General features: G+C 66.5%; 42 protein-coding genes and 1 pseudogene (2 of these 43 running past the window's edge). 18 read left to right on the forward strand and 25 right to left on the reverse strand.

Going from position 1 to position 57,671, the window contains the following annotated elements:
* Positions 1-257: the 3' portion of an HAD family hydrolase gene (locus VT03_RS07735; RefSeq protein WP_231870623.1), read on the forward strand. It extends 409 nt beyond the left edge of the window; only the last 257 of its 666 coding nucleotides appear in the window; its start codon lies beyond the left edge, outside the window; its stop codon occupies positions 255-257.
* A gap of 88 nt (positions 258-345) precedes the next feature.
* Here the strand turns inward: VT03_RS07735 and VT03_RS07740 are convergent, their stop codons facing one another.
* The 3 genes from VT03_RS07740 to VT03_RS07750 form a co-directional block, all read right to left on the reverse strand.
* Complete coding sequence (locus VT03_RS07740; protein ID WP_075092459.1) at positions 346-660, reverse strand: hypothetical protein; 315 nt, start codon at positions 658-660, stop codon at positions 346-348.
* A gap of 24 nt (positions 661-684) precedes the next feature.
* Complete coding sequence (locus tag VT03_RS07745; protein WP_197489241.1) at positions 685-3,618, reverse strand: PSD1 and planctomycete cytochrome C domain-containing protein; 2,934 nt, start codon at positions 3,616-3,618, stop codon at positions 685-687.
* 451 nt (positions 3,619-4,069) lie between these two features.
* The gene (locus VT03_RS07750) at positions 4,070-5,761 is read right to left on the reverse strand and encodes an NADPH-dependent assimilatory sulfite reductase hemoprotein subunit (RefSeq protein ID WP_075092460.1); all 1,692 of its coding nucleotides are present in this window, start codon (positions 5,759-5,761) and stop codon (positions 4,070-4,072) included.
* Between the two features lie 378 nt (positions 5,762-6,139).
* Between VT03_RS07750 and VT03_RS07755 the strand changes: the two genes are divergently transcribed.
* Positions 6,140-7,240 (forward strand): cellulase family glycosylhydrolase, encoded by a 1,101-nt coding sequence (locus VT03_RS07755; RefSeq protein WP_197489242.1) that lies wholly within the window; start codon positions 6,140-6,142, stop codon positions 7,238-7,240.
* 139 nt (positions 7,241-7,379) lie between these two features.
* Here the strand turns inward: VT03_RS07755 and VT03_RS07760 are convergent, their stop codons facing one another.
* The gene (locus VT03_RS07760) at positions 7,380-8,663 is read right to left on the reverse strand and encodes a radical SAM protein (RefSeq protein ID WP_075092461.1); all 1,284 of its coding nucleotides are present in this window, start codon (positions 8,661-8,663) and stop codon (positions 7,380-7,382) included.
* 472 nt (positions 8,664-9,135) lie between these two features.
* Between VT03_RS07760 and VT03_RS07765 the strand changes: the two genes are divergently transcribed.
* Positions 9,136-10,494, forward strand: coding sequence for a DUF1501 domain-containing protein (locus VT03_RS07765; protein WP_075092462.1), 1,359 nt, complete (start codon positions 9,136-9,138; stop codon positions 10,492-10,494).
* A gap of 294 nt (positions 10,495-10,788) precedes the next feature.
* Here the strand turns inward: VT03_RS07765 and VT03_RS34120 are convergent, their stop codons facing one another.
* Both VT03_RS34120 and VT03_RS07775 read right to left on the reverse strand, forming a co-directional pair.
* Positions 10,789-11,553 (reverse strand): hypothetical protein, encoded by a 765-nt coding sequence (locus VT03_RS34120; RefSeq protein WP_197489243.1) that lies wholly within the window; start codon positions 11,551-11,553, stop codon positions 10,789-10,791.
* Between the two features lie 178 nt (positions 11,554-11,731).
* Positions 11,732-13,153, reverse strand: coding sequence for a cation:proton antiporter (locus tag VT03_RS07775; RefSeq protein ID WP_197489244.1), 1,422 nt, complete (start codon positions 13,151-13,153; stop codon positions 11,732-11,734).
* 709 nt (positions 13,154-13,862) lie between these two features.
* Here VT03_RS07775 and VT03_RS07780 point away from each other — a divergent pair.
* Positions 13,863-15,320 carry a DUF1501 domain-containing protein gene (locus VT03_RS07780; RefSeq protein WP_075092464.1) on the forward strand — a complete coding sequence of 486 codons (1,458 nt, stop codon included), beginning with the start codon at positions 13,863-13,865 and terminating at the stop codon, positions 15,318-15,320.
* Positions 15,321-15,330: 10 nt separating this feature from the next.
* Positions 15,331-16,113, forward strand: coding sequence for a hypothetical protein (locus VT03_RS07785; RefSeq protein ID WP_075092465.1), 783 nt, complete (start codon positions 15,331-15,333; stop codon positions 16,111-16,113).
* Positions 16,114-16,144: 31 nt separating this feature from the next.
* On the opposite strand, the gene VT03_RS07790 is transcribed toward VT03_RS07785, so the two are convergent.
* From VT03_RS07790 to VT03_RS07800, 3 genes are all read right to left on the reverse strand, one after another.
* Positions 16,145-17,554, reverse strand: a complete 1,410-nt coding sequence (locus tag VT03_RS07790) for a serine hydrolase domain-containing protein (protein WP_075092466.1) — start codon at positions 17,552-17,554, stop codon at positions 16,145-16,147.
* A gap of 82 nt (positions 17,555-17,636) precedes the next feature.
* Entirely contained in the window at positions 17,637-19,094 is a 1,458-nt protein-coding gene (locus VT03_RS07795) for a hypothetical protein (protein ID WP_075092467.1), read from the reverse strand.
* A 109-nt stretch (positions 19,095-19,203) separates the two neighbouring features.
* Complete coding sequence (locus VT03_RS07800; RefSeq protein ID WP_075092468.1) at positions 19,204-20,361, reverse strand: hypothetical protein; 1,158 nt, start codon at positions 20,359-20,361, stop codon at positions 19,204-19,206.
* A gap of 618 nt (positions 20,362-20,979) precedes the next feature.
* Here VT03_RS07800 and VT03_RS35055 point away from each other — a divergent pair.
* Positions 20,980-25,341, forward strand: coding sequence for a serine/threonine protein kinase (locus tag VT03_RS35055; RefSeq protein WP_075092469.1), 4,362 nt, complete (start codon positions 20,980-20,982; stop codon positions 25,339-25,341).
* A 116-nt stretch (positions 25,342-25,457) separates the two neighbouring features.
* Here the strand turns inward: VT03_RS35055 and VT03_RS07810 are convergent, their stop codons facing one another.
* The 3 genes from VT03_RS07810 to VT03_RS07820 all read right to left on the reverse strand — a co-directional run bounded on the left by VT03_RS07810 (position 25,458) and on the right by VT03_RS07820 (position 29,045).
* Positions 25,458-25,694: a hypothetical protein gene (locus VT03_RS07810; protein ID WP_075092470.1), complete on the reverse strand. Its 237-nt coding sequence runs from the start codon at positions 25,692-25,694 to the stop codon at positions 25,458-25,460.
* A 75-nt stretch (positions 25,695-25,769) separates the two neighbouring features.
* Complete coding sequence (locus VT03_RS07815; protein WP_197489245.1) at positions 25,770-26,228, reverse strand: thioredoxin family protein; 459 nt, start codon at positions 26,226-26,228, stop codon at positions 25,770-25,772.
* Positions 26,229-26,336: 108 nt separating this feature from the next.
* Positions 26,337-29,045: a hypothetical protein gene (locus tag VT03_RS07820; protein WP_075092471.1), complete on the reverse strand. Its 2,709-nt coding sequence runs from the start codon at positions 29,043-29,045 to the stop codon at positions 26,337-26,339.
* Positions 29,046-29,365: 320 nt separating this feature from the next.
* Between VT03_RS07820 and sppA the strand changes: the two genes are divergently transcribed.
* Entirely contained in the window at positions 29,366-30,424 is a 1,059-nt protein-coding gene (gene sppA / locus VT03_RS07825) for a signal peptide peptidase SppA (protein ID WP_075092472.1), read from the forward strand.
* Between the two features lie 360 nt (positions 30,425-30,784).
* Here sppA and VT03_RS07830 read toward each other — a convergent pair whose 3' ends face one another.
* The 5 genes and pseudogenes from VT03_RS07830 to VT03_RS35200 form a co-directional block, all read right to left on the reverse strand.
* Positions 30,785-32,263, reverse strand: a complete 1,479-nt coding sequence (locus VT03_RS07830) for a sulfatase (protein ID WP_075092473.1) — start codon at positions 32,261-32,263, stop codon at positions 30,785-30,787.
* Between the two features lie 33 nt (positions 32,264-32,296).
* On the reverse strand, positions 32,297-32,749 hold the full coding sequence (locus VT03_RS07835) for a hypothetical protein (RefSeq protein WP_197489246.1): 453 nt from the start codon (positions 32,747-32,749) through the stop codon (positions 32,297-32,299).
* A gap of 754 nt (positions 32,750-33,503) precedes the next feature.
* The gene (locus VT03_RS34965; protein ID WP_410000418.1) at positions 33,504-33,659 is read right to left on the reverse strand and encodes a hypothetical protein; all 156 of its coding nucleotides are present in this window, start codon (positions 33,657-33,659) and stop codon (positions 33,504-33,506) included.
* Positions 33,605-34,132 carry a hypothetical protein gene (locus VT03_RS34555; RefSeq protein ID WP_231870624.1) on the reverse strand — a complete coding sequence of 176 codons (528 nt, stop codon included), beginning with the start codon at positions 34,130-34,132 and terminating at the stop codon, positions 33,605-33,607. Before VT03_RS34555 ends, VT03_RS34965 begins: the two co-directional genes overlap by 55 nt.
* A gap of 64 nt (positions 34,133-34,196) precedes the next feature.
* A pseudogene (locus VT03_RS35200) lies at positions 34,197-35,255 on the reverse strand (hypothetical protein); the annotation flags it as partial.
* A gap of 342 nt (positions 35,256-35,597) precedes the next feature.
* Here VT03_RS35200 and VT03_RS07845 point away from each other — a divergent pair.
* The 4 genes from VT03_RS07845 to VT03_RS07860 all read left to right on the forward strand — a co-directional run bounded on the left by VT03_RS07845 (position 35,598) and on the right by VT03_RS07860 (position 39,279).
* On the forward strand, positions 35,598-36,941 hold the full coding sequence (locus tag VT03_RS07845; RefSeq protein WP_231870626.1) for an ammonium transporter: 1,344 nt from the start codon (positions 35,598-35,600) through the stop codon (positions 36,939-36,941).
* A gap of 184 nt (positions 36,942-37,125) precedes the next feature.
* Complete coding sequence (locus VT03_RS07850; protein WP_075092477.1) at positions 37,126-37,464, forward strand: P-II family nitrogen regulator; 339 nt, start codon at positions 37,126-37,128, stop codon at positions 37,462-37,464.
* Positions 37,465-37,605: 141 nt separating this feature from the next.
* Positions 37,606-37,944 carry a P-II family nitrogen regulator gene (locus VT03_RS07855; RefSeq protein WP_075092478.1) on the forward strand — a complete coding sequence of 113 codons (339 nt, stop codon included), beginning with the start codon at positions 37,606-37,608 and terminating at the stop codon, positions 37,942-37,944.
* A 252-nt stretch (positions 37,945-38,196) separates the two neighbouring features.
* Positions 38,197-39,279 carry a ComEC/Rec2 family competence protein gene (locus tag VT03_RS07860; protein WP_075092479.1) on the forward strand — a complete coding sequence of 361 codons (1,083 nt, stop codon included), beginning with the start codon at positions 38,197-38,199 and terminating at the stop codon, positions 39,277-39,279.
* A 336-nt stretch (positions 39,280-39,615) separates the two neighbouring features.
* Here VT03_RS07860 and VT03_RS07865 read toward each other — a convergent pair whose 3' ends face one another.
* The 4 genes from VT03_RS07865 to VT03_RS07880 form a co-directional block, all read right to left on the reverse strand.
* A complete protein-coding gene (locus VT03_RS07865; RefSeq protein WP_156514348.1) occupies positions 39,616-41,205 on the reverse strand; it encodes a hypothetical protein in 1,590 nt (529 codons plus the stop codon).
* 188 nt (positions 41,206-41,393) lie between these two features.
* Positions 41,394-42,200, reverse strand: a complete 807-nt coding sequence (locus VT03_RS07870; RefSeq protein ID WP_075092481.1) for a HEAT repeat domain-containing protein — start codon at positions 42,198-42,200, stop codon at positions 41,394-41,396.
* Positions 42,201-42,264: 64 nt separating this feature from the next.
* Positions 42,265-43,806, reverse strand: a complete 1,542-nt coding sequence (locus tag VT03_RS07875) for a thiamine phosphate synthase (protein WP_156514349.1) — start codon at positions 43,804-43,806, stop codon at positions 42,265-42,267.
* A gap of 60 nt (positions 43,807-43,866) precedes the next feature.
* Positions 43,867-45,669, reverse strand: coding sequence for a carbon starvation protein A (locus VT03_RS07880; protein ID WP_197489247.1), 1,803 nt, complete (start codon positions 45,667-45,669; stop codon positions 43,867-43,869).
* A gap of 502 nt (positions 45,670-46,171) precedes the next feature.
* Between VT03_RS07880 and VT03_RS07885 the strand changes: the two genes are divergently transcribed.
* The 6 genes from VT03_RS07885 to VT03_RS07910 all read left to right on the forward strand — a co-directional run bounded on the left by VT03_RS07885 (position 46,172) and on the right by VT03_RS07910 (position 50,386).
* Positions 46,172-46,360 (forward strand): hypothetical protein, encoded by a 189-nt coding sequence (locus VT03_RS07885; RefSeq protein ID WP_075092483.1) that lies wholly within the window; start codon positions 46,172-46,174, stop codon positions 46,358-46,360.
* A 72-nt stretch (positions 46,361-46,432) separates the two neighbouring features.
* A complete protein-coding gene (gene mtaB, locus VT03_RS07890) occupies positions 46,433-47,800 on the forward strand; it encodes a tRNA (N(6)-L-threonylcarbamoyladenosine(37)-C(2))-methylthiotransferase MtaB (RefSeq protein ID WP_231870627.1) in 1,368 nt (455 codons plus the stop codon).
* On the forward strand, positions 47,797-48,270 hold the full coding sequence (locus tag VT03_RS07895) for an STAS domain-containing protein (RefSeq protein ID WP_075092485.1): 474 nt from the start codon (positions 47,797-47,799) through the stop codon (positions 48,268-48,270). Before mtaB ends, VT03_RS07895 begins: the two co-directional genes overlap by 4 nt.
* A 211-nt stretch (positions 48,271-48,481) precedes the next feature.
* On the forward strand, positions 48,482-48,724 hold the full coding sequence (locus tag VT03_RS07900) for a ferrous iron transport protein A (RefSeq protein WP_075092486.1): 243 nt from the start codon (positions 48,482-48,484) through the stop codon (positions 48,722-48,724).
* Between the two features lie 39 nt (positions 48,725-48,763).
* Positions 48,764-48,988 (forward strand): ferrous iron transport protein A, encoded by a 225-nt coding sequence (locus tag VT03_RS07905; RefSeq protein WP_075092487.1) that lies wholly within the window; start codon positions 48,764-48,766, stop codon positions 48,986-48,988.
* A gap of 492 nt (positions 48,989-49,480) precedes the next feature.
* A complete protein-coding gene (locus tag VT03_RS07910) occupies positions 49,481-50,386 on the forward strand; it encodes a peptidylprolyl isomerase (protein ID WP_156514350.1) in 906 nt (301 codons plus the stop codon).
* Between the two features lie 94 nt (positions 50,387-50,480).
* Here the strand turns inward: VT03_RS07910 and VT03_RS07915 are convergent, their stop codons facing one another.
* The 4 genes from VT03_RS07915 to VT03_RS07930 all read right to left on the reverse strand — a co-directional run bounded on the left by VT03_RS07915 (position 50,481) and on the right by VT03_RS07930 (position 57,073).
* A complete protein-coding gene (locus VT03_RS07915; RefSeq protein WP_075092489.1) occupies positions 50,481-51,047 on the reverse strand; it encodes a glutathione peroxidase in 567 nt (188 codons plus the stop codon).
* A 450-nt stretch (positions 51,048-51,497) separates the two neighbouring features.
* Entirely contained in the window at positions 51,498-52,529 is a 1,032-nt protein-coding gene (locus VT03_RS07920; RefSeq protein ID WP_075092490.1) for a hypothetical protein, read from the reverse strand.
* A 38-nt stretch (positions 52,530-52,567) separates the two neighbouring features.
* Positions 52,568-55,570 carry a DUF1553 domain-containing protein gene (locus VT03_RS07925; protein ID WP_075092491.1) on the reverse strand — a complete coding sequence of 1,001 codons (3,003 nt, stop codon included), beginning with the start codon at positions 55,568-55,570 and terminating at the stop codon, positions 52,568-52,570.
* 546 nt (positions 55,571-56,116) lie between these two features.
* Positions 56,117-57,073: a hypothetical protein gene (locus VT03_RS07930; protein WP_075092492.1), complete on the reverse strand. Its 957-nt coding sequence runs from the start codon at positions 57,071-57,073 to the stop codon at positions 56,117-56,119.
* 151 nt (positions 57,074-57,224) lie between these two features.
* Between VT03_RS07930 and VT03_RS07935 the strand changes: the two genes are divergently transcribed.
* Positions 57,225-57,671: the 5' portion of a 7-carboxy-7-deazaguanine synthase QueE gene (locus VT03_RS07935; protein ID WP_075092493.1), read on the forward strand. 318 nt of this gene lie beyond the right edge of the window; 447 of the gene's 765 nt are visible here — the first part of the coding sequence; it begins with the start codon at positions 57,225-57,227; its stop codon lies off the right edge, out of view.

Raw genomic sequence — 57,671 nt, forward strand, 5'->3', positions numbered from 1 at the left:
GGATCGGCGAACGGTTCGACTTCCTGCGGTTCTTCGACGACACCGTCCTCTCCTACAAGGAAGGGGGCATCAAACCCGAGCCGCACATGTACGAGGCGGCCCTCGGCCGGATCCACTGCGAGCCGGGCGAAGTCTTCTACACCGACGACATCGCCGACTACGTGGTGAAGGGACGGACCTACGGCTTCCAGGCGGAAGTCTTCACGACCGCCGACAGCCTCCGCGCCCAGCTCGCCCCGCGCGGCGTGAGCGTCTGACGGCGTCCGGCTCGTTGCCCGGATGAAGGGAATTGAGCCACAGATGCACGCAGATCAACACAGATAAGAGCCGTATTGGCGGCGCAGATCAGCACTCGATCCCGTGGATCGCGGAGAGAGCGAAGAGCTTGACCCCGGTGATCCCGAACGTCCACACGATCAGCATCAGCAGCGTCAACCAGTGCACGCGGGGATTGAGAGCGAACGCGATCCCGGCCATGACCGGGATGTCGAAAACGAGCAGGGATCCCTCAAGCGCGGGATGTTTCAATCCGAACGGCGACCCGTAGGACCAGGCGACGCAGGCGAAGGTGATCAGCGCGATGTCGATGGCGATGATCCCGAGCGGCCAGTGAAGCCGCAGCGCCGAGTCGAGCTGTTCGCGTTCGGGAAGCGACGGCATGCCCGGTCCTCCGCCTGGGGAACGTCAGTCGAGGTAGACGAACTCATTGAGGCGGAACAGGGCTCGGACGTAAGCGAACCAGGCGTCCTGCTCCGAGAGTTTGCCCGAGGCTTCTACTCCGGCGGTCGTCTCCCGGACGGAGGCCAGGAACTGTTGGCCGAGTTCGATTTCCTTGGTCTGCGGCTCGCGGCCGAAGGCCAGACGGTAGGCCCGGCGGATCCGTGAGGGATCGTCGTTACCTTCGCGGAGGATCCGCTCGGCGAAGCGCTTCGCCTGCTCGTGGACGAACGGGTCGTTGAGAAGGTAGAGGGCCTGGATCGGCGTGGTGCTGGTCCCCCGGACTGGCGTGCTGGCGGCGGGGTCGGCGCCGTCGAAGATCGCGAGGTACGGGTGCCGCTGGATCCGCTGCGTCATCAGGTAGACGCTCCGGCGGTTCGTCTCGTAGACCGCCTTGAACGGGTTGTGCTGCGTGAACTTCCACTCGGTCTGGGCCGGGAAGGGATGCGGCCCGCCGGCGGTGAGGTCAAGGTTCCCGCCGAGCGCCAGCAGGGTGTCGCGGATCGCATCGGCGTCGAGACGACGGCTGGGATAGGCGCTCAGAAGCTCGTTCGTCGGGTCCTTCTGAAGGGCGACGTCAGCCGGGACGCTGGCGAGCTGGTAGGTCCGGGAGAAGAGAATCGTCCGGTGCAGGGCCTTGATCGACCAGCCCGACTGCACGAGACGCGTCGCCAGCCAGTCGAGGAGTTGCGGGTGCGTCGGCTGGCGGCCCTGCCGGCCAAAGTCATTGGGGGTCGCCACGAGTCCTTTGCCAAAATGATACAGCCAGATCCGGTTCGCCAGGACGCGGGCGGTCAGCGGGTTGGCGGGATCGACGATCCATTCCGCAAGCTGCCGTCGGCCGCTCGAGCGGTCCTCAGGCGGGAGCTCGCGGCCTCCCATGACGGTCAGGAACCGGCGGGGAATGACGTCCCCCGCCTGCTGAGGATCGCCCCGCCGCTGGACGGCCGCGTCGTCGATCGCCGGCCCTTCGGCAACCGCGTAGGCCTCCTCGTAGGGGACGGGCTGCTTGAGGAAGGTCTCGACCGCTTCCCGGGCCTTCTTGACCTCCCCTTCGAGACGCTTCCGGTCGTCCCCTTCCTTGGCCGCGTCCCGTTCCTTTTCCAGCCGCTTCACCTGGGCGCGGAGCGGCTCTTCCTCCGAGCGACGAGAGTTCCGGTAAGCCTCCACTTCCTGGGCGGAGCAGAGGGGGACGAGGTCCCGCTGCCGCTGCTCCAGTTCGATCCCCGGCCAGGGATACCGCGTGCTCTGGAAGATGCCGTACAGGCCGTAGTAGTCGTCGGTCGAGATCGGATCGAACTTGTGATCGTGGCAGCGGGCGCAGTTGATCGTGAGGCCCAGGAAGGCCCGCCCGAGGTTGTCGAGCGTGTCCTCGATTGTCAGGTGCTGCGGATAGTCGTCGACCCGCGAGCCGAACCGCCGGGCATTGGCGATGTAGCCGGTCGCGATGGTCCGCTGACGGCGTTCCTCATCGGTCCCGCCGGGAAGGAGATCCCCCGCCAGCTGCTCGCGGACAAACTCGTCGAACGGCAGGTCGCGGTTGAAGGCCCCGATGACCCAGTTGCGATACCGGTACATCTGGGGGATCGGGAAGTCGGAATTGTCGCCCGCGGTGTCCGAATAGCGGACGACGTCGAGCCAATACCGCCCCCACCGCTCGCCGTACTGCGGCGAATCGAGCAGGCGTTCGACAACTTTCTTGTAGGCATCCGGCGACGCGTCCGCTTCGAAGGCGGCCAGCTCTTCGGGAGTCGGCGGGAGCCCGGTCAGGTCGTAGGTGACGCGGCGGAGGAGTGCCGCGCGGCCGACGTCGGCGGCGGGAGAAATCCCGGCTGTTTCGAGGCGGGAGAGAATGAACCGGTCGAGGTCGTTCCGCGGCCAGTCGGCGGCCTGGACCATGGGCGGGGCAGGATCGGCGACCGGCTTCAGGGACCAGAACTCGCGGCCCTTCTCGAAGTCGATCGTCTTCCTCGCGATTCGCGTTGGCTGATGGCGTGGGTCGGGGGCGCCGAGGCGGATCCAGCGTTCGAGGTCGGCGATCTGCTCGTCCGAGAGTTTGCCCTCGGGGGGCATCTGCATTTCGGTGTTCTTGTAGCGAACCGCGTCCATCAGGACGCTGCGTCCGGGCTCGTGCGGGACGACGGCCGGTCCGCGGGGGCCCCCTTTGCGGATCGCGGCGCGGGAGTCGAGGAGGAATTCTCCCTCGACCTCGTCCGCTTCGATGCCGTGGCAGGAGTAGCAGTGCTCGACGAGGAGGGGCCGGATGCGGCTTTCGAAGAAGGCGAGGTTCTCGGGGGTTTCGATCGAGGGGTCGGCGCCGTCGTGTTCGCCGGACCAGACTTCGATTCCGGAGAAATTGGCCGCGCCGCCGAGGCTGCCAATTCGGATGACGCCTTCGCGGACGTCAGTGATCCAGGGGCCCAGGCGGGCCCAGCGTCCGGCGGAGCCGCTGTTGTACTGCCGGAGGACGGTCCGGCCGTTGACCAGGACATCGAACGTCTCGGCGTTGTTGTCTTCCCAGACGTAGAGGAAGACGGAGTAGCGGCCGGCGGGGATGTTCGTGAGTTCGACGAGGTTCTTGGATCCCCCCCAGCGGCTGGAGCGGATCATGCGGCCGCGGTTCTCGTCCGTGGGGGGGACGAGGGGGACCGCCATGTTTTCGAAGGCTTTGTCCGAGGAGCGGTAGTCCGGGGAGTCCTTACCGTCCCATTGCTGGCCGTCGATGACGAGCGGGGGACCGTTGAGGTTGAGTCCCCGGAAGAACTTGGCGGGCTCGGCGGCGGGGAGGGGGGCGATGGCGAGGCACAAGCACGCAATGACGGTCGCGAGGATTCGCGAGAAGGAGGCGCCCTTCCACCTGACCAGCCCGCTGACGTCAGCGCCACGTCCGAACTCGCCCATCCCGACCTCGATACGCGTAGGTTGGACCTCTGCCTGGCCGTTTGGCCGAAACAGGCCCATTGTCCTGAAATTTCTTCGGATCGGTAGCCCTGAATCTAAGGAAAGCGCAAGGACATAGCGTCCCTCACCGGGGTCCAGGGGGTAACCCCTGGTGGGGAGTGCAGAGGGGCAACGCCCCTTTGCCCGCCGGAGGCCTGGCCGTCGAGAGATGTCTGAAGGAGTGAGTGTCCAAACGCGGACACCGTGTCGTATGCCCCCCTCACCAACCCGCGGGGATTGCAATGCGAGCGGTGTTGTGTGAGGGAGTCCCCGACGCCGGTCCCACAAAGCGGACGCCCGTCGCTTACCACGGTTCCTCACCGAAGCGCCTCCGGCGGCAAGGGGTTGCCCCCTTGACCCCGGCTGCCGTCGCACAATGGTTTGAGCTATGGGCGTCGTGCCGGCGAGGACGCTATTCGGCGATCGCTTCCACGACCGCTTCCCTCAGACCTTCCGGACCCACGCGATGGCAGAAGTCGCCAAACGACTCCGAACCGATCCGCTCCCCCTTGAACCGGGCAAACAGCGGCGACAGCTTCGGCGCCAACGCCTCCTGCGGAACCATGTCCTCAAACAGGAACGCCAGCCGCGTCCCCTGAGCATTCCCGCCCAGATACAGCGAATACTTGTTCCGCGCCTTCCCGACGAGTCCGATGTCCGGCGTGTACGGACGAGCACACCCGTTCGGGCAGCCGGTCATATGCACCGTCACACGCTCGTCCGTCAGGCCGTACTTGGCCAGTTCGGCCTCGATCTCGTCCATGACCGCCGGCATCACCCGCTCGGACTCCGTCACCGCCAGACCACAGGTCGGATAAGCCGGGCAGGCGATCGAATACCGCCGGGCCAGCGTCAGCTCATGCTCCTGCTTGCAGCCGTGGTCCGCCAGGATCTTGTTGATGTCCTGCCGGTCCTTCGGATCGACATTGCAGAGGATGATCCCCTGGAGAGCCGTCAGCCGGGTATCCATCCCGTACTTCGTCAGCAGGGTCCGCATCATCGTCTTCAGGCGGAGCGGACCTTCGTCCTTGATCCGGCCGTTCTCGATGTTGATGCCGAGGAAGAGCTTTCCGTCTCCCTGCTCGTGCCAGCCGATGTGATCATCCACGTCGGTGACGTCGGTCGGGTGCAGATCGGTGAGCGGCTTGCCGTAGTACTCGGCCACCTTGTCGCGGAACCAGTCGAGTCCGCGGTCGTGAAGCAGATACTTGAGACGGGCCTGCTTGCGGTCGGACCGGTTGCCGAAGTCCCGCTGGACCTTCACCACCGCCTCGCCGACCGGAATCGCCTGGTCCGGCGTGACGAAGCACAGCCGCTTGGCGAGCGCCGGGAACGTCGTCTTCTTGGCGGGGGTCATCCCCATCCCGCCGCCGACGACGATGTTGTAGCCGATGATCTTCCCGTTCTCGACGACCGCGATGTACCCCATGTCCTGGGTGTAGACATCGATGCAGTTGTCTTCCGGAAGCGTGACGCCGATCTTGAACTTCCGCGGGAGGTACGTCTTGCCGTAGATCGGCTCCTCGTCCGCCTTCGTCTCGTGGACGAGCTCGCTCTGATCGCCGTCCTTCAGCCAGATCTCGTAGTAGGCGGTCGTCCGGGGGCGGAAGTGGTTCGCGAGGTCGTCCGCGAACTTCTGCATCTCCGTATGGACCGTACTGTCCTTGACCGGCGCCGGGCAACACATGACGTTGCGGCAGACGTCGCCGCAGGCGGAAATCGTCGAGAGCTTGATCTCGTTGATGCCGCGGATGGTCGCCTTGAGGTTCGACTTCACGACACCGTGAAGCTGGAACCCCTGGCGGTCGGTGACGCGGAGCGTCCCGTTGCCGAACTTGTCGCACAGGTCCAGTTCGCCAAGGAACTGGGCGGCGGAGACTTTGCCCCCCGGAACGCGGCTCCGGACCATGAAAATGAAGTGCTTGCCTTCCGACCGGACGTCGCGGTCGTCCTGCTGGTAGGTCCCGTGGACCTTCAACAGGTTGCAGTTGTCCTCGTTGAACACCGCCTCGCCGTTGACGAGTTCCTCCGCGATAGTGCCGCGGAGGAAGTTGCTGGACTCCTTGACGTGTTCCAGATGACTGGGATTGCCTTTGTCGGCCATGGGAACGACTTGCTTCGCAGACGGTGGTGGGCCGCGATGCCGGCCCCCTGCTGTCACCGGCATCGCCCGAGCGGGCGTCGAACCGGATTGAGGGAGGTCAAACGGCGTCGCGAACAGAAACGGTCCGATTCGCTGGACCGCGGCATTTCCGGTAACAAATCCGGATTCGCCCTGTCAAAGTATGGTAGTCGACAGCCCCACAGGCGGGGGAGAGTAAATGTGGTGCGGTCCAAGGAATGGGAGGGGGGAGAACGGGGGCGGCGGAGGCGAAAACGGGGCGGGCGGACGGGGGTTCGAGGATTCTGGCAGGGGGAGACGGTCGTGGTGGGAAATCATTCTTTCCAGCGTCGGGCGAAGCATTTGCGTCTGGGTTTTTCCGTGCTTCTGGCAGCCTGGAGCTTCGGAATCGCGGGGAGCGCTCCGGGCGAGGAACCGTCCAAAAGCCACGGGCCGCTTCCTCGAATCCGTCCCGCTGATGAGAAGACGCACTTTGTTGCCGAAGGTTCGCCGCGACCATTTGTCGCATGGGGTTTCAACTACGACCACGACGACGCCGGGCGGCTGATCGAGGACTACTGGAACACCGAATGGGAGACGGTCGCCGCCGATTTCCGGGAGATGAAGGCCCTGGGCGTGAACGTCGTCCGGGTCCACCTCCAGGTCGGCCGGTTCCTGGAGACCGCCGACCGGCCGAACGAGGAGAACCTGAAAACGCTCGGCCGGCTGGTCACGCTCGCCGAGGAGACCGGGCTTTACCTCGATGTGACAGGACTCGGGTGCTACCACAAGCAGGATGTCCCGGCTTGGTACGACGCCCTCGACGAGGCGGGACGCTGGGAAGTGCAGGTCCGGTTCTGGAAGGAGGTCGCCCAGGTCTGCCGGAGGAGCGACGCGATCTTCTGCTACGACCTGATGAACGAGCCGGTCCTTACCGGCGGAGCGAACAACACCGAATGGCTCGTCGGCCCGCCGCTGGGCGGGAAATACTTCGTCCAGCGGATCACGACCGATGCCCGCGGCCGTAGCGACAAGGAGATTGCGAAGGCCTGGGTGGAAAAGCTGACCGCCGCGATCCGCTCGATCGACGACCGGCACATGATCACGGTCGGCGTGATCCCCTGGGCGCAGGTCTTCAATGGAGCCAAGCCGCTCTTCTACTCCCCCGAAGTCGGCGCCCCGCTCGACTTCGCCAGCATCCACTTCTATCCCAAGAAGGTGCCGATCGAGGAATCGCTCGAGGTTCTCAATGTCTACGAGGTCGGCAAGCCGCTCGTGATCGAGGAGATCTTTCCGCTCGATGCCGGCCTCGACGAAACGGAAGAGTTCATCCGCCGCTCGGGAACGCACGTCGACGGCTGGGTCAGCTTCTACTGGGGGAAGACGCCCGAAGAGAACGAGAAGAAGGGAGACCTTCCCGGCACGATCATCGCCGAGTGGCTCCGCCGGTTCAGCAATCTGGCCGGGGCGGCATCGGACTAGCCCGAAGCGCGAGCGAGGGAACTCGCGGTCTCGGGAAAGGAATCAGCCACAGATACACACAGATGAACACAGATCAGAGAGGTCGTTTTGCCTTTATCTGCGTTCATCTGTGTTTATCTGTGGCTTAACCCTCCGGCTCTCACCGTGATTCGACGTCCAGCGGGACGAGCACAGGCTGGGGCTTCCGCTGACGGATAACGGCCGGGGCCGAGTTCGCCGCGTGGTTGCGGCCGGTGTAGGCGCCGAAGTCGTTGAAGAACAGCTTCTTGGCGATCCAGTACGCCCAGCTCTTCTCCGGGATCGCCTGCTCCGGGTTGTACTGCGACGTCCGGACTTCCATCGCCTCCAGTTCCTTGAGCGCCGTCCCGCGAACCGTGCCGTCCTTTGCACCGTGCTTCACGACGAGGTCCCGCAGGAGGTCCGGGCGTTCGAGGACGATGCAGCCCCGCGTCGTGTCCCGCGCCAGCTCGCGGAAGTCCTTGAGGAACGGAGAGTCGAGGCGTTCGGCGAGGGGCTTCTCCGTGTCGTGGATCGAGTCGGTCACGAACTGCACGATCGGGCAGGGCTCGATGCCGCCCCACGGATTGATGTGGTGCGTGATGCCGGTGGCGGCGGGGCAGAGGGCTTCGCCGGCGTGATCGAAGTAGGCGTCAACGACGATGATCGGCTTCCTGGCCCGGGCCTCGACGACGAACTTGCGGATGCGGAGCTGCTCCTCCGGCGAGAGACACATATCCGCACAGGCGTCCGGGCCCATCGGCCGGTAGACGTGGAACCAAGTGTAGAAGACCCCCATCTCGATCAGGCGGTCGACCCACTTGTCGGTCACGAGGTCATCGATGTTGGTCTTGCAGACGCTCGTGCAGACGCCGGTGAAGACCTTGTGCTTGAGGCAGTTTTCAATCCCCTGCATCGTCTTCGAAAGGACGTCTTTCCGGCCCCTCCGCTCGTCGCTGACGATCTCGCTCCCCTCGACGCTGATGAGGGGGGTGATGTTCCCCTGACGGCGGATCTCCTTGGCCACGTCGTCGGTGATGAAGTGGCCGTTGGTAAAGATCTGGAAGTAGCAGTCGGGATGCTTCGCGAGGATTTCGAGAAGCTGCGGGTGCATGAAGGGTTCGCCCCCCACGATCCCGAAGAAGACGTTCCCTTCGGCCTTGGCTTCGTTGATGAGCCGGTGCATGGCCGGGGCATCGATGATCTGCTGTTTGGCGGCGACGTCGACCCAGCACCCCTGACAGCGGAGGTTGCAGGAGTTGATGACGGAGATGTAGAGGAACGGGGGGAAGACCTGACCTCGCTTCATCCGCCGTTTGAACTTCGCGACCGAGAGGGAGCCTTTGACGCCCATGTTCCAGGCGAGTTTCCAGAGGAGCCGCTTGTCGGTTTCGAAGAGGATCCGTTTGGCGAGTCGCAGGTACATGCGGGAGGCTGCGGGTGGAAGGCGGGTGAGACGGAAATTGTACCGAAGGGCGCTCTCGCCGGCACGGCTGTGCTCGCTCAAACCCAATGTGCGACGGCAGCCGGGGTCAAGGGGGCCTCGCCCCCTTGCCGCCGGAGGCGCTTCTACGAGGAACCGTGGCACACAACGGATGTCCCCTTTGTGAAACGCGCGTTGAGGACTCACCGCTCGCTTTGCAATCCCCGCGGGTTAGTGAGGGGGCATACGGCACGTTGTCCGCGTCTGAACACTGACTCCTTCAGACATCTCTCGACGGCCAGGCCTCCGGCGGGCAAGAGGGCTTCGCCCCCTTGCATCCCCCACCAGGGGTGACCCCCTGGACCCCGGTTACTGATTCGTCATTCTCGTTGTTCACACGAACTCTGGCCCGGTGAAGTTCTTCACGTGTACAGTGGCAGCGACTCTTTACATCGATCTCACCGGTGAGACGGCCATGCTGCGTCGCAACGTCCTCAAAAGCCTCATCGGCAGCTCTCCCCTCTTCTCCGGCATCGTCTCCCAACTCCTCGCCGCCAGCGAAGACCCGCTCGCCCCCAAAGGAACACACTTCCCCGCCCGCGCCAAACGGGTCATCTTCCTCTTCTCCACCGGCGGCGTGTCCCACATGGACACCTTCGACCCCAAACCCGCCCTCTTCGCCGCCGACGGCAAGACCATGGGGGTCGGCGGCGGCCTCTCCAACCAGCAGCGGGCCCTCCAGCGCCCCCTCTGGAAATACCAGCCCGGCGGCACATGCGGCACGCAGGTCAGCGACCTCTTCCCGCACATCCGCGAGCAGATGGACGACATCTGTCTCATCCGCTCCATGCAGTCCAACGACAACGAGCACTACCAGGCGACGCTCGCCATCCACACCGGCTCATTCTTTTTCTCCCGCCCCAGCATCGGCTCCTGGCTCAGCTACGGGCTGGGGACCATGAACTCCAACCTCCCGTCCTTCATTGTCCTGGCGCCGCAGCTCCCCTATGCCGGGACGCTCGTCTACGCCAACGACTTTCTGCCGGCCTATCACCAGGGCGTGCGCGTCGTCCCCGGAGCGACGCCGATTCCGAACCTCGACCGCCGGACGCCGCAGCAGCGGGTTCAGGAGTTGGAGCTGCAGCTCGCCGAGCGGCTCAATGAGCAGCATCGCGAGCGGCATCCGGGCCAGGGGGAGCTGGCGGCGCGGATGCGGACGTTCGAGACCGCGTTCCACATGCAGAGCGAGGCCCGCGATGTGTTCGACCTGTCACGGGAGAGCGAGGAGACGCTGGGCCTGTATGGACTGCAGCGCGGTCAGACCGATGGGTTCGGGTGGCAGTGCCTTGTGGCGCGGCGGCTGGCGGAGCGGGGAGTGCGGTTTATTGAGCTGGTCGATGGCGGGTCGAGCGGGAACTGGGATTCGCATGGCGACATGGCGGACCATGGACCGCGGGCGAAGGCGATTGACCGGCCGATTGCGGGGCTGCTGCAGGACCTGAAGCGGTTGGGGATGCTGGATGACACGCTGGTGGTGTGGACGACAGAGTTCGGCCGGACGCCTGGCGCGGATGGGGCGAAGGGGCGGGGGCACCACAGTGCGTGTTTTTCGTCGTGGCTGGCGGGTGGGGGTGTGAAGGGGGGGATGGCGTACGGGCAGACGGATGAGCTGGCGGCGACCGTGGCGGAGAACCCGGTGCATGTGCATGACTTCCATGCAACGATCCTGCATTTGCTGGGGATCGATCACACGCGACTGACGTACCGTCATGGTGGTCGGGACTACCGACTGACGGACGTACATGGAAAAGTCGTGCAGGAATTGCTGGCCTAAAGAACCGGGGTCCAGGGCCCCCCCTGGTGGGGAGTGCAGAGGGGCAACGCCCCTTTGCCCGCCGGAGGCCCGGCCGTCGAGAGATGTCTGAAGGAGGGCCTGTCCAAACGCGGACACGGTGTCGTATGCCCCCTCACCAACCCGCTGGAATCCCAGAGCGAGCTGCGAGTCCTGAACGCCGGTCCCACAAAGGGGACATCCGTTGCTTACCACGGTTCCTGATGAAAACGCCTCCGGCGGCAAGGGGGTGAGACCCCCTTGACCCCGGTTGGCTGTCGCACATCCGCGAGGACGTTACGGCGTGCAGGAGCACGGAGCTTCGTACACCGCGTTGCTGACCGGCGTTCCCGACGAATAACCCGTGTAGGCCGTCGTCTGAACGTAGTCCGACGACACAGGCGCCGAGAAACTCGCCGCACAGTCGCCACAGGTCCGGAACCCGCTGCCGTAGCTGTTCGCGACCGCCGGATACCCGCCCGACCAGGTGTAACCCCCGGTGATCGGCGTCGCGTTCGTATACGTCGGGTACGAGCTCGTGTAGTTCGGATACGTCGTGTAGTTGTTCACGTAGGTCGGCGCGTAACTCGCCACGTACGGACTGCCGTACCCATAGCCGTATCCACCGTAGGACGGCGCGTAGCCAACGTAGCTGCTGTAAGCCGGATAGTACTGGCCATACCCATAGTACGAGCCAAGCCCGTACGGGCTGTATCCGCTGGAGTACCCGATCGAATACGGATACCCCCAGCCTCCCCAGCCGTAACCCGCCCCGCCCCAACCGTAGCCATAGCCGCGGTAGCCGACGCTGTAGCCGGGATATCCCCAGCCGCGGTAACCCCAGCCACCCAGGCCACGGTAGCCGCCCCAGCCACCACCCCAGCCGCGATAGCCACCCCAGCCGCCGCCCCAACCACGGTAGCCGACATAACCGCGGTAGCCGACATAACCGCGGCCCCATCCACCGCCCCAACCCCATCCGTGGTGCCAGGCGCTCGCTTCCTGGACTGCGGTGAGTCCCAGGCCGAACACCAGCACCGTTGCCATCAGAAATGATCGCATCGTCGTCCCCCCTCCAACGGACCACTGACTGCCGGAGGCGACGTGCAGCCGCATCTCCAGCGATTCACACGATTTTATGGTACACGCCGTGACACCGAATGAGCAGGGGGGATGCCGGCGCGCATCGGCAGACAACGGATTTGTCAGTTTTCCGCCAAGGCCTTGACCGAGTCCGCGCTCAAGAGGAGGGAGCGAGTTCCTGAGGGGGAACGAGCCGGGTGAGGATCGGCGTCGTGGCGATGGTCGTCACGATGGCCATGAGAACCATCATGGCGAAGAGGGTGGGGGAGATGACCCCCATGTCGAGGCCGATGTTGAGGACGATCAGCTCCATCAGGCCGCGGGTGTTCATCATGACGCCGAGAGCCGACGAGGTCCGCCAGTCGAGGCCCGTCCAGCGTCCCGCGGCGACCGTTCCGCCGAACTTCCCGAGCGTTGCCACCAGGATGATGACGGCACACATGATCCAGTCCATCGGCGTCGAGAGCAGACCGATCTGCGTCCGCATCCCGGTGTAGGCGAAGAACAGCGGCAGGAGCAGGATCGTCACGACGTCCTCCAGGCGGTGGCGGAACGCCTTGGCGACCTCGCTCTCGTGGGGGATGACGGCGCCCAGAAGGAACGCGCCGAAGATGGCGTGGATCCCGATCGCCTCGGTGATGAGCGACGAAACCAGGACGCCGACGAGGAGCAGTGCCGTCAGGTCGGTCGTCAGCGGGCGGCCGGCTTCCGAGCCGAACCACTTGTTCGCCAGCGGCCGCGCGACGAGCAGCATCACGGCGACGTAGCCCACGGCGAGCACGATGGTCGTGACCGCGATCCCCAGTTCCGCCTTGGTCACGCCGACGACGAAGGCCAGGAGGCACCAGGCCGTCACGTCATCGACCGCCGCGCACCCCAGGGACAGGACGCCGAGCTCCGACTTTTCCATCTTCTGGTCGGTCAGGATCCGGGCCAGGACCGGGAAGGCGGTGATGGCCATCGCGGCGCCGAGGAAGAGGGCGAAGCTGGTGAATGAGATGCCGGCGGGGGCGAGGGTCGGGAAGAGCCAGAGGGCGAGCGTCGCTCCCAGGAGGAACGGGACGATGATGCTCACGTGGGAGATGGCGACGGTCGCGTGTGCCCGGGACCGGAGGACGCCGGCGTTGAGATCGAGCCCGACGAGGAACATATAGAGGATGACGCCGATCTGCGCGAGCGTGTTCAGCGTCGGCATGATGGTGGCGGGGAACAGAGTGGTCATTGTCCCCGGGGCGATGCGGCCGAGGAGTGACGGGCCGAGGATGATCCCCGCCAGGACTTCGCCGATGACGCGGGGCTGTCCGAGTCGCTTTGCGATCGACCCGACGAACCGGGAGGTCGTGACCACGACCGTGATGGCGATCAGAACCTGCGGGAGGATGCCGTGGCCGCCGCCTCCTTTCGCCGCAGCGGCGGCCGGGGCGGTTGTGGCCGGCGCCGGCCCGGTCATCGTCTCGCCGACGCTCCGAACGAGGAAGAACAGGACGATGGCGCCGACGAACAGGAGCGTGTAGCCCGTGAACAGACCGCGGGTGGACGCGGGAGCGGGAGAAGGGTTGGGGGCCATCTCAATCGACATCTCGTGCGCCTTCAGGATGCGGGAGGCTAGGCAACCGGCCTGATGTTATCCTGCCGCGGCAAACACTTGTCAAGACAAGTGTAGTTCGGACAAGTGTTGTGTCGCTTCGAGGATTTGCGGGGCGAGGAGGATTCTGTCGAATCGAGAGCGGCTCGTCGCCTCCAGGGCGATGGAGGCGAAATGTCCGGCTCGGACGATGCCCTCGCCGGCCCGGCTGTGCCACCTCAAACCCAACGTGCGACGGCGGCCTGGGGTCAAGGGGGCCTGTGTTGTTTTTTTGGCCCCCTTGCCGCCGGAGGCACTCCTGTGAGGATCCGTGGTAAACAACGGACGGCCGCTTTGTGGGACCGGCGTTGAGGAATCACCGCTCGCTTTGTAATCCCCGTGGTTTGGTGAGGGGGCATACGGCACCTTGTCCGCGTTTGGACACTCGCTCCTTCAGAGAGATCAAGACGAGAGGGCCTCCGGCGGGCAAAGGGGCGTTGCCCCTCTGCACTCCCCACCAGGGTCCCCCTGGACCCGGTGAAAGGGGGTAATGCCAGAACACCGTCCGGCGAACGCAACCCGCCGCCGCCGCGCCCACCTCCCACAAAGGACGAGCCGCCAGAATCGTGATAGACTGACATTGATGGGTCGCAACAACCGCCCCCGACCGACAAACCCACCCGCCTCCAGCCTTCCTCGCCACCCACCAACGGGAGACCCACCCATGAATCTCGGCGACGAGCTGACGCGCAACATCACCCGCCGGTACTTCTTCTCCCAGGGCTCGCACGCCCTCGGCTGGGCCAGCCTCGCCACACTGCTCGGCCAATCCGGGGCACTCGCCAACTCCGTCGCCGCACCCGCACGCTACCCGCAGCCGCACTTCCTCCCGAAAGCCAAGCACGTCATCTATCTGCACATGGTCGGCGGGCCATCGCAGATGGACATGTTCGACTACAAGCCGGTCATGCAGGAGTGGTACGACAAGGACCTCCCGGACTCCATCCGGATGGGCCAGCGGCTCACCACCATGACCTCCGGCCAGAAACGGTTCCCGATCGCCCCCTCGAAATACAAGTTCGCCCGGCAGGGCGAATGCGGCATGTGGATGACCGAACTCCTCCCGTGGACCTCCAAGGTCGCGGACGACATGGTCTTCGTCCGCAGCATGCACACCGAGGCGATCAACCACGAGCCGGCAATCAGCTACATGCAGACCGGCAACCAGGTGACCGGCCGCCCGTGCCTCGGGGCCTGGGCCTCGTACGGACTCGGATCGCTGAACGAAGACATGCCCACCTTCGTGGTCCTCGTCGCCAAGCCGACCAACCAGGAGCAGATGCAGGCGATCTCCGCGCGGCTCTGGTCGTCGGGCTATCTCTCGGGCGAACACGCCGGGGTCTCGTTCCGCACCGGGGGCGACCCGATCCTCTTCATCAACAACCCGCCCGGCGTCCCCGCCGAAGTCCGCCGGAAGACGCTCGACGGCCTCAAGTCGCTCAACGAGATGAACTACAAGCTCGTCGGCGATCCGGAGACGCACACACGAATCCAGCAGTACGAACTCGCCTACCGTATGCAATCGAGTGTGCCGGACCTCGTCGACCTCTCCAAGGAACCGGAGTCGACGGAAAAGCTTTACGGCCCGGAGATCCACAAGTCGGGCTCCTTCGCCCACACCGTCCTCCTGGCGCGGCGGATGGTCGAGCGAGGCGTGCGGTTCGTGCAGATCTACCACAACAACTGGGACCACCACGGGAACCTCGCCGGCCGCATGACCGACCAGTGCCGCGACGTCGACCAGCCGTGCTACGGTCTCATCACCGACCTCAAGCAGCGCGGACTCCTCGACGACACCCTCATCATCTGGGGGGGCGAGTTCGGCCGGACAATCTACTCCCAGGGTGGCCTCTCGAAAGAGAACTACGGCCGCGACCATCATCCGCGGTGCTTCACGATGTGGATGGCCGGCGGCGGGACCAAGGGGGGGACGATCTACGGGGAGACGGACGACTTCTCGTACAACATCGTCAAGGACCCGGTCCACATCCGCGACCTCCACGCGACCGTCCTCAAGCTCCTCGGTTTCGACCACGAAAAGTTCGTCTACAAGTTCCAGGGGCTCGATCAGAAGCTGACCGGCGTCGAGCCGGCCCGCGTGATCTCCGACTTGCTGGCGTGAAGGGACTGCTGTGCATCTGTTGGGAACGCCGTTCGTTGCCGTCGCGTGGAGCGACGACTTCCGGGACACCGCCGCGCCGCCGGAACCGATTGCCGAGAGCCTGCAGGCGGCGAGCCTCCTGCTCGGAGACGTCCGTGAGGTCGTGACAGTCGTGGCCGTGATCGCCGCGGAGGAGCCGGAGTCCGACGAGGAGAGCGACCGGCTCTGCGCGGAGGTCTGGACGCAGCTTGAGCGGTGGACCGACGCGCTGATTCCGCATCAGACCGTGCGGGCCGTAGTCCGCTTCGGCGACCCGGTGGCGGAAGTCCTGGAGGAGCTGGGCGAGCAGCCCCGCGTCCTCCTGCTGGTGCCGCAGAGCGGTATCGTGGCGAGCGGGGCCGAGCGATTGCTCGCCTCGGCGCCGGGAGCGGTCTGGCTGCGGCCGGTGTACCGCAACCTGGCGCTGTCGTTCCTCTCGTGCGATGACGTCGCAGGGCGGCAGGACTCGCTGCGGGTCGCGGTCGATGCGGCCCGGACGCTGCACGGGCGGCTTCTGCTGGGACTGAGCGCTCCGGCCGATGAGGAACCCTCAGCGCGCGACGCCAGGGTCGGCGAGTTGGCCCGGACGCTGTCGCAGTTCGATTACCGCACGATTCCCGGCGGCACGAAGATTGAAGTGGCGGTTTGCGAGCCGGCTGTCCTGGCGGAGACGCTGCGGAAGACGGAGCCGATCGACATCGTCCTGGAGACGCAGGATCGCGCCGCCGCCGTGCGGCGGGCACTGGCCGGCGAGTCCGTCTGGGTCGCCCGCTGACAGGACCGGCCCGGATCTCGGATGGATCGGGCTATGGCGCCGGGCGATCGGCCTCTTTGATCCGCACGAGCTCCGCGAGAATCTTCACCCCGAGGGGATCGACCGACCTCGCGGTGTTGGTCAGCACGACCACGCCGACGCCGAGCGGTTCCACGATGCCGAGGTAGCTGGCCGACCCGCCGACCATTCCGTTGTGCCAGATCACCGGGTGGGCGCCGATCTCGGAACTCTGCCAGGCGAGCCGCCCGTCGCCGTGAAGCATCTGGAGGAACTTGGCCCAGTTCCTCTTCCAGCCGGAGAAAATGTAGACCAGGCACGCCCCCCAGACGAGGACCACGAACGTAGACGCCCCCGCTCCCCAGAGCGACCAGGTGAGAAGCGTCATGAGCGCCAAGGTCACGATGCTCGGGATGCGTCCCCCGTAGCAGGCGGCGACCAGAGTCGGGAGCAGCATGAGCGAGAAGAACAGGAGGCCGTCGAGGCCGCCGCGGGTCAGCCACTTCGTCCCGTGGAGGTAGAGCTCGAAGAGCGCCAGCACCACGACATAGCCGAGTGGGAGAACCCAGCTGAGCCACGACAATCGTTCGGGCTTGCGCCCCTCGTGGTGCGGCAGGTCCGACGGCTCGCGCATCAGCCGGAGCTCCTCGGACAGAGCCGACATCTCGGGACTCACGTTCGCCCGCAGGAACTTGAGCATGTCCGAAAGCGACGATCGCACGCCCCCCGCGGCGACGGTCACCTCGGTGAAGTCCCAGTGCCTGGTGGGCCTATCCTTCTTGCTGTGCGCGGTCGCCAGCCGGGGGGCCTGCTCGCTGGTGGCCTCCGCCGACGTGTCGAGCATCCCCAGGGGAACGAGGACTCTTTCGTAGAGCGCTTTGCGGAAGTCACAGCCGGCGAGCTTGCCGAGCACATGTCCCAGGAGACCGACTCCGAAGTTCGAATACGTCGACGACGAGCCGATCGGCGCCAGGGGCTTCATGCGGTTCAGACAGGCGTAGAGCATCGCCTGGTCGTAGTGCACATAGGGGTTCTCCATGTCCGCCGTAGCGATCAGGTCGTCCGGGAGCCGCGGCAACGAGGAGCGATGGTTGGCGAGGGATCGATAAGTGATCCCGGACCGGCCGTCGGTGGGGAGCGTCACCAGATCGCCGAGCGCCGGCTGCAACGGGTCATCGAGACGGATTTCCCCTTTCGTTACCGCCTTCGCGAGCAGGAGCGAAGTGAAGAGTTTGCTGAGCGAGCCGACCTCAAAGACCGTGGCATCCGAGACCGGCCTCTTCGAAGGAACGTCGGCCCAGCCGCTGACCGCGCGGTACTCCTGCCCGTCGAAGATGACGCCGATGGCGACTCCGGTCAGGTTCTTCGCGCAGCTCCGATCCGCGATCTCCTTCAGGAACGCGGCGATGTGCTCCGAATGGTCGCGGGCGACTGGAGTCGTCATCTCTCGGCCTCGACCTTGGGCGGCAGCGAAGGGGACGACTCCATCCGGTTGCTCGCATCTGGGAACAGCTCCGCGGGCGACCTTACTTCGCCTGCCAGAGGGTCTGGATCGCGCTCACCGTCTGCTCGACGAGTTCCTGGCCCCCTTCGGGACCGACCAGCGTGCTCTGGACGATCGCACTGTAGGAGCCCGCACGAACCGCCCGGGCGGTGGCGAGGTACGACCCCGGGCCGGACAACTGGATCACAAAGGTCTGGACCGCCGGACTGCGGGACTTCATCTGCACGCCGAAGTCGGTGTAGAGCTCGAAGTCGTTCGTCGCGATCGCCACATCGCCCAGCCGCAGGACATGCAGTTCCATCTGGTACGGAGCGATGGGGCCTCGCTGCTGCTTCTCGTATCGCTCGACGGCGTCCAGGTTCCAGTTCATGAGCGTCCGCTGGGCCGGGTCCTTCGCCTGCTCGGCCGCGGTCTGCTTCGCCTCCTCGTATTCCTTCTCCGTCACGACGCGTTTCGGCAGTTCGATCGGCCGGACCGTGTGGACCAGCGGGACGTCGGTCTGCATGTCGCGGGCGGCCCCCTCGTATGCCTCCTCCCACCCGACGACGATCCGCCGCGCGAGCTCTTCGAGCCGCGTCAGCCCGCGGAGGGTCCGCATCCGCTCCTCCGCCGCCTTGCGGTACATGAGGTGCGGCGACTGATCCCCCGCCGCGCCGGTCCAGCCGAGGATCTGCAGGTCCGCTCCGTGCTTCTTGCGGAGCGACTCCCGGACCTCGTGCCAGAAGTCGGCGTCGACGAGCAGGTTCCCCTCCACCTCCTGCGAGGGGCACGAGACATTGACCGCGGTCGCGATCAGCTTCTTCTCCTGGTCCCAGAAGAACAGCACCTCGACGCCGTCGTCCTCGTGACCTTCGAGACCGCGGAAGGCGGGCCCGTTGGTCTGGCCGTACATCTTCGCTTCGCCGTCGGCATAAAGGGCCCGGCGGTTCTGGGCAACGACTGCGTGGCCGAGTCCCCAGCCGACGCTCCCCGGCTTCCGCCCGGTCCAGGCCTTGGCGGCCGCCTCGGCGATCCGATCGGCGGCAAACTGCACGTAGTCCCGGGGCCGCATCACCCCCTCGGCGTCGAGCCCTTCGTACTTCCCCTCCTGGGTCACGGGGGCGGTGTGGGTGTGGGTCGCGCTGAGGACCAGTTTCTCAACCGGGAATCCGGGGAGACGGGCCTTGAGCCGCTCCCGCACCGCGTCCGACAGCTCGGTCCGGATGGCGACGAGATCGCACGAGACGAGGATCGCCTGATCGAGCGATTTCTCGCCCTCTCGCGACTCCAGTGCCAGGGCGGTGGCGGTGCAGGGACTGCGGACGCTCTTGGAGATCCGGGTCCGCATCTGGCCGTCGAGACCGACCGGCTGCTCGGGCGTGATGCTCTCCGACGCGGCCCCGAATACGAATTCCGCCGCGGCCGCCGGGCTCGCCGGCAGGCTGACGAGAATCAGCCACACACCCAGGAACCACGGAACCACAATCGACCGGCTCATCATCGGTGCGTCTCGGCGAGGTGAGGTTTTGCCAGGGAACGGGCGGCGAGAGGGCCGACCGGCGAATCCTTTTCGATGTCTGCTGTGGCCGCGGAGCTGTGGAGGAAGCCGGCTACGTCTTTTCGGAGAGGAGCGCGCCCAGGAACGTGACCGCGTCGTTCTGCTCGCGGGCGACGCTCTGAAGGACATCGAGCCGGCCCGCCTCGCGGCAGAGATCGGCGAAGGAGAACCGGGCGTCGTCGCCGACGCGGGTCAGGTAACGAGCCGCCAGGTCGACCGCCTCGGCCTTCTTTCCGCAGCGGATCAGGAGGTCCACCAGCACGTAGGCCAGGATCGGCTTGTCCTGCTCGTCCGGCTCATGGTCGAGCTTCTCCTGGAAGTACCGCAGGGCTTCGTCGCGGTTGCGGTCGAGGAGGACGCGGAAGAACTGAACGTGGGCCGGATAGAAGTCATCGAACGGCGGGTCGCCGGGATACTGGAGCTGAGGGTCGAGCTTGGAGCCGTATTCGGCGAGCTGGAGGGCGAGGTCGAGTTCCTTCGCCGGGGCATCGATCGAGCGGGCGAAGCGGACGACCGAGTTCAGGTGCGAGACGTCGATGTGGTAGTTGCTCCCCTCAAAGAGCCAGTCGCGGCCGCCGATGAGTTCCCGCAGCGAGGCATCGGGGGGGAGCATCGAAATCCGCTGTTCGACGTGGCGGCGGACGTTGTCCGTGAGGTCGGCGTAGAGGTGCCGGACCATCAGGCGGGCGCATTCGGCCCGCTGTTCGGGCTTCAGGTTCGGGAGCGACTGATCGAAGGAGGTGATCGTGCTGCAGGTGCCGTGGAGCTTGAGGGACATCTCGAGTCCCTTGGCGGGGTGGACTCCCTGGTAGAGCGCGATGTGGATGACCTCTTCGGTCTTCTCGTCGGGATGGGCCGGGACCGGAAGGGCTTCGAGGGCGGCGGCGACGGTCTGGGGCTCGCGGATCACGGACAGGTAGGTCCATGCGGCGGCGAGGTCGCCATCCTTGAGGTAGAGGTTGCCGGCTTCACGGGCGGCGGCGACGTAGGTCTCTTCGACCTGTTTCCGGAGGTCCGGGGGGACGTCGCTGAGCTGGGAGGGGCGGGAGAGGGGAAGTTTGAGTTCGTGCTTTCGCTGAAGCATCCGGATGTCGAACAGGCGGTGGTAGTCGCGCTGTTCGCGGAAGAGGTCCGCCAGATGGCTGAAGGCGGCGGCGGGGCCGCATTCCTGGACGAGGCGGGGGAGTTCGTCGAAAGCGGATTCGGGCATCGGTGGCTTTGGAGGGGGAGGAGGCCAGGTGCGAAAGCGCGGCAGGAGGGTTCGAGTCTATCCCGCTGGCGCAGCGAATCCAATCCGCGCCCTTGCCGGCACGACTCCCCTAGCTCAAACCCAACGTGCCACGGCAGCCTGGGGTCAAGGGGGCCACGCCCCCTTGCCGCCGGAGGCACTTCCATGAGGAACCATGGTACACAACGGATGTCCCCTTTGTGGAACCGGCGCTCACCGCTCACTCTGCAGGCCCCGCCGGTTGATGTGGGGGCATACGACACGGTGTTCGCGTTTGGACACGCTCTCCTTCAGACAGTTCCCGACGGCCAGGCCTCCGGCGGGCAAGAGGGCGTTGCCCCCTTGCATCCCCCACCAGGGTGCCCCTGGACCCGGTAAAAGGGAGAAAGATTCGTCGGCTCCGCGGGAGTTTCGAACATTCCTTCACCACAACACTTGGGTGCAATCACACCCACACCGTGGTAGCCTGCACAAACCGGTTCCGACATTCGACGGGACCGACGAAGTGCCTCCCCGTCCCTTCGTCTCTGCCGCGATCCGGGCATCGCTCTGGCGCGGCCGATCACCCCTCACGTCGACCGCGTCCCGGTGTCTGGCCCCATGGCGATCAAGATCACGCTGGAATCGTTTCTGGCCGTCCTCCGCCGCAGCGGACTGATCGAGACGGATCTGATCCAACGGCTGGTCGACGAGTTCCGCGCCGCCAACGGCGAGCCCCCCGAAGCCAAGCCCTTCGCCGACTTCCTCGTCGAACGAAAACTCACCAGCCCCTGGCAGGCGGACAAACTCCTCGTCGGCAAACACAAGGGCTTCTTCCTCGGGAAGTACAAGCTCAAAGGTCTCCTCGGCAAAGGAGGCATGAGCTCCGTCTACCTCGCCGAACACGTCCTCATGCGGCGGATGTGCGCCATCAAGGTCCTCCCCGCCCGGCGCGTCAACGACGCCTCCTACCTCGGCCGCTTCCACCGCGAAGCCCAGGCGGTCGCCGCCCTCGACCACCCCAACATCGTCCGGGCCTACGACGTCGACCACGAAAAGGACGGCGAGTTCGACATCCACTTCCTGGTCATGGAGTACGTCGAGGGAAAAAGCCTCCTGGACATGGTCGCCGAACGGGGCCCGCTCGGACCGGTCGAGGCGGCCCAGTACATCCGCCAGGCGGCCCTCGGACTGCACCACGCCCACGGCGCGGGGATCATCCACCGCGACATCAAGCCCGGCAACCTCCTGGTCGACATGTCCGGGACGGTCAAACTCCTCGACATGGGACTGGCCCGGTTCTTCGGCGGCGACGACGAGAAGTCGCTGACGATCCAGCACGACGAGAAGGTCCTCGGCACCGCCGACTACCTCGCCCCGGAACAGGCGGTCGACAGCCACAAGGTCGACCGCCGCGTCGACATCTACAGCCTCGGCTGCACGCTCTACTTCCTCTTCACCGCCCAGCCCCCCTTCAACGAGGGGACCCTCACGCAACGGCTGATGGCCCATCAGCTCAAGGATCCCAAGTCGATCACGGAGTTCCGGGCCGACGTCCCGGAGTCGCTCCTGGCGATCATGCGGAAGATGATGGCCAAGAAGCCGGACGACCGGTACGCGACCGCCAAGGAAGTCGCCGACGCTCTCTCCGACTGGCTCCTGCGGCAGGGCGCGGGGCTCCCCGACACGACCTCGGACAGCGGACCGCTGAACCTGGCTGTCGCCGCTCCGGCTCCCGTCGCCCCGGCGGCCCCGGCGGCTCCGGCGGTCTCCGCGCCGGCCGCCACCGCGTCCCCACCGCCGGCCGAGTCCGGGGTTCCCGATTTCTTCGGGATCGGGGCTTCGGCAGCCGAGCCGATTCATGAGGCGCCGGGCGACTTTGCGAACCTGTTCGGCGGAGGCCCCGCGCCCGCCCCCGTCCCGGCGGCGCCCAAGGCTCCGGCCAAGACAGCAACCACCAAGCCCGCTCCTTCACCCGCGGCAACCTCGAAGCCCGCCTCCGGAACAAAGCCTGGCAAGAAAAGCTCTGCGGCCGAGATCGAGGTCCCCTCCTTCTTCGGAGGCCCGGCCGGCAACAACGGCGGCAGCGAAGCGCCCGCCGAAGTGGGACACTTCACCGACCTGTTCACGGGCGAAGCGCCGAAGACCGGTTCGGGAGCCGGACGCGCCGGGCCGGCCGCCTCGGCTCCGGTCGCTGCACCAGCGGCCGAACCGGACGTTCCGGACTTTCTGCGAGCCGCCGCCCCTCCGGCCCCCGCTCAGACAAAGCCAGCGCCCGCCAAGGCCGCTCCCGGCAAGCCCGCAGCGGCCAAGTCCCCGGCGGCACCTGCGGCCCCCAAGCCGACGGCCAAGGCACCCGCCGCCAAGGCTCCGGCCCCGACGCCGCCTCGGACCGCGGAAGAGGCTCCTCCGTTCCTGGCCGGAGCGGCACCAGCCCCCGCGGCCGACAATCCGTTCGGAGCGGACCTGTTCGGATTCCAGTCGGGGTCGAACGAAACAGCCGCTCCGCCTGCCCCCGCTCCCAAGGCCCCCGCGCCAACTCCTCCAGCACCGAAGCCGGCCTCCAAGCCGGCCGCGGCAGCGGTACCACCTGCTCCCAAACCCGCTCCAACGCCTCCTGCCCCCGTCGCAGAAGGTGTCCCCGACTTCCTGTCCGGCGCGACGACCGAAGCGGCCGCGGAACCGCCCGCCGGCGACGACCCGTTCGGATTCCATTCCGCACCCGCGGCTCCTGCTCCCCCGCCGCCCCCTGCGGCCAAGGCTCCTGCTCCGCCGAAGCCGGCCCCCAAGCCACCGGCCACGGCAGCCCCGAAGGCCGCACCAGCCGCAACGGCGCCGGCCAAAGCCGCTCCGGCTCCCCCGGCAGCGGAGGAGGTCCCGGCGTTCCTGAACGCGTCTGCGGCAGCCCCCGTCACCGAAGCCGCTCCGATGGGGGACCTCTTCGGCTTCGGCGCCGCAGCCGAACCAGCGGCTCCCGTCCCAACTCCAGCGCCGCCCGCACCAAAGCCTGCACCACAACCTCCGGCCAAGCCCGCTGCCGCCAAGGCACCAGCCGCCGCACCTCCACCGGCTCCGGCACCGCCGAAGCCTGCGGCCAAGCCCGCCCCCGCAACGGCTCCGGCCGACGAGATGCCGGCCTTCCTGGGCGGGGCTGCCTCTGCACCGGTCGGCGAGAGCGACAATCCGTTCGGGGCAGAGATGTTCGGCATCGGGACCGCGGCCGCGGAACCGCCCGCCCCCGCCCCAGCGCCGCCCGCTCCTCAGCAGACCCCCGCTGCCAAGGCGGCCACATCGCCTCCTCCGGCGGTCGCGGCGCCCGAACCATCGCCCCCGCCGTTCCTCGTTGACGCCGGCGCAACGGACGATGCCGGAGGAATGCCGGATCTCTTCGGAACGAGCGAACCCGCACCAGCCCCGGCTCCCGCTGCTCCTCCCAAGGCCAAGCCCGCCCCCAAAGCGGCCCCCGCCCCTGCAAAGCCGGCGGTCGAAGTCCCGGACTTCCTGCAAGCCGGTGGGATGTTCGCCGATTCGGCACCCGCCTCCGCGCCCGCGGCCAGCGAGCCCAGCCCGTTCACAGCCGCGGCGCCGGCTCCCTCCGAAAGCCCGGCGGACGATTCTCCGTTCGGTGGCTCGGAGACCGAAGAACGCGTCACGACTCCGGTCCGCCCGACCAGGAAGACGGGACCTTCGCCCCTGGCCGGTGTCCAGGCGTGGCTCCAGGTCCCCAAGAATCGCCTGATCGCCGGCGGCGCGGCCGCTGCGGTCGTGATCGTGATCGCGGCCCTCGCCTTCATCCCGAGCGGCAAACCCAAGACCACGGGAGCCGGGACCGGCCCCACGGCGGCGGCTCCCGCGGCCGCGCCCGGCGGCGCCCCGGTGGCCGCGTCCTCGGTACGGCAGGCAACCGTGCGTCCCCGTCCGCAGGGGGACTCGATCACGGTGGGACCGGAAGGGAACTTCGGGACGGTCAGCGAAGCGGTCAACTACTTCATGCGGAACATCCCGAATGACGGGAGCCGCCGGACGATTCGCGTCGCAGGGGGCTACTCCTACACCGAGTCGATCACGATCGCCGCAGCCATCGGGATCTCCAGCCCGCTGACGATCACCACCGACGCCGCCCAGCCGGCGATCCTGACACCCCGCGGCGGCGGCGTGATCATGAACATTCCTTTCGCAACGGACCTGATCCTTGAGAACCTGGTCTTCGACGCCGGCGGCGCGCCGAACTGCGCTCAGCTCGAAGTGCTCGGCACCGGCTCGCAGCTCAAAAACGTCGAGTTCCGGGGCTTCCGCGAGAACGGCCTCGTCATCGCCTCCGTGCCGGGGGACCAGGCCGCGCCGGTCCTGCTCGACGGCTGCCGCTTCAAGGGCTTCGACGCGGGGGCCAAGGGACTCGTCTTCAAGACCTCGGCCGACAACCTGTTCGGCCTCACGGTGACGAACTCGCAGTTCGCCGCCCCGTTGCGGACCGGGATCGAAGTCGGCAGCGCGTCCGTCTCCAGTTTCCAGGTGACGAACTGCCGGTTCGTCGACGTCCGGACCGGCGTCCTGTTCCCGGCGCCGAAGCAGGAGTTCGAAGACGTCCTGATCCTGAACAACACGTTCTACAAGGCGGCGGACGCGATCGTGTTCAACCACGCCCCCGACGCCAAGCGGCCGATGAAGTCGGCCCTGATCGGCAACCTGTTCGCCGGCTCGACGACGACCGACGTCTCGATCCGGTCCGGGTTCACGAAGCAGCAGTGGGACCAGTTCCAGTCCGGGGGACCGGGAATCGCCGGCAATATGTCCCAGCGGGAAGGAGACCTCGGCGCGAACGAAGTCGACGTCTTCGGCCAGGGGGGCAAGCGGCCCCTCAAAGAGCTCTCGTTCGTCAGCACGACGCCGGGAACGCCCGAGTTCCTTAAGCCAACCGGCGCGAACGTCTCGTTCACGAAGCCGAAGGCAGGCAACGGCTGGGCCGGCGCCGTTCAGCCATAGCGGCTCAGCCCCCGCCAAGCGACAGCATCAACCTGGGCCGGGCGCCATGCACAAGACCACTCCTTCGTGCTCTTGGTGCCCCCTTGGTGCCTTGGTGTTTAACAACCAGCCCCGCTTCAGGAGAGCGATCTCGTCCGCAGGAGAATGCGGCTCGCCACGACACCCTGCAGCCCGATCAGAGCGATCGTGACCGCCAGCGCAATCCCGCCGGCGACAAGCGTAAAACGCGATCCCGCGGCGTCCCCCGCGCCCGCGAGGAGCCATGCCAGGAGAAAGGCGACCAGGGTCCAGACGGAGCTGCAGGTCAATCCCGCCAGACCGCCGCACAAGAGTCGTTGCTCACGATCCGTCATGAGACATTCCGTTGTCATCGTTCAGGGAAGCTGCGGCGCGGGAGCCTTTGATGCGCCAGCCCCGGCCGGAAGGGGTCAGGTCGGCTCTTTCACTTCCTCGACCGGGAGCCAGGGGCGGACGAATTCCTCGAGGGCCTCGTAGTTCTTGAAGCGGGCGAGTCCCGGCCCCGGATTGACGATCACCTCTCCATCCGAAAACAGGAGCAGGTGCGGAATCCCCTGCACGCCGAACCGGGCCTGCAGCACGGGATGTTCGTCGATGTCGATCGCCACGACCTTAAGGCGGTCGCCGTACTTCTTCTCGAGCCGGTGCAGCAGCGGCCGCAGATACTGGCAGGGGCCGCACCACGTCGCGGAGAAGTCCGCCAGGACCACTTTGTCCGACTTCAGGACCGTCGCGTCAAACCATTCCATGCTGGCCGCCGCCGCCTGATTTGCGGCCGACGAACTGGCGGGCGGAGTCGGCAGCTCTCCCATGCAGCTCGCCAGGAGGGCGCACGCGAGGAGCCACAGGAGAGGATATCGACGACGCATGACGAGTCTCACGGGGTGTTCGGACCCCGTGATTCTATCATGCCCCCCCGGCCGCGGCAGGGCGAATCGCCGTCGATCCCGTCCGCGGCTCTTTCCGTGCTGCGAAACTCAGTCCACCACCGCGTGGGGGAGGGGATCGCCGATGAACGAGTCGAGCGACTCGCCGCTCACGAACAGGTAGAGCCGCCCCTTGTACCAGACGGCGTGCTGCAGGGAGCCTTCCAGCTCTTCGCCGGTCCGCTTGAAGTGGACGACGTCGTTACCGTCGGCCGCGGGAGCGTACTTGGCCGGATCGGAATCGAAGACGATCTTGGCCTCGGCGGAGGAGAGCATGATGACCCGCCGGCCATAGCTGCTCTGGAACTCGGGACGGGCGTCGACGAGTTCGCGATGATCCCGCAGCATCACCGGGCAGAACCCCTTCAGTCCCGGCCGGTCGACCCGGGCGGCGATGAGGGCCATCTTTCCGCCCTGAGCGGGGCCGCCCGTACGCGGCACCGGCTGGAGGCTCGGCTGCCCGGCCGGCTGGACCGTCGCCGGCGTCGTGACCGGATCGGCGGCCGCCACGGGCGGCACATTCAGCGGCGGCAGCGGACTGGCGGCGGCCTGAACCGGCGGGGCGGCGGGTTGCATCGGGGCCGACGGAGCGATGGGCGGCGTGGCCGGCAGGGACTGGGCGGCCAGCGGGCTTCCCGGCTTCAGGCCGGCGGGAGCGGGGCTGCCGGGCTGGTCGGTCGAACGTTCGTCCTCGTCCGAGAAGAATCCCTCTTCCGCAGCCTTGGCCAGCGGCGCGGCGGGAACCGCGGGCAGGGCCGGAGCGGCTACCGAAGGCGCCGCGGCGGGAGCCGCCGGCGGAACGGCCGGGACGGTCACGACCGGAGCCGCCGAGGTCTGCGCGGGAGGCATCGCCGGCGCGGCGGGGGCCAGCGGAGGAACGACGACGGGGGGAACCGTCGGCAGGTGGTCTGCCGCGGCCAGCGGGGGCGGAGCCAGCGGGGGCGGAGCCAGCGGGGCCGCCGGTACGGGGGTGGCTGTGACCGGCGCGTCGGGCATCGGGGCCTCGGCCGCGGGAGCGGCAGGGGTTCCAAAGACGAGTGCCGGAGGAACCGTCGCCGCGGCGGGCGGGACCGCCGGACGGGGAGCGTCGCTCGTCGTCGTGCGGGGCCCTGGACCGCCGGCGTTCGGAGCCGGCAGCGGGACCGGGAGGACAAAGCCATCGTTCGCCGGAGCGGCCAGCGGAACCGCGGCGGGGGCGGGGGCCGGAACTGCCGACGGAAGCGGGACCTCGACCGACGGCGTGATGATCACCGGGGCCGCGGAGGTCGTGGTCATCGGGACCGGATCGTTGAGACCGAGGCCGGTGAAGGGAACGGGCGCCGGCGCGGCGATCGCAGGAGCCGCGGGCGGAGTCGGAGCCGCCGTCGCCGGAGCCGCGGGAGCGGCGAACTGGGGAACGAAGGCCTGCGGAGCGTCGGTCGCCGGAGGAGCGAGCGGCGTCGGCGCGGCCAACGTCACGGCCGGAGGCTGCGTCGCGGCCGATGTCGCCGGGGGAGCCTGCGGAGCAAACGGCTGCGGAGTGGCGGCCGGTGCCGGCAGCGCCGCGACCTGGGCCGGAGGCAGCGCGGGGAAGGCCGACGGAGCGGCGGCGACCGGAGCCTGCGGCGGAACCGCGGCTACGGGCGCCGCGGCCTGCTCGGGGGCCAGCGGAATCGGCTTCGAGAAGTCCAGGACCGGCAGTGCCGACGGAGCGGCGGTCGTGTTATTGGCGAGCGGGTGCCCCATCGGAGCGGCGGCAGGCGCCGCGTGGGCGGGGACCGGCTTTCCGAATCCGTCCAGGTACGGGAGCGCCGCCGGGGCCGAGGCCGATCCGGAAACGGTGTTCGGAACGCCGACGAACGGGTCCCCCTGTGGAGCCGGAACGGCGGGAACGAACGGCGCCGCGGGAGCAGCGGCCGGAGCCGGAGCGGCGGCCGTCTGCGGAGCAAACGCCTGCGGCATCCCGAACAGCTGGCCGTAGTTCGGCAGCCGCGACGCGGGCCGGGCGGCCATGGCGGGCGGACTGGCCGGAGGAGCCGCCGGAGGGATCGCGGCCGGAGCGAGCGGAGGAGGAGCCTGGACGCCGTAGACACCCGCCTGGGCTGCGGTGCGGCGCGGGTCGTAGTGAATCTCGGACGGCTCTTCGGGAGGGGCCTTGGGAGCGGGCTTGCGGAACGGGTTGATCTGTTCGAGCCAGCCGACGGGCTTCTTGGGCTTCGCCGTCGACACTCCCATCGACTGCGCCTCGGCCCACGTCTTGGGCTGGGGAGCATCGGGATCCATGGAGACCGGTCCGCCGGACGGCTGCGTGACAGGCCGCGATTGTCCAACCGTCTGCACCGGCAGCATCCCGTGCGGGGCGGCGGAAGGGGCCGGCGCGTTGGCGGCGGGGCTGGCCTGGACGGGGGCCCCCTGGGCGGACGGCTGCTGGGCCTGCCGCTGAATCCCCGAATCGGGGAGTTCCAGCACCGGCCGGCCGTTCTGTTCGTAGAGGGCTTCGAGCTGCTTCTGGACTTCGCTCTTCGGTCCGCTCGATCCCATCGGGCGGGGCTGATAGGCGGGGGCCGCTCCGCCGGACATCTGGGTGCGGAGTTGCGGAGCCGGGTTGGGGGCCGGGGTTTCGGCCTGAGTCTGGACGACGGGAGACCGGGGAACGGGCTGGAGGAACTGCGGCGGGGAGGTCGGTTCGACCGCCAGTGTCCAACTCGCTGCGGCCGTGGTCAGTCCGGCCGTGAGCCAAAACGCACGAAACCGAAAGAATCGCGATCGGTCAGTCGACATCGTCTGCTCCTGTGCTCCCTTCGGCAGAAGAAAGGGAGCCCCGCGTCCAATGCCCGGTCGGCTGAAACACGTTCCGCCGGGATTGCTTATGCGCTCCGAGGGGGGATAATCGGCTCCCCCTTCGAGAAGCCGACCGAGCGGCGCCGGCCACGAGATGACCGGGCCTCCACCCCTGGATGCACCGTGTCTATCGTCGACCGGTCGTGCGGAGTTTGACGGCCGTACGGCCTCTGCGGGCCGAATCCGCCCGGAGAACAGTTTCGACGCGCACGAACGTCACAACCGAAAAAGTCACCCTCCCCGCCCCAGTTTGACATCGCATGTCCACACCGATTCCTCCCTCGTCCCCCATTCCTCCCGGCTCTTCGTCTTCGCAGGGGCCGCAGCCGACGGTCATTGTCCGGACCGTGCGGAAGGGGGGGTGGCTGGCGGCGGCGCTGGCGGTCCTGCTGTGCGGGTCGGTCCTCGTCAACATGCTGCTGATTACCTTTACGGCCCAGCAGATCACGGCGACGACCGAGACCTCGTCGCTGACCGAGCAGTACGTCTCGGGGGACAAGGAGGCTTCGGACCGGATCGCGATCGTGGAGATCGACGGGACGATCATGTCGCCGTTCACGGAGCGGACGCTCAAGATCCTGAAGCGGATCGAGAATGACGCCAACGTGAAGGGGATCGTGCTGGCGGTCGAGAGCCCGGGGGGATTCGTGGCGGACAGTCAGCGGATCTACGACCGGCTCAAGGCGCTGCACGAGACGAAGGGGAAGAAGATCTATGTCTCGATGGGCCGGCTGGCGGCATCGGGTGGATATTACGTCGCGATGGGGGCGGGTCCGCAGGGGAAGATCTATGCGGAGCCGGCAACGTGGACCGGGTCGATCGGGGTGATCATTCCGCGGTATGACGTGTCGAAGCTGGCGTCGGATTATGGGGTGAAGTCGGAGCCTCTGGTGACGGGTCCGTTCAAGGATGCGCTGAGTCCGTTCAAGGAGTTGTCGCCGGAGGAGCGGGAGGTCTGGAAGGCGATCATGGACGAGTCGTACAACGAGTTTGTGCGGATCATCGATGAGTCGCGTGAGAAGCTGAACTGGGATCAGGCGAAGGCGCTGGCGACGGGGCAGATCTATACCGCGAAGCAGGCTGTGGCGAATGGTCTGGTGGACGGGATCAAGTATCGGGACGACGTGGTGGCGGAGCTGAAGGAGGACTTGAAGCTGAGCAAGGCGCGGGTGGTGCGTTACACGTATCCGCCGTCGGCGGTGGAGTTGTTGCTGGGTGTTTCGTCGCGTGTGACGCCGCGGTCGTTGATTTCGGAGTTTCTGGACGCATCGGTTCCGCGGGCGATGTATTTCTTCGGTTGGCACCCTAACCTCGAATAGAGCGGCCTCACAACCTCACCGGGGTCCAGGGGGCCACCCCTGGTGGGGGATGCAAGGGGGCCTGTGTTGTTTCTCTGGCCCCCTTGCCCGCCGGAGGCCTGGCCGTCGGGAGATGTCTGAAGGAGGACGTGTCCAAACGCGGACAACGTGCCGGATGCCCCCTCACTAACCAGCGGGGATTTCAGGGCGAGCGGTGAGCCCTCGGTGCCGGTTCCACAAAACGGTCGTCCGTTGTTTACAACGGTTCCTCATGGAAGTGCCTCCGGCGGCAAGGGGGCGAGGCCCCCTTGACCCCGGCTGCCGTCGCACATTGGGTTTGAGGTAGCACCGTCGTGCCGGCAAGGACGCGGATGAAGGCATCTACTTCGGACGCGCCGCCGCCCGCCCATCCGGACCATCCTCTTTGTAACCGGGATTCACCACCGGATACGTCGCGCCGACCGCCTTCTGCCACGCCTCCAGTTCCTTCGTCAGCTCAGCCACCACCGGAATATGGTTCGCCGCCACATCCCGGCTCTCCGACGGATCCTTCTCGATCTCGTACAGCTCCACCCGCCCGGTCTCCATCGACTGAATCATCTTCCACTCCGCATTGCGGACCGCCGCCACCGGCGCGCCCCCCTGATTCCCATAGTGCGGGTAGTGCCAGAACAGCGACCGCGGAGCAATGGTCTCCCCCCGCAGCAGCGGTGATAGATCGACGCCGTCGAGGACCTGCCCCTCCGCCGGCTTCCGCCCCATCGCCGCGAGCAGCGTCGGATACACATCGACACTGCAGACCGGCGTCGTCGAAGTCGTCCCCGCCTTCGCCACACCCGGCCACCTCACGATCCACGGAACCCGGATCCCCCCTTCATACACCCACCCCTTCCCCGCACGGAGCGGCAGGTTCGATGTCGGCCAGCCCTCGCTCGTCGAGAGCCCCCCATTGTCGGACGTGAAGACCACGATCGTCTCCCCTTCCACTCCCGACGCATTGAGCTGATTCAGCACTATTCCGACCGCCTCGTCCATCGCCTCCACCATCGCGGCGTAGACGACGTGAGCCTGCGTCAGCCGCACATCGCGCGGCTCCTCGCGTCCAAACTGGTCCGAGAGCATCCGCCGCCGCCGCTTCTCCTCGTACTTCTGCCGGAGATCCTCGCGGGCCATCAGCGGCGTATGGACGTCGTAGAAGGCGTAGTACGCCAGGAACGGCTCATGCTTGTGCTGGTCGATGAACCGGGCCGTCTCGCGGGCCAGCCGGATCGGAAGATGCTCCCCCGGCGGACCGTCGGCCAGCCGCGGGTTCCCATACGGCGAAAAGTACTTTCCGCCGCCGTACGGTCCCCCCTGCTCGATCCCGCCCAGGTTCGTCTGGAAGCCCTGGTCCTCGGGATAGAACCCTTCGGGACCGAGGTGCCACTTGCCGGCGAAGAACGTCGCGTAGCCGGCATCCCGCGCCGCCTCGGCGATCGTCCCGGCCTCCAGCGCGAGCCGGTCCTTGTACGCCGCGGGCAGGTGCTTCGTGTTCTTCTTCCACTGCGCCGGCTGGTTCGCGCCGTTGGGAGCGATGTAGTCCGTGATCCCCAGCCGCTGGGGATACTGGCCGGTCATCAGGCTGGCCCGTGTCGGCGAGCAGACCGGGCAGGCGGCGTAGCCCCGCGTGAACATCATCCCCTGCGAGGCCAGCCGGTCGAGATGCGGCGTCTCATAGAAGGTGCTGCCGAAACATCCCAGGTCCGCCCAGCCGAGGTCGTCACACAGCAGGACCACGATGTTCGGCGGACGCTCCGCCGCAGAGAGCGAAGCCGCTCCGAACCAGAGAATCAGGACCGCAGACAGGAACCGCCATCGCATGTGTCACCCCGGGCGCCAGGCTCGGAATGAGAACTACGGCATCGACCGCGCGACTTCAAGTCCCGCCCGCGGCGAGCATCCCGGCGCGCCCCGCATCGCGTGACGAAGGATCAGGGCGAAAGGGATCCACCACATCAGATCGTTCGTCAGAAGCGTCCAGCCCATGCGGAAGGGGAGAGCTCCCTGCGCCGCGGTCCAGACGAAGCCGATCGGTCCCAGCACCTTGCCGAGCAGGCCGACGAGAACGATCGGCCACTGACCGGCCGGATCGCGGGCGGCGATCCAGTACCCGATCCCATAGACGCCGATCACCATCCCCAGGCACTGCCAGAACGCGAGGCCGACCGCATCGGTCGTGATCCCGAGAGCGGCGAGCATGAAGCGCGGCGCCAGAATCGCTGCGGTCCCCCACACAAGGTTGTAGATTCCGGCCCCTCTCAGGACGAAGGGGATCCAGGCAGGACTCGGTTCGGTGGAGCGCATCATGGTGGAAGAAACAGGGGAGCCGGCCGGACCAGGCGACGTCGCGCCAGCGGTCCGGAAGAGGTCGATCAGCGTCTCTCACGACGGGTAACGCCGTGAGTCATCGACTCTCGAACCGGGATTGCGGTCCGCGGATAACGCCCGTCTCTTTGCGGTCTTGACCGAATTTTCCCGCAATCTGGGATTGTCACGTTTGCGCTTCGCGTAAAAATACTCCCAGTTCGCGTTCTCCGCGACGCGACGGACTAAAGCCCATGAATGCTGGACATGGCGAGCCAGCCGATTGGGGTGGTTCAAAATAGAAAGGAGGTGGTCCTGTGCAGTCTGACAGTAGCCAAACACGAGGTGGTTCCGTCTGACCAACAGTCGGCGGGCTGTCCCAGACAGCCATCTCCTCGTAAGGATCACCGATCCTCTGCGAGCCAAGAAGCCCGGTCCTCCGTGAGGAGCACCGGGCTTCGCTCACTTTAGGCGAGGCCGAAGGGGTTCAGACGGAAGGCGGAAGGGAGAGAGGCGGGGACCAGGCTTCGTTTGGAAATGGATTTCGAAGGCGTCCCACCGACACCAGCCCGAAGCGCTAGCGAGGGACGAAGTGCGAAGTCCCTCGCTAGCGCTTCGGGCTGATGTGAGTTTCCTGACGGGGCCTGAAGCGGCTCCGCGGTCGACCGCCCTCGGCGGATGAGCGTCGACAAAGAAAAACGCCTTCGAGTGAACTCGAAGGCGTTCGCGACCCGTCGACAGTTCTGCCTGAAGCCGGTTACGGAGCGTTGGGGGGACGACGCTGGCCGAAGCCTTCTCGCAGTTCCTCCCGAGTGATCTTCCCGTCTCCGTTCCGGTCGAGCCGCTTGAAGTTCTCCTTCATCCGTGCGGGAGCTTCCTCTTCCGAGATCCCTCCGTCGCCGTTCCGGTCGATCTGATTGAAGAACTCCCCCTCGCCTCCCCGGGGGCCAGGACGATCCCCTTCGCCGCGCGGACGATCGCCTTCCGGACGCGGACGATCACCATCGGGCCGACGATCTCCTTCGGGACGCGGGCGATCTCCTTCTCCTCGCGGCCGATCACCATCCGGACGACGCTCACCCTCGGGACGCGGACGGTCGCCGTCGGGCCGACGGTCCGCTTCAGGGCGAGGCCGATCACCATCCGGACGCCGCTCTCCCTCAGGACGCGGACGGTCACCATCAGGACGCCGTTCTCCTTCAGGACGCGGACGGTCACCATCAGGGCGCCGTTCTCCTTCAGGGCGCGGACGGTCCCCATCAGGACGCCGCTCTCCTTCGGGCCTCGGACGGTCGCCGTCCGGGCGAGGACGGAATCCCTCCGGCCCTCCCATGCCCCGGTCTCCGGGGGGCGGGCCGAACGCTTCGGCCATATCGATCTCACCATCGTCATTCCGGTCGAGCCGACGGAAGTGCTCCGCGGCATTGCGAAGTTCTTCGCGAGTGATCCGGCCGTCGTGATCGGCGTCCAACACCCCGAACAGGGGAGCCCGCGGTCCCTGCGGCCCCGGACGCCGCTCGCCGTCGCGCGGCCCGTCGTCGGGACGACGTTCCCCGTCACGAGGCCCGTCCGGGCGCCGTTCGCCATCACGCGGACCGTCCGGGCGACGCTCACCATCGCGCGGCCCTTCCGGTCGGCGATCCCCGTCCCGCGGACCATCCGGGCGCCGTTCGCCATCGCGAGGACCTTCGGGACGACGTTCTCCATCCCGCGGTCCGTCCGGACGGCGTTCGCCATCTCGCATTTCCCCACCGGGCCGCCGCTCGCCGTCGCGCGGCCGGTCGTCAGGACGGCGTTCGCCGTCGCCACGGCCGTCTCCCCGCTGGGCCATCATCCCTTCCAGCCGCCCCAGGTCGATCTCGTCCCGTCCGCTGCGTTCCATCATCTGGACGAGCCGCTCCCGCATTTCTCCGGGGAGCCGATCGACTTCGTCCTTCGTCAGCTTGCCGTTGCCATCCCGATCGAGCTGCCGGAACCGCGCTCCGTCTCCGCCGCCCCCCGGGCCTCCGGGCGGACGCCCCATCCGTTCCCGCAGGCCGCGCAGGTCCTCGGGGGTCAGTTCGTCCTTCTTGAGTTCATCGAAGCCGGTCTTAAGCCGCTCCTTCACGAACTCCGGAGCCTGAGAGTTCTCCAGCTCGCGGCGGGAGAGCTTGCCGTTGCCGTCGGAATCGAGGCGGCGGAACATCTCCTCGGGGTTGGGCATCCCACCCCGGCCCGGACCTCCCGGTCCCCCGGGTCCGCCCGGCGGGCCCGCGACCGGCCGCTCTTCCGCATTCGCTGCTCCCTCGAACTCCTCGCGGGTCAGGACCCCGTCCTTATCTTTGTCCCCGGAGCGGAGCAGCCGCTCGAAATGCCGCGTCTGCTCTTCGGAGATCTCGCTCTTCTCGAGCTTGCCGTCCTTGTTCTTGTCGAGGCCGGAGAACAGCTCAGCCGCCTCATCGGCGCGGGCGGCAGCGGTGGGAAGCAGAAGGGCGGCGAGGCAGGCCACCTTCCAGGAAAGACGTGTCATGTGCGACCTCGATCAGCGGTTGAAGGGAGTGGCGATGTGCTCAGAGAATGAAACCGGCCAGCGGACTCGAAGTTCTGCGGCTTCACGACGAATTCCGGCTTCTGCCCAATTGCCAGCCCGGACGGCATAGCGGTTGCTTAGTTGTTAGGCAGCCATCACCCAGACGAGGTGGCATCGGCGACGACCAGCCGCGGCCGGGGACAGCGTTCACCCCCCGACCGGCGAATTCGAGAGGATCCAGCGAGGCAAAACGGCCTCCGACAGATCGCTTTAATCTCTGTGCGCTAGAGGGGTTAGCAGATGAAGTTCAAGTGGTGGGCAGCCATAGCCGCGGTTGCGGCGATGACTGTGGGAGATTGCGTTCCGGCCTCAGCTCAGGAAGCGGCGGCCGCAACTCCGCCCCCCGTGCTCGACAGTGGCAACACCGCCTGGATGCTGATGTCGTCAGCACTCGTGCTGTTTATGACAGCACCCGGTCTTGCCCTGTTCTATGGCGGGCTCGTTCGGAAGAAGAACGTTCTGGGGGTCATGATGCAGTGCATCTTCCTCATGGGGATGATGAGCTGCGTGTGGGGGATCTGGGGCTACAGCCTCGCGTTCGGCGGCCAGAACCCGTATTTCGGCAACTTCGATCTGCTGTTCCTCAAGGGGCTCATCCCGAGCAAGGAGGTCCAGGGCTTTCCGCTGCAGGGGCAGACCGGCATCCCGCAACTGCTGTTCATGGCCTTCCAGGGGATGTTCTTCATCATCACTCCTGCTCTGATCTGCGGCGCGTTTGCCGAACGAATGAAGTTCAGCGCCATGTGCCTCTTCTCGCTCTTCTGGGGAACTTTCGTCTACTGCCCCGTGGCCCACTGGGTCTGGTCCGATTTCGGGTGGCTGTGCGAGGCGAACAAGGATGCGTCCTTCCGGGCGATCGACTTCGCTGGCGGTACGGTGGTTCACATCACCTCCGGGGTTTCCGCCCTCGTCTGCGCGATCCTGCTCGGCAAGCGCCTCGGGTTCGGACAGGAGGCGATGCCCCCCCACAACCTGACCTACACCGCGATGGGAGCGGCGATGCTGTGGGTCGGCTGGTTCGGTTTCAACGGGGGGAGCGCCCTCAAGGCGAATGAGTCGGCGGTCAACGCCCTCGTCGCCACGCACTTCGCCGCCGCGGCCGGAACACTCGTGTGGGCCGGCATCGAATGGATCACCCGCGGCAAGCCGAGCGTCCTGGGCGCCTGCTCGGGCGCGGTCGCGGGACTCGTCTGCATCACCCCCGCCAGCGGCTCCGTCACGCCGATGTCCGGAATGATCATGGGGGCCCTCGCCGGCGGCGTCTGCTTCTGGGCCTGTACGTCGCTGAAGTCCGCCTGGAAGTATGATGACTCGCTCGACGCATTCGGCGTCCACGGTGTCGGCGGAATGCTGGGAGCCATGCTGACCGGCGTTTTTGCCACGCGATACATCCTTCCCGATTCGATCCGCGGCGCCGAACAGGCCCGTGGACTGCTGGAGGGGAATGGCCGGCAACTGATCGATCAGGCGGTGAGCATCGGGGCGTCGGCCCTGATCGCGGTCCTGGGCTCGGTCGTCATCCTCAAGGCGATCGACCTGACGATCGGCCTGCGGGTCACGCCGGAAGAAGAGGTCCAGGGGCTCGACGTCACTCAGCACGGAGAGGAGGGCTACATCTTCTACTGAGCGAGGATTTGTGGAACGAGGCAGGGCGAGCGCTCGCTGGCGGAAAGAGGTTCGGACCGGCTGTCCGGATTTCAATCACTCGGTCGTGAAACGGTGGGGTTTGGATTTGACAGCCCCGAATCGTCCCGGCACATTCCGGGAAGCGCTCGCAAGTTGTGTTGTTCCTGTGGCGACAAGGTTCCTCATGAAGAAAATCGAAGCGATCATCCGTCACTTCAAACTCGAAGAGGTCAAGGATGCCCTCAACGCGGTGGGAGTGGAGGGGATGACCGTCACCGAAGTTCGAGGATTTGGACGCCAGAAGGGGCACAAGGAACAGTACCGGGGGTCGGAGTACTCGGTCGATTTTCTCCCGAAGGTGAAGCTGGAGATCGTCGTCTCGGACGGGACCAAGAACGAAATCGTCAGCGCGATCCTCAAGACCGCGCGGACCGGGACCATCGGCGACGGCAAGATCTTCATCACTCCCCTGGAGGAGACCATCCGGATTCGCACCGGCGAAATCGGAGACAATGCGTTGTAAGTCACCCTTTCCCCGTGGGGTGGCGGGCCGGATAATCGTCGATGGTGGAAGGGATCGCGGCCAGGAAGGCCGCCGACATCCGCTTTGCGGCGAGCCCGGTCGGGCCATTTCACACTTGTCACGAGCGTTGAGAAAGCTGCTATGAAAAAGTTGGAAGCCGTGATCCGGCACTACAAACTGGAAGACGTCAAGAATGCCCTGACGAGCGAAGGCATCGTCGGGATGACGGTCAGCGAAGTGCGCGGCTTCGGCCGGCAGCGCGGTCACAAGGAGCAGTACCGCGGTGCGGAATACACCGTGGACTTCCTCCCGAAGCTGAAGCTGGAAGTGGTCGTCAAGAACGACCAGGTCCAGAAGGCGGCGGAGATCATTTCGAACGCGGCCCGCACGGGCAAAGTCGGTGACGGAAAGATCTTCGTCAGCGCGCTCGAAGAAGTGATCCGCATCCGCACGGGCGAATCGGGCGAAGAAGCGATCTAGTCTCGCGACTGCCGGCAGCCGGCGTCTTTTCCCTCGCCCTCTGCGAGCGACCCTGCTTGTGGTGCGCGCATCGAGCCCTGCGGATCTCCGGCAGGGCTTTTTGCTTTTCCGGCTCGCGAGTTCCCGCCGCACTCGCGCGGACGTTCGATACCGGGCCTCGACGCGGTCTGCTACCAATAGCGGTCGGCGCCCGGTCGCGCCGGCGGGCTCCCGCCGGGCCCGGGCGTCTTCAATGTCCGACGGGAGACCAGAATGCGAAGCCTCATCGCGGCGTCCCTCACCTGCGTGGCCCTGGCCGCTTTGACGATGTCCCCTTCCGCTTTCGCCGGGAGCAAGGACAAGCGGTTCGACCTGTACTTCATCGACGTCGAGGGGGGAGCGGCGACGCTGATCGTGACGCCCGCGGGCGAGTCGCTGCTGATCGACTCGGGCTACCCGGACTACGGCGGACGGGACCTCAAGCGGATCCTGCATGTCGTCCGCGACGTGGCGGGGCTCGACCATCTGGACCACGCCAGCGTCTCGCACTGGCACCTCGACCATTACGGCAACCATGCGGCCCTCGCCGCGGAGATCAAGGTCGGCACGTTCTGGGACCGCGGGATGCCGGAGCGGCTTTCCGAAGACAACAAGTACGAAGAGCGGATCGCCGCCTACAAGGCCGCCTCGCAGAACAAGTCCCGTCCGGTGAAGGTCGGGGACGTGCTGCCCTTCAAGAGCGGCGAGACCCCGCTGAAAGTCCATGTCGTCACCGCCAGCCGCGAGGTTGTGCCGAACATCGGCGAGCCGAATCCCTTTGCCAAAGAGCACGAGCCCCAGGCGGAAGACCCGTCGGACAATGCCGCCAGCGTGAGCCTGCTGTTCGGCTTCGGTCCGTTCCGGTTCCTGACCTGCGGCGACCTGACCTGGAACGTGGAGGCGAAGCTTGTCACGCCGAACAACCCGGTCGGGCAAGTCGACCTGTTCATGGTGACGCACCACGGTCTGGGGGTGAGCAACAACCCGGCGCTCGTTCACGCCATTGACCCGATCGTGGCGGTCGAGTGCAACGGCCCGACGAAGGGAGGAGAACTGTCGACGTTCAAGACGCTCAAGTCGGGCAAGTCGCTGAAGGCGCTGTATCAGCTGCACCGGAACGTGCGGCTCAAGCCAGAGGAGCAGACGCCGGAGGACTTCATTGCCAACCTGGGTGAGACGGCCTCGTGTCAGGGGCAGTGGGTGAAGGCGTCGGTCGCGCCGGACGGAACGTCGTACACGGTGCAGATTGGTCCGGAGGGGAAGCCGGCGGAGTATCAGACGCGCGGGACGAAGGCGCTCTCAGCGACGGCGCGTTAAGCAAATCGCACCGGGGTCCAGGGGGCAACCCCTGGTGGGGGATGCAAGGGGGCAACGCCCCCTTGCCCGCCGGAGGCTTGGCCGTCGGACACTGTCTGAAGGAGATCGTGTCCAAACGCGGACAACGTGCCGTATGTCCCTCTCACCAACCCGCGGGGATCGCAAAGCGAGCGGTGAGTTCTCAACGCCGGTTCCACAAAGGGGACGCCCGTTGCTTACAACGGTTCCTCATGGAAGCGCCTCCGGCGGCAAGGGGGCGTGGCCCCCTTGACCCCAGCCTGCCGTGGCACGTTGGGTTTGAGCTATGGAAACCGTGCCGGCGAGGACGCGGTTCGCTTAGCGAGGTGCTGAGGACGGAACCGCTTCCACATCGACGATCTTCGCCGTCGGCTTAGCCAAGTCGAAGAACAACGGCTGCGGCGAAGTCGCCGTCGCCAGGTTGCCGGCCGCGTCCCGAGCCTCAACCCGGATATAAAGCCGCCGCTGCTGGTTCGGATCAATCCGCCATTCAAAGGTGCCGGTGTTCGCCGTCCACCCGCTGATCGGCTCCCACGGGCCGTTCGGCTGTGCCGCGTAGTACACAGCAATCGGATTGTCCGCGAGAGCCTGATCGTCCGCCTGCCACTGAATCGTGACCTGGTCAAACCGGTTCCCCTGCCCCTGACGGATCGGCAGAAGCCGGACGACAGGAGGCGCCAGGTCAACCACAACGTTGATCGAAGGAACTTCGCCCGGCTGCGGCGGATCAGCCGCCAGGCCCACCCCGCTACGAGCCCGCATGGCGAACCCGAACGTCCCGTCGCGAGGGACGGTCACGGTGAACGGCGAACGGCGATCCGGATCCGTCCCGTAGTTGAACCACTTGCGGCCGCCGTCTTCGGTGATGAAGAGGTCGATGTCGCCGATCCCCGACGGACCTTCGTCTTCGATCTGATAGCCGATGTTGAACGTCTTCGAATTGACGAGCCGCGCTCCAGCCGGGACCGGAGCATAGTTGCGGGCCACGTCATGCAGAACCGGCGGAGCGATCGAAGACCCGGTCGAGACCGGCACCGCGGGGCGGACCGAAGGACCGCGGTCGGAATTCCCCGGGCCCACGTTTCCTGAACCGATGATCTGCGGCAGACGGTCGCCGCCATAGCTCGGCATGGCGGCGGTCTTCGGAGTTTCCGCCCCCTGGAGGTCAGGAAGAGTCGCAACCGGCTTGCTGAAGTCGGGCCGCGAATTGTTCCGCGGCGTGTTCGAGGCGACGCGGATCGCGTCCTCGGCCGAGACGGAGTTGCCAGCAAGGTCCTTGGCCCGACCGCGGACCTCAACAAGCCCTTCGCCACCGATCGTCCACGAGGTCTGGCCGCGGGCAGCGGCGCGGATCTGCACGGGGTGCCACTCGGCACTCCCCGGCTCGCGGGACTCGAGAACGAGCGCATTGAGATCGATGTTGTCGTCGTCGACCTGCCAGCTCAGCTCGACCCGGCCGGTCGAGACTTCGCGGAGGCGGAGTTCGAAGAGGGGCGGGGTGTCGTCAACGATCACCTTGAGGCCCGGCGTGTGCCGGCCGTCAGGATGAGCTTTCCCCTGCTGGTCGATCGTCCGGACGGAGAACCAGAACTCGCCGTTCGCGTCCGCGTCGTAGGTGAAGCGTCCGTCCTGCGGGGAGGCGACGGAGGAGCGAGTCCACGTCCGTCCCTGGTCCGCCGAAACATGCAGCTCGATCTGGGCGGCCCCGATCCGCTTCATCTCCGCCTGATCGAACTGGAACGGAATGCGGAACTTGTGGTTCTTGGTGAAGACCGGGTCCGCCGCGTGGAGCTGCGACGAGAAGGCCGCAATCAAGGCGAGCGAGATGAGCGTCCGGAAGCCCCAACGCCCCGTCCGCCGCCGCAGGCGCTTGCCGAGCTTGCCTAGCTTCTGGGGAATACGGGACATCGTGAAGACGCTCTCCATAGCGTGTCGGGACAGATCGGCAATTCCAGCCGAAACCCGTGCGCAGCCTCATGTCTGCACTCAGGTCTATCGAAACGCGGTAAATGCCGACTTGAGCGAAAGGTCCCCCCGGACGGCTCCTGGCCGGGGAGGCCGTTACGACGTGAATCCGGAGGGAAGCAATTCCCGGATTATTCGGAATCGTCCGGAATTTCCTCGGCCGAAGCCTCGTCGACTTCGAGGCCAAACTGCCGCAGGGCCTCGCTGGCCAGCTTGCGGACGCCGCCGTCGTCGTCGTGCTCGAGCGCATGGAGCAGCCAGGCGGCTCCGCTGGCCGGCTTGAGCTTGCCGATCGCCTCCGCAGCCGCCGCCCGGACGCGGTTCTTCTGGTCGTGGTCGAGCCGCTCGTGGAGCAGGTCCGCGGCTTCCATCCGTCCCAGATCGCCGAGGGCCTTGGCCGCCCACATCCGCGAGAGCCACTCGCGGTCGCTTCGGAGGATGGCCATCAGCGGCTCGCGCGCCCGATCGTCCTGCGTCGCCCCCAGGAGACGTGCGGCCGGAGAACGGACCAGGGGATTCGGTTCCGCCAGGAGGGCAAGCAAGGGCTCGATCCCGTGCTCCCGGACGAGCGCGATCTGTTCGAGAAGCGACCGCTCCGCCACGTTCCGCACGGTGTTGACGTCATCCCGCAGAGCTTCGATCAACGGCCCGACGGCGTCGGCGTGCGCGAACTGCCCCAAGCCAAGCGCTCCGAGCATCCGGCGGTGCGGGTCGCCGGCGTCCTCGAGGAGTTCGAGGAGCGCCCCGCGGCCCGCCTGATCGGAAAGACGCCCGAGCGCCTCCGCCGCGGCGTGACGGACCGGCTCTCCCTGGTCCCGGTCGAGCACGAGATCGCAGAGCGGCTTCAGGACGGCGGCCGACGGAGCGAGATGCGCCTGGCGGATCGCCGCCAGCTTGGTCTCGAAGTCGTCCGACGCGAGGTTCTTGAGCTCATCCATGGTCGCGGTTCCTGCGGCACTGGCCGCTGCCCGGAGCGGCGGATCGTTCGCTCTCTCTTATCGACTAGGAAAGCGGCGCGGCATCGAGGATCGTTCGCAGCTCCTGCGCGGCGTCGGCTGGGGACTCGGCGGCGCAGATCGCGTTACTCACCGCGGCCCGCCGTCCACCGGCGGCCAGGAGGACGGGAAGAGTCTCGCGGGAGATCCCGCCGATGGCGAACCACGGCAGCCGGATTTCGGCTGCGATCTGCCGCACGTACTCCATCCCGGGGAAGTCCTCGAAAGACTTCGTCTGCGACGGGAAGCAGGGGCCGACCCCCAGGTAGTCCGCTCCGTCCAGGACCGCCTGCCGGGCCTGGTCGATGTGGTGCGTCGAGACGCCGATCAGCATCTCGCTCCCGACGATCCGGCGTGCGTCGTCGACCGAGAGATCGTCCTGGCCGAGATGCAGCCCGTCGGCGTGAACGAGGGCCGCGATATCGGGGCGGTCGTTCATGATGAACAGGACCTCGCGCTCGGCGGTCCAGTCGCGGACGTAACGGGTCAGTTCGAGGAGCCGCCGTTCCGAGAGGTTCTTCTCGCGGAGCTGCACCACATCGACACCGCCCGCGATCGCGGAGTCGATTGTCTCCCCCATCCCCCCCGGACAAAGCCGGTCGGTCACGAGCAGGTACAACCGGCACTGAGCCAACCGTTCAGCCCGTCCGGCGGCGGCGAGGAGCGTCCGTTCCAGCGTGTAGGCGTCGTAACGGAGCTGACCGGCGCTGGCCGCTACCTCGGTGTCGCTGAGCTTCGCAAACTCTTCGATCGACCGAAGCGACTCCTGCACGCGCCGCGCGTTCGCTCGCAGGACATCGACGATCGAGTCCTTCGACATCTCGGAGCCGGTGTGGATCGCGGTCCCGACGTCCCGCGCGGTGTCGCGAGCCGAGAGGGCATCGTCGACGCCGAGCCGCTTCGACAACGGGACGAGACCGTGCCGGATCTCCTTGATGAGCGACGTCAGCCGCGGGTCATCCCGCGTGAAGCGGACGTAGTCTTCGAGGACCCGCAGCCCCTCGCGGCAGCGGTTGAATGCGGCGTCGAGGAGCCGGAGCTGTGTGACCCGCTCGGTGACCGGAGGCTGGTACGTCCGCAGGCGGACCTCCGTTTCCAGTGGAGAGGCGTTCCGCTCTTCGCGGACCGCAAACTGAGTATGCAGTTCGCCGATCCGGACCCCTTCCTGCTCCAGCCGCCGCGACAGGGCCGCGTCGGTCGAGATCACCGCCCGGAGGAGGTGTTCGGTCAGGATCTCGCTGCCGGTCGCCTCTTCGACGGCGTGCCGGTGGGCCTCGTCGACAATGGCGCGGAACAGGACCGTCCGCGGGTACTCGGGCGATGCGCTGGCGTCTTCCGCCGCGGTGTCTCGCTCGGGGTGCCCGAAGACAGCAGCGAGGATCTCCGGCGTGGTCCCGGCGCGGGACAGGATGTCGGCCGCGCGGCTCTCGTCGATCCACATCGCCCAGATCAGGTGGCCGCCGGTCAGGTCCTCGGCGTTGCGGGCCAGCCGGAGGGCGTCGTCAACGACGCGGCGGGCGCCGGCGGACAATCGGGAGCGCAGATCCATTCGCGGGGACAGTCCTTTGAGACAGAGGATTCGTCGTGCCGGGCGGAAGCCGACGCGTCGCTAGGTCGCGGCCGGAACGAGAACGGGCTGCGACGGGCTGGTGGGGGTGTCGCGACGGACAAGGGCCAGCAGGGCTTCGATGAGGACCAGGACCGCGAGGGCGATCAGGGTCACGGAGATCCACGCCACCGGGTCGCCGCTGACGCCGTTGGCGAACTGACCACGGACAATCGAGACGAGCGCCCAGAGGCTCATCACATACATCAGCACGGCGGGAATCCCGACGACCGGGAAGACCCACAGCGCCCGCCGCGTCCGCCACAGCCAGACCGTGACGCCGACAAGCGTCAGAGCGGCGAGGAGCTGGTTGCTCGCCCCGAACAGCGGCCAGAAGACCGACCACACCGGCACGACCTTCCCCGAAGCGTTCGTGACGGTCTTCATGACGAAGAACGCGGGAACGCCGGCGGTGAGGATGGTGCCGAACCACCGCCCGGCGGCACTCCGCCACCCGGTCAGTTCCTGAATGATGAACCGGCCGAGCCGCGTGCAGACGTCGAGCGTGTCGTAGACGAACGTGTTGAAGGCCATCAGGGCGAAGGCGACGCCGAGCGTCTTCGACAGGTGGATCTTCTCAAGGAAGGTCCCGATGCCGTTGGCGTAGATGAAGTTCGGATCCTTCCCCGCCACTGCGCTGCCGGCGGGAATCATCATGACGCAACAGAGCGAGACGATGGCGACCATCGCCTCGAGGAGCATCGCGCCGTAGCCGATCGGCTTGGCGTCTTTCTCATTCCGGAGCTGCTTGGACGTCGTCCCCGAGCAGATCAGCGAGTGGAACCCTGAGCAGGCGCCGCAGGCGATCGTGATGAACAGCATCGGAACCACGGTCCCGCGCGGGGTCGACCAGCTTGTCCAGGCGGGCTGGCCGATCGGCTGGCCTCCCAGAACGATTCCCAGCGCGCCGGCAGCAAGGGCTGCGTAGAGGAAATAGCCGCCGAGCTGTCCGCGGGGTTGGAGGAGGAGCCACATCGGGGTGACCGATGCCACGGCGCAGTAGAGCAGCAGGAAGACATCCCATCCCCGGACGGCGTAGGTCGCTGCCTCGGCGGAGGTCAGGCTCGGATTCCAGCGCTGAATGACCTGGTCGAGGTTGAAGGGGACGTACTGGCCTCCCCAGATGGCGAGGCCGACGAGGGGGAGGAAGATCCAGGTGGCCCGTTCCATCGACATCGCGCCCGATCGGACGACGAGGCCCATGATCATCGGCAGGATGAGGTAGATCAGGGAGGAGGTGGCGATGCCGCCGTTGAAGACGATCGTTCCGGTTCCCCCCGCGGCTCCTGCGGGGACGTCGGCGGCGGCCTTGTAGGAGACACCGGTGACGGGATCCATGGCCCCGATGAACATATTGGCGGTCATGTCGGTGAAGGCGACGACGATGTAGACGAGCGCCAGCCAGACGAAGACCAGGAAGAGCATGTAGGCCCGTCCGCTGATATGGATGCGGACGACTTCGATGATGGAGGTGGCGCGGTGGCGGACGGAGGCGACGAGGGCTCCGAGGTCGTGGACGCCGCCGATGAAGATCGAGCCGATGAGGATCCAGAGGAGGGCGGGGAGCCAGCCGAAGGAGACGCCGGCGAGGATGGGGCCGACGATGGGTCCGGCGGCGGCGATGGCGGAGAAGTGCTGGCTGAGGAGGGGTGCGGGCTCGCAGGGGACGTAGTCGAGGTCATCCCGCAGGGTGACGGCGGGGGTTTCTGTCTGTTCGTTGAGTTGGAACAGGCGGCTGAGGAGCCGTCCGTAGGTGAAGTAGGCCACGGTCAGGATGACCGCGGATGCCAGAACGATGGCCTGCATTTCCATATCGTGATGCCCGGAAGGGTGAGTCGCTGGGTTCAGTGTATCGACTTCGGGGAGCGTGGGCACGATGGTGGAAGGTGGCTGAAGCCCATCTCACCGGGTCCAGGGGCACCCTGGTGGGGAGTGCAGAGGGGCCTGTGTTGTTTTCCTGGCCCCTTTGCCCGCCGGAGGCCTGGCCGTCGAGAGATCTCGGAAGGAGCGCGTGTCCAAGCGCGGACAACGTGTCGTATGCCCCCTCACCAACCCGCCGCGACTGCAAAGCGAACGTTGAGTCCCCAACGCCGGTCCCACAAAGGGGATATCCGTTGTTTACCACGGTTCCTCACAGGAGTGCCTCCGGCGGCAAGGGGTGACCCCCTTGACCCCGGCTGCCGTCGCACGATGGGATTGAGCTATGGACGCCGCGCCGGCAAGGACGCAGTTCGAGTCAGCGGAGAGGGCATTTCGCTCCCACGAGCCTATAATCAAGCCGGCCCAAAACCCGCGACGAGGTCCATCGATGGCGAAAGTCCTCCTCAGACTGTCCGTCCTCTGCGGAGCCGCGGGCCTCGTGGTCGGCGCACTCGCCCTGATCTTCGGAGGGGACCGCGGCCTCGAATCCCTGCCGGTTCTCATCTCGCCGCTCGCTCTCCTGATCGTCGCCGGACTCGCCACGGCCGGCCTCCGCAAAGGCGCGTCATCCAAATGACGGCAAAACGGGACGACAGAACGCGACATTGAGACCCGAAGCGCGGGCCGGGCTGTCCACTCCCTGCCGAGAATGTCCCGACCACCGCCCCTCCCCGCGCTCGACGCTCCCCCCTCCCCACCTCTACCTTCCGCCTTCAGCCTTAAGTCTTCCGTCTCGCCGCTCATGCTCCTCACCGACCGAACCGTCCGACTCGTCACGCTGGGCTGCAAGGTCAACCAGTACGAGACGCAGCTCGTCAAAGAGGCGTTCGAACAGAACGGATTCCGCGAGGCCGCCGAGGCCGAACCGGCCGACGTCTGCGTCGTCAACACCTGCACCGTCACCTCGCAGGGGGACGCCGACTCCCGGCAGATCATCCGCCGCCTCGCCCGGGAAAACCCCGGGACGAAGACGATCGTCATGGGCTGCTACGCCACCCGCGCCCCGGAAGAAATCCGGGAGCTCCCGGGAGTCTTCGAGGTCGTCACCGACAAACGCGAACTCCCCGATGTCCTCTACCGGGAAGGGGTCCGCGACATCCCGTCCGGCATCAGCCGCTTCGACGGCCACCGCCGAGCCTATCTCAAGGTCCAGGACGGCTGCCTGCTCCGCTGCACATACTGCATCATCCCGCAGGTCCGCCCGCGGCTGACGAGCCGCCCCCCGGAACAGATCGAGGACGAAGTCCGCCGCCTGATCGACCGCGGCTACCAGGAAATCGTCATCAGCGGGATTCACGTCGGCCACTACGGCGTCGAGACGACGCGGGGAAAGTCCGGCCTTCCGCCGTTCCGCCTGTGGCACCTCCTGCGGCGACTCGACGCGATCCCCGGTGACTGGCGAATGCGGCTGTCGAGCATCGAGGCGAACGAAGTCGACGAGGACTTCTTTCGCGCCGCCGCCGACTGCGAACACCTCTGCCCGCAGTTCCACCCGGCCCTCCAGAGCGGTTCCGACGGAGTCCTGACCCGCATGCGACGGCGGTACCGCGTGGCGGCGTTCCTGAACAAGCTCAACCGGATTCGAGAGATCCTCCCGAACGTCGCCTACTCGACGGATGTCATTGTCGGATTCCCGGGAGAGACCGACGCCGAGTTCGAGGAGACGCTCGAAACGTGCCGCCAGGCCCGTTTCATGAAAATCCACGCCTTCCCGTTCAGCCCGCGGCGGGGTACGCCGGCCGCGACGTTGCCCGATCCGGTCCCGCCGAACGTGCGAAAGCAGCGGATGCAGACCCTGACGGATCTGGAAAAGCGACTCGCCCGGGATTACTATGAAGGGCAAGTCGGGCGCTCCGTAGAAGTGATGATTGAGCGAATCTTGCCAGGAGGGTGGGCATCGGGGACGGATCGAACGTACGCCCCCGTAACAATCCCGGGAACGCAAAGCGACCGGGGAACCCTTGTCCGGGGTACCGCTGTGGCGGTCCGTCCGGACGGGCTTGAGGCGATTCGATGATGGCAACCAATGCCGAGGGAAATGACGTGACGCCGGAAACGCTGCCGGGTTCTCTGGCTGGCGAACCGGTCAGGCGGGAGACGCTCGTCTCCGATTCCGGGACGTCCTACGTGACCCGGTTCATGGATATCGAGCAGCTCGGGGGGATCACGTTCGCGACGATCCGCCAGGCCCAGCTCTCCGAGGACGACAACCTCGAAGAATTCGGGCACGAACTGGGCCTGATGGTCGACAAGTTCCATCTCAAGCAGCTCATTCTGGATTTGAGCCGGGTCCAGTACATGACCAGCTCGGCCATCGGCCGGCTGATCGCGTTCCATCGCCGGATGAACCGGGAGAAGGGGATTCTGGTCCTCTGCCAGGTCCGGGGAACCGTGCGGGACATCCTGTCGGCAAGCCAGCTCCTGTCGTACTTCCGCGTTGCCGATTCGCGACAGCAGGCGGTGGAACTCATCGTTGCTTCGCTCTGATCGTTCGTTGGCAAACGAACCGGGGCGACACTGGAACGGGCTCTGCCTGCGGGCTTTGCGACGGCCGGTCGCCCTATCCGAAGCGGCCCCGTCCGACCTTCCGCCTTAAGCCTTCCGTCTTCCGCCTCTCCGGGCGAATCCGCTGTGGTGACACGCCCCGAAAACTCCGATACATTGCTGAGATCGAGTCTCAGTCAACTCGGGGCGCCCCATGATTTCGCGGACACCCGTCCTGCCGCTGGACCTTCTGCAACGCGACGAACAGGCGCGGATTGTCGACGTCGCCGGTCCCGCCGACTCCGTGCACCGGCTGGATGAGATGGGTGTCCGTCCCGGCGTCGTGATCCGTCTGATCCGCCCCGGAAGTCCGTGCATCCTGACGGTGGGAGAGACCCGCCTGAGTCTTCGGCCGGCCGAGGGGGCGTCCATTCTGGTGGAGCCGCTTCAGGGCTAAGTTTGCGTTCCTCAGAAGGGACGTCGCGGAGAACGTGTTGTGACGCTGGATGAACTCGCTCGCGACCAGGCTGCCACCATTGTGGAGGTGACCGGCACCGACGGCATCAGCGTTCGGCTGCTGGAGATGGGTCTGACGGAAGGGGAGACGATCCGTTACCTCGCCGCTGCTCCGATGGGGGATCCGATCGAGTACGGGATCCGCGGGTACCGGCTTTCGCTCCGCCGAAGCGAGGCGAAGCGGGTCCGTGTCGAGTTGGTCTGATCGCAAGGCTCGAACCGCACCGTTGCCGACACGACTCTGATAGCTCAAACCCAACGTGCCACGGCAGCCTGGGGGTCAAGGGGGCCACGCCCCCTTGCCGCCGGAGGCACTTCCTGTGAGGAACCGTAGTACGCAACGGATGTTCCCTTTGTGGTACCCGCGTTGAGGACTCCCTCCCATCACACCGCTGGCTTTGCAATCCCCGCGGGTTGGTGAGGGGGCATCCGGCACGGTGTCCGCGCTTGGACACGCTCTCCTTCAGACATCTCTCGACGGCCATGCCTCCGGCGGGCAAAGGGGCGTTGCCCCTCTGCACTCCCCACCAGGGTGCCCCTGGACCCGGTCGGCGGGCAACGCCGTCGGAGCTTCGGAACCACCCCTTTGGTCTCCACGCGTCGGAAATCCCCCCTTATGATCCCCCTTCTCTGACGGTTCCTTTCCTCGCCTGACGGATCGCCAATGCGAGTTGCCGCCGCGACACTGATCTGGGTCATGGCCACTTCAGCCGTGATCGCCGCCCCCGCCTCCGCTCCCCCCACATCGCGGTCCTCCTCCCCCGCCGCCAACGGCACGGTCAGGACCGTCAACGGACACGTCATCCGCGAAGCGGACCTGGAAACGCTCTACCTCATCAACGGCCTCGACGACTCCCAACGCGAGACGTACCGGGAATCACTCGTCGATCAACTCATCGACCGGGCCCTGATCGAGGCCTACCTCAAGTCCATGAAGATCGTCGCCGACCCCGTCGAGGTCGAGGGCCGGCTGGACTACGTCCGCCGGAACATCGAGAAGTCCGGGCTGAAGACGGCGGAGGTCCTCGAGAAACGCGGGCTGACCGAATCCACACTCCGCCAGCAGGTGGCCCTCCCGATCGCCTGGGCCATGTACTGCCGCCGGACGCTGGGCCCCAAGGATGTCGCAAAGCACTTCGAAGAGCACCGGGCGGAACTCGACGGCACCAAGGTCCGCATCCGCCAGATCGTCCGTGTCATTCCCATGGCGTCCGACGAGTCGCGATGGAATTCGGCCCAGGCGGAGCTCGCGACGCTGCGGGAGTCGATCGCCGCGGGAAAGACGACGGCGGAAGAGGCGGCCCGAAAGCTCTCCGACAGCCCCTCCCGCGACGATGGAGGGCTCGTGGACTGGTTCGGCTATGACGGCAAGATGCCGGCTTCGGTCACGGTGGCGGCCTTCGCCCTGAAGCCCGGCGAACTGAGCAAGCCGGTCGTGTCGTCATTCGGCGTGCACCTGATCGAACTCCTCGAACGCCGACCGGGGCAGCTCAGTGCCGAAGACGTCCGCCCCCAGATCCTCGAGCGGCTCTCCCGCATCCGCTGGGACGAGACCGTCGCCTCCCTGAGAAAGTCCGCCACGATCACGCGTCCGGGGCCTTGAGGCTCCCGCCAGACATCGGCCAACGAAAAAGGGCCTCGCTCACGCGAGGCCCTTTCTGTTTCCATCGTCCGTCCGGCAGGACACCCGGCGAAGACTACTTCGCCAGTTCCTTCTTGATCGCGCCGACGAGCTCATCCGAGTCCGGCTCGACGCCCGGCTTGAACCGGCCGACGACCTGGCCGTCCTTGCCGATGAGGAACTTCTCGAAGTTCCAGCCGATCTTCCCGGCGTAGCCCTTGTTGGTCTCTTCCGACGTCAGGAATTTGTAGAACGGGTGGGCGTTGGCCCCGTTGACGTCGACCTTGGAGAACATGGGGAACTTGACGTCGAAGCGGGAGGTGCAGAACTGCTTGATTTCCGCGTCGGTCCCTGGCTCCTGGGCTCCGAACTGGTTCGAGGGGAAGCCGAGGATGACGAAGCCGTCCTTCTTGTGGTCTTCGTAGAGCGTTTCGAGGCCTTTGTACTGCGGCGTGTAGCCGCACTGGCTGGCGACGTTGACGACGAGGACGACCTTCCCCTTGTACTCGGAGAGGTTCGTTTCCTTGCCGTCGATGTTCTTAACCTTGAAGTTCAGGGCGGCGGGCACGGTCTTCTCCTCGGCGTAGAGTCCGGTCAGGGACACGGCCGCCAGCGCGGCGATCAGAAAGCCTCTTCGCAGCATCACACGAATCTCCGTTGAAGGTAGGTGAAGGCAGGTGGGCATGAAGCGGAGCCGCATCGTCCGCCGGGTGGAGGCGGATTGCAAGAGTCGCCGTTCACTGGACGTTCGATCCCGTATTGCGTCAGAGTCGGGTCCAGGGGCACCCTGGTGGGGGATGCAAGGGGGCAACGCCCCCTGCCCGCCGGAGGCTTGGCCGTCGAGAGATGTCTGAAGGAGTACGTGTCCAAACGCGGACACCGTGTCGTATGCCCCCACATCAACCCGCAGGGACTACGAAGCGAGCGGGGAGTCTCAACGCCGGTACCACAAAGGGGACATCCGTTGTGTACCACGGTTCCTCATGGAAGCGCCTCCGGCGGCAAGGGGTGACCCCCTTGACCCCGGCTGCCGTAGCACGTTGGGTTTGAGCGGGCATCGTCGCGCCGGCAAGGACATCGTCCCGTCCACGTCTCAGCGGCGAATGAGCGACCAGCCCTTCTCCGTCACCGTCAGGCCAATCGCACCGCGGTACTCATCGTAGATCCGCTGCATCTCCTCCACCGAGTCGAAGTACCCGACAACAAACGCCGCCGAGAACGACTCCCCCGCCCGCACCGGACGACCGCCGAACTCCTCGATCAGGCAGACATAGTTCCGCTGATGGCACCACGCCTCGCTGACCACATCAGGATCAAGCGTCATCCCCGCCAGCCACGGCCCCGACGCTCCCGACTTGGGATCGCGAATCTTGTACGCCCGGATGAACCTCTCGGGAAGCGGATTGACGCCCCGGCGATAGTTGAACTTCTCGTCAGGCGCAAAATTCTCCGCGAACTCCGACGGGGGAATCTCCCCGTGATACGAGAGATAGATCTTCTCGAACGAGTCCCCCTTCTGATGCCGGATGTGCCCCGGCAGATCGAGGCGGAGGAACATTGCCTCGCTGGAATTGACCGCGTCAATCCGGTCCATCGAAAGGAAGTACCGCTTCCCCTTCGGAAACACGATCCACTGCGTCCACTTCGATCCGGTCTTCTTGCCGGGAGCGGCCGTCCTGTAGGTGAACTCCTGCTTCACGGCGACGAAGTCCGGCCCGCGGACCACTTGCGGCGCCATCGTCTTCGCCTGCGTGCAGATCTGCGGCCCTTCGATGGACCGCTTCGCAGTCCCGCCATGCCAGGCGTTGCCGAACTCGTAGACCAGTTCCTTCTCCAGCCGGTCCCGGTACGACTCGTCGCACCCCGGCTCCATGATCCAGTCGACGATATCGAGACCAAAACCGAGATCGCGAAACCCGGTCTTCTTGTCGAGGAGCGACTGAGCCTTGATGCCGATCACGTAGCCCGTCTTGGCAACCGAAGCCGACAGTTCCGGCGTCTCGATCGTCAGGAGTTCGGGAGTCTCCCGAACCTCGACTCCCTCCTGACCGAAGGCGACTGTCCAGAGGCCCATGGCCAGGACCAGAGAGAGCCCCCGGATCGCACCGCGCGTGATCGCTGGCATTGTTCGGATCGTCCTTCGTCGGAGTGGCGCCGCAGACGTCAGTCGACAAACAGAAACTCGTTGCTGTTGAACAGGACTCGGCACAGAGCGGGAAGCCCGTACTGCTGCACGAACGTTTCGGCCCGGGCCAGCTCTTCACCGGCCGGCTCCCGGCCGTAGGCCCGGCGGTACGCCTGGGCAACCTGCCGCGGCCGATCGTCCCCGCACTCCGCGGTCACCCGCGCCGCCATCGTGTCCGACATGCGGAGGATGAACGAGTTGTTGAGCAGCGAGAGCGACTGCACCGGCGTCGTCGTGACCGGCCGCCGCGGGGCGGTCGTCGACGGATCGGGACAGTCGAAGACATCCAGGAGCGGACTGCGTGCGGAGCGGATCCAGGTCCGGTAGACCGTGCGGCGGTTGAACTCGGGGCCGACCGGATCCTGCATCTCGTAGAACTGGGAATTGAACGTGTACGTCCGGAAGTCCTGGTACGGCGGTCCGCCGACCTTCGGATTCAGCTCGCCGCTCGCGGTGAGGATCGTGTCCCGCAGCGTCTCGGCCTCCAGCCGCTGCGGCGTGTGCCGCCAGTGAAAGCGGTTGTCGGCATCGACGCTCAGTCCCTCCCGCCGGAGACGCGAGCCCTGCCGGTACGTCGCCGACTGGACGATCAGCCGGTGGACGTGTTTGAGGCTCCACTTCGCATCGACGAGCTCGCTCGCCAGCCAGTCGAGGAGTTCTGGATGCGTCGGCAGACCGCCGTTGAAGCCGAAGTCATTCGATGACGCCACGAGCCCCCGGCCGAAGTGATACTGCCACAGCCGGTTCACGATGACGCGGGCAAACAGCGGATTTTCCCTGGACGCAATCCACTCGGCGAGATGTCTTCGCCGCTCTCCCTCGGGCGCGTCGGCCGACAGACCAAAGTCCGCCGCAGTCGCTCCGAGCGAGGCGATTCCCGCCGGCCGGACGATCTCCGCCGGACTCCCCGGGTTGCCCCGCAGCAGCAGGTGCGTCGGCTCGGGGGAGCGGGGATTGACGCAGTAGACGGAGTTCGACCGAAGCGTCTTGAGCCGGGAGTCGACCCGCTTCAACTCCTTGATGAGAACCTCTCGCGCGGCGCGCTGCTCGGGAGACATCGCTCCCGCCAGTTCTTCGGAGGTGACGAGATCGGTCCGGCCGGCCGAGGCCGCGACCTCCTCCGCGGTGAGAGCCCGGTCGTAGAGCTGAGCGGTCTCGATCGCCCCGCTGAACAGCCGGTTCCCGCCCGAGGACGTTCCGTGCCGCAGCCCGAAGAGGATCTCGGTCGCCCCGGCCGGGAAACCCTGGAGCCCCGGGGATTCATAGGGCCGGCCGTAGGGAAGGCCGTTGCGATAGCCGGTGACCGTACCGTCTTCGCCGTAGACGATCGCCACGTGAACAAGCTGCGGCTCGGTCTCCGCCGGCCCCTGGAAACTTTCGGTCCGAACAAAGCCGTTGCTCCCGGCCATCCACTGCGACGCGTCCCGCTCGGCGTAGACGATCGAGTCGAACAGGACGCCGTCGGTCGTCTGGACGCTCAGGACGCCGCCCCCCCGCTGTCCGAGGTCGGCGGGCTGCACCCAGGCTTCGAGCGTCTTGGCCCGGAGCTCGCGGGGAACAGGAGCCGTCGAGACGTAGCTCCCCTTCCCGTCGAGGACCAGTTTGCCCCCCTCCGTCCGGGCCTTGCCATGCGGCGCTCCGTGGAGTGTTCCGATCCGATCCTGAAAGTCGCCGTCGAAGTCCCACCGGGCCATCGGCGTCGGGGGGACGGGGTGGTTCTCGGCCCGCGCCAGGCGGATCGCCGCAAGAACCGGCTCTTCGAGATTCCGGCGGGCGGTCTCGATTTCCTCACGGCGCATCTGGAGGGCGGCGATCTCGGTCCGGATCTCGTCCGTCTGATAGCCCCGCTCGCCGTGCCGCACGCCGGCGAGCGCCGCCGCGAACTGGTAGTACTCGGTCTGCCGGATCGGGTCGAACTTGTGATCGTGGCAGCGGGCGCAGTTCACGGTCAGGCCGAGGAACGTCTGCCCGGTCGTCCCGATGATGTCTTCAAGCTCATCCTGCCGGACGACCGCCCGCATTGTGGCGCTCTGCTGGTTCTGGCCGACTTCGTCGTACGCCCCGGCGACGAGGAACCCGGTGGCGAACAGCGAGGGAACGTCACCGGGGGAGAGCACGTCTCCCGCGATCTGCCGGCGGGCGAACTCGTCGTACGGCAGGTCCGCGTTGAACGCCTGAATGACCCAGTCGCGGTAGGGCCACGAGTTCGCTCGCAGCCTGTCCCGTTCGAACCCCTGGCTCTCGCCGAAGCGGACGATGTCGAGCCAGTGCCGGGCCCACCGCTCGCCGAAGTGAGGCGATCCGAGCAACCGCTCGACAACCCGCTCATACGCTCCCGGCTCGCGATCGTTTTCGAACGCTTCGATCTCGGCCGCCGTCGGAGGCAGGCCGATCAGGTCGAAGGTCACACGGCGGAGGAGCGTCCGCCGATCCGCTTCGGGCGAGGGGGCGAGCTTCTGATCGGTGAGCTTCGCCGCCACGAATCGGTCGATCGCGTTCCCCGACTCGGCCCACGCCTGAACATCGCCGGAGATCGCCGGAGGCTCGGGACGGTGGACGGGCCGCAGCGACCACCAGTCGTAGCCCGCGCGGGCCTCGGTCGTGAAGCGGTAGGGATCGATCGGGTCGGTCCCCCAGCGGGCCCCGGACTCGATCCAGCTCCTCAGGACCCGTTTCTCGTCCGCCGTCAGCGGCTTCTTTGGGGGCATCTCGTCGCGATCGACTCGCTGCCACAGCTCGCTCGCGGACAGGTCGCCCGGAGTGACGGCGGTTCCGCTGTCGCCTCCCTTCGCGGCTCGCCCGCGGTGCGAGAGATCGAGTCCGCCCTTCGGGTCCGCACCGCCGTGGCAGTCGAGGCAGCGGCGGGAGAGCAGCGGAGCAACATCGCGGTCGAAGTCGACCGCCCTCTCCGTCTCCGCCCGCAGCCCGCTGGCGACCCCCAGCCAAGCCAGCAGCAGCCACGCAGCCCGAGTGAGCGCCATCCCGGAAACCCCATGAATCAGTCGAAGTTGATTCGAATGACTCTACCGTCTCGGGAGGGGGATCAAAAGGGGAGTTGGCTCGGGAGTGGGGGTGCGTTCGCCGACTGGTGGTCGGTCTGGAAGCGAGGTCAATTCCGGTCACTGACTGTACCGTCCTTGCCGTCACGACTCTGCCCGCTCAAACCCAACGTGCCACGGCAGCCGGGGTCAAGGGGGCAACCCCTTGCCGCCGGAGGCACTCCTGTGAGGAACCGTGGTACGCAACGGACGTCCGTTTTGTGGTACCAGCTATGAGGACTCCCTCAATCCACATCGCTCGCATTGCAATCCCCGCGTGTTGGTGAGGGGGCACACCGTACGTTGTCCGCGTTTGGACACTCACTCCTTCAGACATCTCTCGACGGCCAGGCCTCCGGCGGGCAAAGGGGCGTTGCCCCCTTGCATCCCCCACCAGGGGTTCCCCCTGGACCCCGGTTCACTGGCGCGATCGAACATCCTTCCACCGGCACCCCACAGGCGAATCGTGTCTCCACATCGAACGGCTGGTCACTGAGCCGAGGACTCGAAAAGACTGCACAGCAGCGTGAGCATCTCGATCCGCTGAATCCGACGGGCCACCGCATCGAGAGCTGGATTGCGGGCGGCGGCTTCGCAGAGATCAACGAGAGCCATGCTGTCCCAACCGCCCGAGCCGATCAGTCGCGAGTCCCACGGTTCGGGGATCAGGCCGAGGCCGCCCTCCCGCAGCGCTTTCGCCAGGAGTCGCATGGCGGGGTGGCGGCCGACGCGGCGGAACCAGTACTTCGCGTTGCCGTAGTCCGGCTCCCGGCGGTGCATAATGGCGTGCCAGTAGTCGCCGTAGTGCCCCTCTTCCCCTTCGATGGTCTGCGACTGGGAATGGCTCCCGTCGAGATCGTCATGCAGCAGGAGCAGTCCCGCGTACAGCGCGGTCGACTGGACCTGTCCCAGGGCGGGCCGCTGACGCTGGACCTCAGATCGAATCGCCTCCCGCAGCGGAGCATCGAGAGTCGGGCGGCGCGGCGTCAGGGGCGAACAGTCGGTGTCGAGAATCACCATCCGCGGGCCGTTCGCTTCGGCGACGCTCCACGTCCGTTGCGCCAGTCCGGCCGCGATCGCGGCCGGAGCGAGTTCGACAGAGTTCCCGTCGGACGGCCGGACACAGACGGCCGCCGTGAAATGAGGCTGCGGAACGAGGACCGCCACCGACGAGGGGACTTCGCGCCAAAGGCTCGGAACACCCTCGGGAGCCGCCAGCGGGAACAGCACGCCGGCGGTGGTCGCTGCATCCTGAGCCGATGCTAAAGTCGCCAGCGACTCCGCCGTGAGGCCGTCCGTCCGGACGTAGCCGTGCCAGTCGTTCCCGGTCGCCGACGCCAACCCCGCACGAAAACTCTCCCAGGTCCCCGTGCGAGTCTCCACGCCGGGAACTTCCGGATGCGAACCGACAGAGCCTTCGACGGTCAGCAGCAGACGACCTACCATGAACGGACTCCGACGAACGATGTCACGACAATGGTGCCAGGCATCGAGGAACAGGTTTTCAGGGAATGGTTCAGGATATCGCTCGACGCCTTCCGCGAAACGCCAGCGGTCCACGGGATCCGCGGGGCGTTCCGGGGAGGCCGCAGCTCCCATGAGTACGACTCTCGTCCTCGCCCGCCTCGACGAAGGCCCCGAGATCTTCCACAGCATCCAGGGCGAAGGGGCCAGCATCGGCGTTCCGAGCGTTTTCGTCCGCCTCAGCCGATGCAACCTCCAGTGCGTCTGGTGCGACACGGACTACACCTGGAACTTCGAGGGAACGTCGTTCACCCACATCCGCGACGCCGATCCAGCCTATAGGAAGCCCCCCCGCGCGTCGGTCCAGATCACGCTCGACGTTGAGGCCATCGCCGCACAGGTGCTGGGATATCGCTGCGGCAATGTCATCGTCACCGGGGGAGAGCCACTGCTCCAGCAGCCTGGCGTCGCGGCCTTGATGTCGGCGCTTCGCCAACAGAAGCCAGAGATCCGCTTCGAAATCGAGACCAACGGCACCCTCAGGCCATTGCCGGAGATCGAGCGGTTCGAGCCCCGCTAC

Origin of the sequence: Planctomyces sp. SH-PL14 (assembly GCF_001610835.1) — a bacterium.
In the GTDB taxonomy this organism is placed as follows: domain Bacteria; phylum Planctomycetota; class Planctomycetia; order Planctomycetales; family Planctomycetaceae; genus Planctomyces_A.

Bases quoted from the DNA above. Each gene is read 5' to 3' on its own strand.
- VT03_RS07740 (WP_075092459.1), bottom strand. From the start codon at position 660: ATGCCGTCGCTTCCCGAACGCGAACAGCTCGACTCGGCGCTGCGGCTT.
- VT03_RS07745 (WP_197489241.1), bottom strand. From the start codon at position 3,618: ATGGGCGAGTTCGGACGTGGCGCTGACGTCAGCGGGCTGGTCAGGTGG.
- VT03_RS07750 (WP_075092460.1), bottom strand. From the start codon at position 5,761: ATGGCCGACAAAGGCAATCCCAGTCATCTGGAACACGTCAAGGAGTCC.
- VT03_RS07760 (WP_075092461.1), bottom strand. From the start codon at position 8,663: ATGTACCTGCGACTCGCCAAACGGATCCTCTTCGAAACCGACAAGCGG.
- VT03_RS07765 (WP_075092462.1), top strand. From the start codon at position 9,136: ATGCTGCGTCGCAACGTCCTCAAAAGCCTCATCGGCAGCTCTCCCCTC.
- VT03_RS34120 (WP_197489243.1), bottom strand. From the start codon at position 11,553: ATGCGATCATTTCTGATGGCAACGGTGCTGGTGTTCGGCCTGGGACTC.
- VT03_RS07775 (WP_197489244.1), bottom strand. From the start codon at position 13,153: ATGTCGATTGAGATGGCCCCCAACCCTTCTCCCGCTCCCGCGTCCACC.
- VT03_RS07780 (WP_075092464.1), top strand. From the start codon at position 13,863: ATGAATCTCGGCGACGAGCTGACGCGCAACATCACCCGCCGGTACTTC.
- VT03_RS07790 (WP_075092466.1), bottom strand. From the start codon at position 17,554: ATGACGACTCCAGTCGCCCGCGACCATTCGGAGCACATCGCCGCGTTC.
- VT03_RS07795 (WP_075092467.1), bottom strand. From the start codon at position 19,094: ATGATGAGCCGGTCGATTGTGGTTCCGTGGTTCCTGGGTGTGTGGCTG.
- VT03_RS07800 (WP_075092468.1), bottom strand. From the start codon at position 20,361: ATGCCCGAATCCGCTTTCGACGAACTCCCCCGCCTCGTCCAGGAATGC.
- VT03_RS35055 (WP_075092469.1), top strand. From the start codon at position 20,980: ATGGCGATCAAGATCACGCTGGAATCGTTTCTGGCCGTCCTCCGCCGC.
- VT03_RS07810 (WP_075092470.1), bottom strand. From the start codon at position 25,694: ATGACGGATCGTGAGCAACGACTCTTGTGCGGCGGTCTGGCGGGATTG.
- VT03_RS07815 (WP_197489245.1), bottom strand. From the start codon at position 26,228: ATGCGTCGTCGATATCCTCTCCTGTGGCTCCTCGCGTGCGCCCTCCTG.
- VT03_RS07820 (WP_075092471.1), bottom strand. From the start codon at position 29,045: ATGTCGACTGACCGATCGCGATTCTTTCGGTTTCGTGCGTTTTGGCTC.
- sppA (WP_075092472.1), top strand. From the start codon at position 29,366: ATGTCCACACCGATTCCTCCCTCGTCCCCCATTCCTCCCGGCTCTTCG.
- VT03_RS07830 (WP_075092473.1), bottom strand. From the start codon at position 32,263: ATGCGATGGCGGTTCCTGTCTGCGGTCCTGATTCTCTGGTTCGGAGCG.
- VT03_RS07835 (WP_197489246.1), bottom strand. From the start codon at position 32,749: ATGATGCGCTCCACCGAACCGAGTCCTGCCTGGATCCCCTTCGTCCTG.
- VT03_RS34555 (WP_231870624.1), bottom strand. From the start codon at position 34,132: ATGGTGAGATCGATATGGCCGAAGCGTTCGGCCCGCCCCCCGGAGACC.
- VT03_RS07845 (WP_231870626.1), top strand. From the start codon at position 35,598: ATGACTGTGGGAGATTGCGTTCCGGCCTCAGCTCAGGAAGCGGCGGCC.
- VT03_RS07850 (WP_075092477.1), top strand. From the start codon at position 37,126: ATGAAGAAAATCGAAGCGATCATCCGTCACTTCAAACTCGAAGAGGTC.
- VT03_RS07855 (WP_075092478.1), top strand. From the start codon at position 37,606: ATGAAAAAGTTGGAAGCCGTGATCCGGCACTACAAACTGGAAGACGTC.
- VT03_RS07860 (WP_075092479.1), top strand. From the start codon at position 38,197: ATGCGAAGCCTCATCGCGGCGTCCCTCACCTGCGTGGCCCTGGCCGCT.
- VT03_RS07865 (WP_156514348.1), bottom strand. From the start codon at position 41,205: ATGTCCCGTATTCCCCAGAAGCTAGGCAAGCTCGGCAAGCGCCTGCGG.
- VT03_RS07870 (WP_075092481.1), bottom strand. From the start codon at position 42,200: ATGGATGAGCTCAAGAACCTCGCGTCGGACGACTTCGAGACCAAGCTG.
- VT03_RS07875 (WP_156514349.1), bottom strand. From the start codon at position 43,806: ATGGATCTGCGCTCCCGATTGTCCGCCGGCGCCCGCCGCGTCGTTGAC.
- VT03_RS07880 (WP_197489247.1), bottom strand. From the start codon at position 45,669: ATGCAGGCCATCGTTCTGGCATCCGCGGTCATCCTGACCGTGGCCTAC.
- VT03_RS07885 (WP_075092483.1), top strand. From the start codon at position 46,172: ATGGCGAAAGTCCTCCTCAGACTGTCCGTCCTCTGCGGAGCCGCGGGC.
- mtaB (WP_231870627.1), top strand. From the start codon at position 46,433: ATGTCCCGACCACCGCCCCTCCCCGCGCTCGACGCTCCCCCCTCCCCA.
- VT03_RS07895 (WP_075092485.1), top strand. From the start codon at position 47,797: ATGATGGCAACCAATGCCGAGGGAAATGACGTGACGCCGGAAACGCTG.
- VT03_RS07900 (WP_075092486.1), top strand. From the start codon at position 48,482: ATGATTTCGCGGACACCCGTCCTGCCGCTGGACCTTCTGCAACGCGAC.
- VT03_RS07910 (WP_156514350.1), top strand. From the start codon at position 49,481: ATGGCCACTTCAGCCGTGATCGCCGCCCCCGCCTCCGCTCCCCCCACA.
- VT03_RS07915 (WP_075092489.1), bottom strand. From the start codon at position 51,047: ATGCTGCGAAGAGGCTTTCTGATCGCCGCGCTGGCGGCCGTGTCCCTG.
- VT03_RS07920 (WP_075092490.1), bottom strand. From the start codon at position 52,529: ATGCCAGCGATCACGCGCGGTGCGATCCGGGGGCTCTCTCTGGTCCTG.
- VT03_RS07925 (WP_075092491.1), bottom strand. From the start codon at position 55,570: ATGGCGCTCACTCGGGCTGCGTGGCTGCTGCTGGCTTGGCTGGGGGTC.
- VT03_RS07930 (WP_075092492.1), bottom strand. From the start codon at position 57,073: ATGGTAGGTCGTCTGCTGCTGACCGTCGAAGGCTCTGTCGGTTCGCAT.